A 56758-nucleotide genomic window follows, 5' to 3' on the forward strand; every position below is an offset into this window, starting at 1 on the left:
GCGGATCTTTTGGAAAAAGTGCAGCGCTTGCGGGAATCCATTTCCCGTCACTGCGAAGAAATCCGTCAGGATTACTGTCTATAAAAGCTGGATCGCGTGTGATCAGCTTTTCAAGCCTCCTCGCGATGACGGGAGTGGGGGACGGCAGAAAAATGAATAACACCTTTCCCGAATAGGGAAAATCACGGGCCAGATTTTCTGGCCTTTTTTTTATCCATCAATATGAAAGGACAATATCCATGACACTAGAAAAACTATCGACAAACATCGACGCGTTGGAAAAAGGATTCCAACAGTTTCAATCCACCCAACAAGGGCGCTTGGAGAAGCTGGAACACAAACTGTCCGATCTGCCGCTCTTTCGTAAACAGATGACCGCCGATCGGCGTCCAGAGGTGTCTCTCAAATCAACGCTGCCCCAAGGCAGTGCGACAAAAGCCTTCGAGGCGTATGTGAGAGGACATACCGATTGGGATGTAAAGGCGCTCAGCACGGGGGAGACGCCCGGGTCGTACCTCATGCCGGAGGTCATCCAAGAACGCATCTCGAAAGACCTTCAGTCAGGCAACTCGTTCCGGTCTGTGGCGCGGCAGATGAGTGTTTCGGGGGGCAGTGTGGACGTGATTGTGGATCGTGACTTGCCGGCGGTGGGATGGGTCTCGGAAATGGAAGCACGACCTGAAACTGCGCCTCCTATTTTAGAAAAAATCCGCATTACACTGCAGGAACTCTATGCCAAACCAAAGGCTACCCAGAAACTATTGGATGATGGAGCCATTAACATCGAGGATTGGCTCGTGCGTAAGGTGACCGACAAGATGACTCGTATCGAAAATGAAGCCTTTATCTTGGGCAATGGTGACGGGAAGCCCCGGGGGTTCCTCAGCTATGAGATGGGAGACGAAGCCACTTTCGGGCGACTGCAGCACCACAAAACTGGAGAAAATGGGGCCTTCGGAGACGATGGCGCCGATGTGCTGGTGGATATGGTGGCTTCGCTCAAAACCGAGTACCAATCAGAAGCTGTCTGGATCATGTCGCGCTCGGCACAAGCCGCGGTGCGCAAACTGAAAGAATCCGAGACGGGGCAATACTTGTGGCAACCGGCGCTGGGGGAAAAACCTCTGCCCACGTTGCTTGGGTATTCCGTGTATGTGCTGGATGAAATGCCGGCGCTTTTGCCGGGAATAGCTAGCTGCTCCCTCGCCTTTGGAAACTTTAAGGAGGGCTATCAGATTGTGGAAAAACCTCAGATCAACGTTTTGAGGGATCCCTATAGTGCCAAGCCCTATGTGGAGTTTTACATCACCAAACGCGTGGGCGGAGACGTGATCGATTTTGATGCCATTAAGGTATTGAAGTTCGAAGCCTAATCCAACCCCATCTTTTTTAATCAAGACCCAAAAGAGAGGCATTCAGCCTCTCTTTTTTTTAACCAACATATAGCTAGAGCCATTTAAATTGAGCATAGGCACGACGCAGCGAAGCGTAGTCAACCTACGTGAGTGAGGAGTAACGCATGATCAATTTATAAGGGATCGGCTATAACAGGAGAGACTCAATGAAAACATCCGTATTAGACCACCCAAAGACAGAACCCGTTTCCCTTCTAAAGGCGAAAACGTTTTTAAGAATAAATCATACCCACGACGATGAGCTTATGCCCCACCTGATCACCACGGCTCGGCAAATTGCTGAGACATATACGCGTCGTAAATTTATTACGCAACGCTTGGTCTCGGTACTGCCGTTCCGCCCCAATCACAGCAAGAAAGCAGGACTGCAGCGCGTGTGGGCATCAGGAGACCGGTATGCCCTCTTTCTACCCCGTGGTCCCGTGCAGAAAGTGGTGGAAGTAGAGATCATCACGGAAGAGGGCGAGACGTTGCCCGTTTCGTACCACGGGTACCATGTGAATCATCATCGAGACCCCGCGTTGCTGGTGGTGGATGACCGAAACGGCTGGGGGGTGCGTGTCACCTACGACGTGGGATATGGCGATCGAGCCGTAAATGTGCCGGCGCCCATCCGTCAGGCCATCTTGCATATGGTGGTGGAGATGTACCAAAACCGCAATGTGCTGGAGGCTCGCTTGATCCGCAGCGTGACGCCTTTCTTGGCGCCCTATCGGTTGATGGGAGATATGCTATGACACAGAAAAAACAAGGCTGCGACGCGCTGACGGAACTGGTGTTCTTAGAGCAACTCTTTCAGGAATCCGATGGAGAAGGGGGACTCACCTCCGAGTGGCGACCGGTGGAGTCCTTGTGGGTCAAAATTGAGGCCCAAAAACCGGGAAGCGTGACCGAGCGGTGGCAAGGAGAACGCCCGCACTTTGCCGCGCGATATTGGGTATGGATCCGGCAAGAGCAGGTGCTGCCGCCGATTTATCGGCTGCGGTGGGAGAAGGGGGTGTTGACCCCCCTCTCCGCTATGACGTGCCTTGCGGGGGAGGAATGGCAAATGGTTTTGACTGAGCAAGAGGAGGTATCATGAAAAGTGACTATGGCGTGATGGGGGCCGTTTACCAGGCGTTGTCGGGGAGGGAAGGGACGCTCAAAATTTTCCACTATGTCCCCCAAGGGGTGATGCCCCCCTATGCGGTGCTGGAGCTCATGGCGTTGGAGCGGGGGAACTCCCTGCCCCCGCCCCACTTTCAAACCCGAGGTGAGATGACGGTTCGCGTGTGGAGTGCCTATGAGGGCCTCGCTGAAGTGGCGGAGATCGTGGGCGCGCTCAGTATCTTTTTTGACGGGAAAAAACTGGACCTCCCTGAGGGTCAAGCGTGGTTTGATGTAACAGAGAGGCGATTTTCCGCCCAGCAGTCGAGCGCTAAGAATCCGTGGCGAGAGGGAAGTGTAACGCTGCGATTTGTAGTGCGACGATAATTTTTAACAGACAAGGAATATCCATGAGAAAAATAATCACATTTCAGACGTACTGGGGTGCGATCTCTCCTGCCTTGCGGCGGTGGTACCGGTTGCCCAGATGGTGGAGGGAGCGGCCATGACACAAACGCTTCTTAAAATTCAGGGAGCTGGCATGCCGCCCGTGATGCTGGACCAGTGTACACAAACCCTGGAAGCGATGCCGCTGGGGGGCCTTCACCGCACGGTGAATGGTGAGCTTATTTATACGGGCGTGCCGGGGAGGATGAAGTACCGCACCGTGTGCTCGGGCACGGGCAATGGGACCCCGGGCTTGGATGCCCTCAAACGAGGGGATCAAGTGACCGTGCACTGTATCCAACGGTTGTGGCAAGAAGCGACGGGGGAGCGGACGATACTCTCCCGCCCTGCTGTGGTGGGGACGGTGCTGGTGATGGACGAAAATCGGCAGGCGGTGGCGTTTACCATGAACTCCCCTTCCGAGGTGGCGGTGACACCTCCCCTCTCGCTTCCGTTGTATCTGAGTTATTGCCCCGTTTTGATCACCCGTGTGGGGGAGATTAAATTGAAAGCACGGGAATGGGACGGGGGGCAAGAGTGGCATCTCGGGATGGAAGAGGTTTAGAAAGGATGGGTGTTGACAGGAGCGGAGCTCCCCATTACAGTCAAATTCATGACACATGCACCATCAAATTGGTTCCTGTCCGCGGGATACAGGCAAGGGGTTTTCTGGGCCATTCTTACAGCGCTCGTCAGCGTTTCTAATGACGTGATCACCAAGTTTGTGGGGACGCGGTTGAATGGGATGGAGATTTCTTTTTTCCGTTTTTTCTTTAGTATGATCACCGTGCTGCCTTTCATGATTCCTCAGGGATGGAAGGCCTTTAAAACAGAACGGGCTGATTTGCACGTGTGGCGGGCGGTGATTGGCGCGGCGGCCATTGCGTTGTTCGTTTTTAGCTTGATTTACTTGCCGTTGGCGGAAGTTACGGTTTTTTCGTTTACCCAACCCCTCTTTTTCATGCCCATTGCGCTGCTGCTGCTGAAGGAAAAAGTCACGTTTAATCGATGGATTGCAGGTATCTGTGGATTTATTGGGATTTTGATCGTAATCCAACCAGGGACCCTGTCTTTTAAAATGGTGTCGCTGTTGCCCATGGGCGCAGCCTTTTTGTTTGCCATGCTCGATATGCTGGCCAAGAAAATGGTGGTGAAAGAAAGCACCACCACGTTGTTGTTTTATTTTGCGTTGGGGACAACGCTTGCGGCCTTTATTCCAGCCCTCTATGTGTGGCAAACGCCGACCCTTGTCGAATTGTTTTGGCTCTTCTGTTTGGGGGCGGGCGCGAACTTGATTCAAGTGTGTTTGTTTCGAGCGTTTGCGGCGACGGACGCGTCATCGCTGGTGCCCTTCCGATATACGGAACTCGTCTTTGCCTCCCTCTTTGGGTATATGTTCTTTAACGAACTGCCCAGCCTGATCGTTTATCTGGGTGCCGCCGTGATTATTGCCAGCACCTTGTACCTTTCGTACTCAGAAATGCGCCGGTCGAAAAAAGACCCACTGCCGATGGCGTCTTGAGTCTCCAGAGGAGGCCTTACCTTAAATTCATCCTTGAAAATCTGGAATTGTGTGCCATAATTACAAGGATGATAACACGAAGAATAACACACATATGTCTCAGTTATCATCTGACGTATAACCGCTTGACCCAGAAAGTCTCGGGGGGTTTTAAAGGAAAATCCTACTCATCCCCCACGGTGGCGTCAGACCCCACCCCCTCTTCGTTTGGGTCTTCTGTGTCGGAGTTCGTGTCCTCTCTCCCATCATCGTTATCGGATTCCATCATGGGGTCATCCTCTGCGGCAACCGCAAGAGGGGAAAGGGCGGTATTTAGGAAAAATAATCCCACAAGAACCAGTATGTATTTCATCGTGTCAATTCTCCTGATTTTAGACTCGTCTTTCCCCGTCTCATGCCTGCATGGGCGGGGGTGACGAAAAAAGCGTGGTCTTACGGCAAAACTCTGAATTGATCGTTTTTATGGAGAGATTCTAGCATTTTGTTTTTTGACAAATCCCCTTCTCCAGAAACTGCGATCCTGATTTTTGAGGATTTAAGGCCGGTTTGCTCTGCCAAAATAGAGATGAGCTCAGACACGGTTGTGCCTTCGTTAACCTTCCCATATGGTTTTGCAGTATGGCTGAAGGGAGAAGCGGAAAGCCGTAGACTAAGGGCAGTTAAAGCCAAAAAACAAATACACAAAGTAACAGAAATTTTGTTGAACACGGAAGCCTCCTTGTAAGTTATATCCTTCAAGCGTACCAGAGTCCTACTGGGCTGGCAACCCCACCCCCCTCTTTTTGTTTGATCCATCGCCACTGTGTTGCTCCTCGTCATTACGTTTTTTCCTGTCGCCCTCGATGGCACGCGGGGGCCCAGGAAAACTTCAGCTTAAATACTGGATGTAAGAAAGACTGGATCCCCGTCTTCACGGGGATGACAAAGATACGGGGATGACAAAGATACGGGGATGGCGAAGAAGTGCAGTCATCTCCGCGGGGGAGACAGGAAGAAAGAAGCATTCAAATTTTCGACAACAGACAAGGGAGACTTTCATGACATTTTATTTTGCGTGGGTGAACACCCCAGAAATCTTTGATGCTGGTCGGCACGCACGGATGGACGAATCCATTTTGCACTTCGAGGTTGATCACCAAGAGGGCGCCGTGCCCTTGTTGCGGCTCACGGTGGCCCTTGCGATCCACACCCCCCAAAGGCAAGGCCAACGGGGGATTTTGTGGCAGCAAGACGAGGCAGGCCATGCACATCTTTTATTTGATGGCATTTTAGTGATGACCCCAGCGGAAAAAAGGGAAGATTTCTTGTTGTTGGTACTCGAGGCGGGGAGGGCTGACAAGCCGTCCCAATTGGAACGGCTGTTGAGCACAAAAAAACAACAGGAATTTGAACCTTTATTGGTGGCGGAAGAAGATCAAGAGGCGGTGGAGGAAGTGTTAGAATCTCTCTCTGCCGTGCCCCATTGGGATCGCCTAACGGGCGACGTTATACTCACGGAATTAGGTCAACATCGAGAGACGGTGGATCTCGGCCCCACCTTTTTTGCGGAGAGTCTTCAGATGCACCAGGGAGGACGACCTCTGGCGGCGGTGCGGTTTTCTCTGACGGCCGAGTGGGTGCAGAGGTATGATGGCGTGGTGGACTTGGGCCCCCTTATTCAACAGGCTGGTACGCGCGGATACCTCAGCAGCCTTACCCCTGACGATTTGCAAAAACGATGGTGGCGCAAGGTGTATCCCCTGCTGCGGACGGGTTATGAGATTTTGGAAAGTCGCCTCACGGTGGTGGTGCCCCCCGAGACGGGTGGGCTCGAGGTGTATCCCCTAAAAAGCGCTGCCTTTACGGTGCGGGGACGTGTCCAAACCTTGGCGCGTAGCTGGCTGCAGCCGGTTTTGACACTCCAGTGGCATTACCGGCAAAAACGCAAAGAAACGGTACACATAGAGGTGCCCTGTGGAAAAACGGGTGACGTGTTAGAGTTGTCTGTGCGGTTGCAGGATATCTGTGGTGCTCAGCCCATCGCCTCCTGGAAACCTCATCAAGTGTATCCTATCAAAACTTTGGTGCGGCATGAGGACACAGTGTATCGGGCCATCAAAGTTCATGTAAGTGACACTACTTTTCAGACAGAATTCTGGGAGGTACAAGGGACGTGGCCCACTGCGCTCGAGGACCCCAGCCGCTGGAGTTTTTTCGAGACAGAGCGGGGGCGCGCCGTGATTCATCATGTGATGCGGCGGGCAGAGGCTTATGGGGTCATGGCGGCGAGAGAGCTGGAGGTGCGGTGTCATCTTCCCTTTGCCGCGGGTCGGCTGTTACGCGGGAATCAACAGGTCCGGCTCACGGATCCACGGTTGCCAGGGGGATCGGTGACGGGAGATGTGCTTCACTATCGGCTGGTGGCAGAGGGGGATACGGGCGAGCGCTGGGCTGAGGTGACCCTTGGGGTGACGATGCATCTAATGCGAGCGTGGAAACTGAAAGGATTGCAATCCCTCAAGAAGGCGGAAGGCATTCTAGATCCCCGGGCTGTGACCGCGGCAGATCTAGTCACTTCTCTGCAGCTGACCGGTGGGGCGGAGACGCAAAACCAACGCCTGGAGAGAAGAGATTTTCCCAGCTTGATGGCCGCCCATCGAGCCTTGGACAAAATTCCGACGCGATTGAGGATCGAGCTGAAGGATCTCAAAAGTGCAGAAGAGTTGAGTCATGAATGGGCAGCGGAGATTCTGTGAAAGATTTTTACATCCCCTCTTTCCATCATTGCTGTACAGGGATAAAAACAGCCGCTACAGCTTTAATCCGTCAAAGATAATCTGATCTAGGGTCTTAAGCGCGCGCTCGGCGTCAAGGCGATTTTTGAGCGCTTTGAAGCAATCTGAATGCCCTGAGAAGGTCTTGTCCGCAAAGGCGATCGCTTCCCTTATATGGTCTTCCCGAATGAGGGTGCATACGGTGTCCACGTGTTCTTTTTCTTGGGAGGGTGTTGTTTTTGAAAGTTTAAAAAAGGACACGATCTTTTGCTCAATCACTTGAATTTTTGATTTGTGCAGGAGGCAGAGTCGGACAGATCTCTCCAGAGCGGGGAGAGAGGGGATACCCTCCGTATTTTGTCTCAGAACTTCAAATTGCGCGTGAGAAAGATCGGAGCCAACAAGACGTTCGAGGTTCTCAAGTTCAGCGGAAAAATTCTTACCCGTTGAGACGTGATATTTAAGTTTTTCAAATAAAAATATCTTTTTAAGGTTCGTCGAAATTTTATCTAGGATTCCGTTGTGAAGGATTGTCGGATGATTGTGCTCTTCAGCTTCAGTCCTCAATTTTCTTTTCTCAGGGCTTTGGCTATGAAAGGAGACGGAGACTGAAAAGGGTGCATGGCGCATAAAATAACTGCCGGCCCCCACAAGGGCACCAAGACAAAGAACCAAGAGGGCGAGAAACCCGCGTGTAAACTTTTTGCTGTCCTTTTTTCGGGGGTGCAATGAGTAAGTCATAAGAATAATTCTAAGATATTTTTTGGAAAGATGCCATGGGAAAAAAGCTTACCCCCTGATTTCCCTTGTGCAAGCCGTAAAAAGACAATAAACTGATGACAGATTATATAAAAAAAGTGATGATTTACAGAGGAGCGTTCCCCATGAAAAGACTTTTATCCGTTATTTTTCTATCCCTTTCATTTTTCTTATCTCAAGAATCCACGGCGAAGATGATGCGCGGGATTGACTCGAGTGCTTGGCACTGTAAAACACATGACAGTCGCAAGTGTACGACCGTGGAAGGGTTTAAAAAGGAACTTAAGGCTGAGTGTGGGGCGGCGGCGGGGAACTGTCGGCATCGTTTTTGCCGCGCAAACTGTGTCAGCTGGCAAAATCCAAAGGCAGAGTGTGCCACATACTGTCTCAGCCACAAGACGCTCGTTCGTTTTGATATAGATTCGAGACGAACACTCTACACCAATTTTTTGCTTCCCTCTGAGTGGGTTGAGACTGAAAGACACGTACAAAATCTCAAAAAGCTGAAAGCTAATAAAACGTTGTGGAAGTCTTCCTGGCAGCGGAAAAAAGAAGCCAGCCTTCGGGAAAAGGAGCGTCAGTTCCTAGAAGAATTAAACAGCTCAGCGCAGAGCGGGGCAGAGGTGAAGGCTCGGGCTTTTGACGTGGATCAGGACCTTCTTCGCGCTCGAGAGAGAGCTAATAAGAGAGCGGGAAAGAAACATTATTGGACAGACAATTAACTGGGTTAGCTCCTTAATCATATAGCTGATCCAGCCTTACTTTCTCTAAGCTGCTGTTTCGTTAGGCTTAACAACTTTTTTAATCTGTGTCCAAAGGGTGTTTTTCCCTATTTGTAAGTCATAGTGTTGTTGTAAGTTTAGCCATGTATCTGCCGAGACACCAAAAAAACACTCAAGTCTTAGGGCGGTATCCACACTCACATTTCTTTTCTTTTGAAGAACTTGAGAAATGCGGTTAGTGGGAACATCCAGCTTGCGCGCGAGCTCCGCACAGGACAATCCAAGAGGTTCCATGAAATCTTCGAGAAGAATCTCTCCAGGGTGGACTGGGGCTAGTTTTTTTGCCATTTTAAAATCTCCTTTTTTATCATTTATGATAATCAACAATTTCCACGTCTTCCGCATGCCCTTCGCGCCACTTAAAACAAACACGCCACTGTTTATTGATACGCAGGCTATAGCTTTCTTTTCTATTTCCCGTGAGTTTTTCTAATCGGTTGCTCGGTGGAAGGACTAAATCTTCTAAACGAACAGCTGCATGCAGATAAGAGAGGCGTCTTAAAGCTTGACGCTCGAAGGACTTATAAGGCTTCACGCTTACTCCTTGGAAGAGTATTTCTGCATCCTTATCTTTAAAGCTTTTGATCATTATGCCCGATAATAATACGCGATACGTATTGAGTCAACCAAGATGAAGGAAGATTTTTATGAGGAGAGAGATTTCTCTTTCTGATCAATTCTTCCCTGCTTCTCCTTTCCGTCATTGCGCGGAGGGCCATGAGGCCCGACAAAGCAATCTATCTTTTTTGCTGTAATAGATAAAGCTGAACAACTTCTTTAAAAATTCTTATGAATTTTCTCGAGAGTGACGGGGGCGGGCACGCCTGTGCGAGGGCGGCAGTAGAATGGTGTGGAAACGACAAGTAAAAAGAAGTAAAAAATAATTATTGCGTAATGAACACGTAAAACTAAACAATAAAATAAGGTTCCTTAACGACCCCCTGGAGGATTTTTATGGAACCTTTTCTATATTTTAGAGGGTCTTCTATCTAGAAGTTGACTCTCTCCCAAATTATTTTATTTTTTATTTATGTTTACTGTCTTTAGTATATCACCTGTTTTTTCAAAAAAAAACCTTTTTATTTCAGAGGGGTATTCAATGAATCACCCCCCAAAAGCCGCCCAAGAAATTCTCTTCCGTTCACGCATTTTAATACAGTAAAAACAAGGAGTAAAAATGAAATCTTACAGAGAGAAACCGTATCATCCTGGATATGTAGCCCCCCTCACGGGAGAGGCTTTTACGCGCCGCGCCGTGCTCGAAATGGAAGAAGAGGGGTTTGCCCAGGGGCATGACGTTCAGATTTTAGAGGCGCCCCCGCACCTCACGTTACGGCTCGACATGCGTCTGCATTTTTACGAGGGGGCGGTCCCTTTAGAGCGGGGGGTGAATGGGAAATCAGCAGGGATCACACCGCTCTATCAACCGGGGAATGTGCTTTCTGACGGGTCAGAGAATCTCAAGCCCTTATGCAAGGTGCGGGCGGTGGATTTTGTGTATCTGCAGCGGGGGATGTATGTAGACGTCGAAGAGGTGAATCGACCTTTTTACGAAGGGCACGGAGTGGCAGCGCTCATCCAGTTGGTACTGGGTCAAGTGGTGTTCCAAAAGCCCTTTGCAGGACGGGCTGATGCGCTGCGTTTGGAGACCCATCTCAGGCGGCAGGATCGGGATGAATGGACGGAGGTCATCGGTTTTGGGCGTGAAACCTACCCCCTCTATCCCTATGGCGGGTATGCCCCTCCCCACGGTGACGTGCGGGAGGTGGAGCAGGTGTATGCCTTCGCGGGGGTGGACCGCAGCGACGGGCAGATGGTGACGGCCTTGAAGCTCTATCGAAGCTCTTTTTTCCACACCAGTGGGGGATTTCCGCCCACTCCTTTTACGTATGATCATAAAAAGTGGGTTTTCCCCCAAGGCGTGTTGCCCCTTGAACAGATGACGGTGGGGCAGGCTCTCAGCGAGGGGCATCTGACCTTTACGCTGAAGGAGGCGTCTGGGGAGGTACAGACGTATGCCTCCTATGGGTATGAGCAGGTGGGGGGGTCTATGAGCCAAATTAACGTACATTGCCAACCTCAATGATCTTTCCCAAACGCTGGGCCCCCGCCTACGAGAGGGCGACATGGGATGAGATTTTAAACTGTCTTCATCGCCCATCTTTCGTATTTGCAGGGAGTCTATTGATAGAGATCTATGGAAAACCTAATGTGATTGTAAGTGACAATGGAACCGAACTTACGAGTAAGGCTGTTTTAGAGTGGGCAACAAAGCATCGTATAGAGTGGCACTATATCACCCCTGGAAAACCTTCTGAGAATGGCTTTACAGAAAGCCTCAATGGAAAAATACGGGATGAGTGTCTCAACGAACATTGGTTCCAAACCCTCCAACAAGCCAAGGATATTATCCATGACTGGAGGCAAGATTATAACTACGTCAGACCACATTCCAGCCTAGGCTACAAAACACCTATAGAATTTATAGGAGTCCCCAATGGAGAAAAGAGAGAAGATTTTTGTTCATTGATTCCAGTTCACAAACCGGCTATAAAAGCCTCAGGACTCTACTTCTAAATGGACCATACTTTGGGAGCAGGCCAGCGGCCATCCGTGAGGTAACCTTTGTCCCCATTCCCTTGACTGCTGCTCGACCAGGCTGATAGAGGTAGCTTACCACCTCTGCTCCATCCATCAGGTTCTCAGCTGCAACGCCAGATACTCCGGCTGCGCGTAATACGCGCCGGACATACTCCTTCGTGTAGAGTCATCGCAGTCTCTACTGTCTCCAGCATTCCCTGCGCAGGAAGCCCCCTCGCTATACTGTCAACCAAAAGGGCCTGTCTCGGATTCTGCTTCTTCCATACCTGTATCTCTTCTGCCAGGGCCTGGTTACAGCTGCAGCCTTACCCTTCACTTGGTTTATGTATGGTTTTAACCTATCCAAACCAATTATGTTCGTCTAGATCCTCTCAATTTATGATAATCTTGATTTGTTGTAATGAGCTTCGATGATGTCGTCATAAAACCAAGGTGACTCATAATACAGTCGCCAAATAAATCTTTCGAAGGAATCTTCTATTTTTATATGACTAGGAGTCCATACTGCATTAGGGTCATGAGAAGCTGGTCTCATAATAAGAAACCTCGAAGAATCCCCAATTTCAAAAAAAGGCAGATCCCCAGGTTCAAGCATTTCGAGAGTAGCATTACTCATCCAATGATCCTCGCATTCTGCAGGCCCTTCTATAGTTTCTGTTCTAAATCGAATAATTTCTTTTGAAAAATGAGCCACCACCAAGGGAGGAAGAATTTCGTTATTATTATAAAATTCGTATCCCGCCGGAGGAATCTCAGGGGAACGTAACATTCCAAAACCAATTTCCTGATAAAAAGATCTTAATTGAGATGGAAAATTAACTCCCAATTTTTGTTCTGCAGTCACAATTTCTTCAGATTTTAGTGGCAAGAACCAATTGTCGTTAACTTCACTGCCTCCAGGAATAAATTGTTTTAAATATTCGTAAGTCATTATTGTTTCGTTTCTAACAACCTATTTAAAGGGGACCCTGTCCCATGAATGCCACCTTGGTGTTGGGCTCCAAAAGAAACTGGTTTCATATTCCACCAAACGTGTGGCCCTCCTACCTCTTGAGGAATAATATGATGCGCATCAACTCGTGTTTTTTTTAACTCTCCTCTGATATTGCGCATCTGAAATGGCCACACTTGCCCCGTATGATGTTCCCATTCACTGATGAGATTCTGCCTTGTAGCTTTCGTAAAAGAATCAGAATGCAGCTGCTTTTCCATAGGTGTCAACTTTTCAAACTTACCCGTTCTCATGGCAGTTGCCAATTCTTTTTTTTGCAGTTCGGTAAATTTAAACCCAGATCGGGCTTCCATGTCTCGGATATACTCTACCGCACCCCCTGCCCATTTTGTATCAACGGGTTTGGTTTTTCTAACTTCCCCCACCAACACCTCAGCCCTTGCCCCGGTCGATTCTGCCATTACAGTAGAACGTGCAGCACCCGAGGTATTAGCCACCATTTTTGGACGAACAACAGAACGAGAGATGTCGAACAGTTTCATGGATTCATCAGCGCTAGCAACAAATCCTCCTATACCTTTTAAAACCTTTGCTGCTCCTTTCACAAGGGGACCGCCTACCAAAAAGGCTCTGCCTATCTGATCCAAAAAACTTTGCGGCAAGCGTTGCTCAGCAGGGGTGTTGACGCCGAACAGCGTAAATGCTCCCAATACCGCTTCGCTTTCAGCGATGTTTTGGGCTGTTTGTTGTATCATAAACAGTTCCGACGAATCCCTTGATGTTACAAATGATTCTAGGGTCGCATGATATGTTCTCTCATTCTGTGCCTGTATGTCTGAGATCACTTCTTTAAAATCACTTACAGGACCGAGGTCTCCCCGACGAAAGCCCCTTCCTATGGCTTTCACTATCCAGATATCAGACTCTTCTATTCCATCGAGAAGGCTACTTGCTTTCTGCCCAGCTTTCTCTAACACCTGCTTATATACTTCCCCAGTACTCAGTATCCCTTGGTCCTCATCCTGCTGCTCTTGAGCTATCAACTCCATGGTTTGTAGGAAATTTTCATCAATTGCTGTCGTCCCTGTATGAACTGCAGTGCCCACCCCCCCTTGGCCGGTGGCAAGCGCAGCGATCCCCGCCATTATCTTAGCCGTGTTGGCATTTCTTTGAATCTCTTCCTGAGTCGATGTTGTTGTCGTGAGCCCTTCTGCAACCATTTCTGCAACAGCCGCTCCAATCGCTCCGGCCAGCGCGCCACGTCCTATATGCTTCGGATCCAGAATGGCCCCCGCCGCAGCGCCCACGGCCGCATGCAGAATCTTGTGGGTTGTTCCATCTAAGGACTCTACAGAACCGGTTGCCTCTTTGGGTTGGTTTGCAGCCCTTGCTTTTCCTAATTGGTTAGCCGCATACCCTTGCACAACATTTGCAACCATAAGCCGTGCTGCTTGGCTTAGATCAGGTGCTTCTTGGTTGACAAGGGCTGTTACAGCTGTTTGGGTGCCTGTCGTAAACACCGCTCTCGCTGCATGCTGAGCTGGCGTCATATCAGCCCCTTTCAGCGTGATACCTAAGGTGGGCGCTAGTTTGTTCACAACCCCAGCTGTAGCCGCTGCAGCGATAACCGTCTTGAGGCTTTCCACCGAAGCGAGGCTTCGACAAGTTGCTTGTAGGTCTCCTCCTGTTTGGAGAAAGGTGACAGCCGCCGTGGAACAAAGAGTGCTGAAGGCTGCATTCCCCATAACGGCTAAGATACCACTCCCGGCACCCCCTGTCGCAACGGACACAGCAAGCGCAACAATGATGGCACCCTCCTGCCCAATACCGGTAGAAAATCTTTTGGTATGCACCCAAGAGGTTAATTGACGTGTCCTCTCTTCCGGGTCGATCCCGCTGATTAACGTTGCATACTTATCCCAGTCCACGTTTGTAAATTGAGCCGGCACATGAATAGATTCCCATTCTTTTACGTCTACACTGGACCGATGTTCTACCTCCTGACCTGCTTCCGTTCTCGTTCCCATCGTTCCAAAGAAGCCGCTCTGGCTCGATTCACTTCGTGTGAGCATCACCTCCACCGTGGGGCGTACGGTCATCCCTTGGGTGGTCATATCCGTGAGTTTATCTCCACGAATCGTCGTTCCTTCAAAGTCAGCGGTCTTTGTGTCCACCTGGATCGTTTTTCCTTCAACATGCGTGTCTAAAAATTGAGGCATCTCTGTAGTACTTTTTTGCTCTGCCCCACCAAACGATGTGGCTTGTGTCATGGTTGAGGTGTGTTTGTTATGACGTGCCTTCGCCCCCGTCTTGAGCGTTTCCCCTTTGAAGATGAGCTCCCTTTCTGGCGCTCGTACAATCCCTTCTGCTGTAATCACCTGACTCAACAGCTTTAAGCTTCCTTCCAGACTTCCCATCTCAGGGGTGCTAAAGGCCGTTTGATAGAGTTCGTCCTCTGTCGCCTTGGCTGAGAAAGCCGATTGTTTTACTCGACATGTGTGGTTTTGTCGATATTCCTTAGACGCGTATTCTTGCTTGATCTCATACTCGGCCTCAACAATGTTGTCTCTCACCGTGAGATAATAACTTCCATGGTTCTCAAAAATTTTGGCCTTGATATGTCCTTTCTTACTTCCAAACACAAGCGTCTGCACATAAGTGGGGAGAATCACTTCTTGGCCCAAGTCGTTAAGAATTTTTTCTTGAAGATCTAACGTATTGAGCAAAACCCGCCACCCATTAAGAGTCACATCGCCCCCAATGAGATTCATGCCTGTTAAGAGAATATCTTTATCTGACTCAAACGCCACACTCCCGTCCTGCCCTGATCCTGCAATTGCTAGAAGACCAGGCCGACGTATTGTATGATGATGGGTCGTCTCTTGTATCTTGGACGAACTCGATAAGAATCCTCCTTCTGCCGAAGCGCTCCTTTCTTTCGTTGAAACATCTTCTTCATATGTATGGGAAGAAGAATGAACCCCGTCTTTTCCACGAACTTTAAATTTCTTTTTTCCAATGTTGACACCATCTAGAATAACTTTACCCTCTGTATCAATGACATACTCTTTCTCTGCAATATTAGCGCCATCCGGACGATTTAAATCCGGATGAAGGGTTCCTTTCTTCAAATGAAGGACGGGCACCAAACATTTTTTCTCATTAATAATTTTTGGAACGAAATATAACCCCTCATCCACTTCCTCAGGAGTAATGACCAGAATCTCTCTATAATAAGTTTCAGACTCTAGGTCGGGCTCTCCCCCACTTTCCTGAGGAAGATAGACAAAGTTTTTTCGAGCAACTGTTGAGGGATTTTTTTGTAACGCAGCATCATACGCAGCTTTTCCTGCATCTGCCACTTGTTTCATGGAAGGGATATATCCCGTATTCATTTTTCTATGAAGAAGTCTGGTCATCAGCCCCTGAATGTCTTCAGGAGGCAAAAGCATTTTGTAAGACTCAAGGTCTTCCACTTTTTCAGCCCCCTCTATAACAACCATGGGGATCTTTTCCTTAAAATTTCTTTTCAAACTCGTTTGTAAAATATAAGGAGATTCTTCTGGAGCAGTTACATACATCTGACGATCAAACCCATGCGTTTCTTCAGGAAGTATCTCCATAAATTCTGGAAGTTCCTTAACTTCTGGGAGTTTAATGTTCCCTTGATATCCCGTTGTAACAGCCCCCGTGGCCTGAACGTTGATGGTATCACTCACCATATTCCCCGAAAGGTCCGCTTCGCCTATGCCTGTGACACCAACTTTTTCTGCCGAACTCATGACGGCATGAACAACCCCCCTTGTCCCCGCTTCAGGATAGTCCCGCCGCCAATACGTATAGGATTTACTTTTACTCCCTATTCCAAAGGTCGAATGCTTTTCCACAGAAACATCAACCCCTGTCTTCGTAAGGGTTTGGATATGGGTTTTTACATAATTTTGGTTCACAACCTTTGTTGCAAAATCAATACCAACCTCACTCCTGGCCCCCTGATCATCCGCTTCAAAGGTGTTTAGGAACTTTCTCTTTTGTTCTTCTGGGATCCCCTCAATCTCAATCCCCCCTGGCGCATACAAAAAGCTTGCGGCATTCAACGCATAAACTATATCTCTGAGTTTTAATTTTCCTTTTCCTATATTGAATTCCGCCGGATCTGTGTTGGCATAATCTATCTGCCAATACCGATGGGAGACGATGCTTGTATCAATAATGCCCAACATATTTAAAAAGTAGGGAACTCTCCATTTAAACTCTTCTGGTTGCGTCCCTATATGAAAGGCTCCTCCAAAGTTGAGGAATAAATTTAAATTTTCTACACTGACACCCTTTTGAACCTGTACTAACCCCAAGGTGCTGAGGAACTTCCCCTCTCGAATGCCTTCGATAAAAAGTTGTCCTCCTACATTCAAATAACAATTAGGTTGAGACTTATAAAAATGATGTTTCCAATCAAACTTGTCTCGTCGAACATCTCCCTCTGTCAGGATCTCTGTTTCTTCGTCTCCGATCGCCCAACCCATTTGGATATGGGGAGAGACCAACTCTGTATCTCCCGCAGACTCCATTCCTCCATAATTAAAAATCTGCTTTGTTCCAACCAAAGTGAGTTTCTCCGCCCCGAATATTGATTCGGGAGGCTTTTCTTTGCTAGAGAAACGAAAATCCAAGTCCTCAAACACTTGGGATAAGAACTCGTCTTCTTTTGCATGTTTCAAATATGGAAAAGGAAAGCAATTATCCTCTCTTCTATCTTCCACATCGAGATTGGCCTCGTTGATGATTGTTTTAGCCTTTATTGTAAGTTTTTTCTTCGTCTTAAGAATACTGCTATTATAAAATTCAAGCCCCTGGAGGTTCAAACTGTAGGGAAGGTCTTCTAGAGGGGTGTTATTCTGAATAACACCTCCATAGGTGATGAATAAGGATTCACAGTTTAAATCAATTAGGTGGCTTTTATAACCCAATATTTCTTCTAAAGTTCTCGATTTTTGGCTAGCTGTTTCGTGGAATTCTAAAATAGGAGCTGTTAATATTCCTCTCAAAAAAGACGGTAAATTTTCAACGCCTTCAAAAGATATTTTTTCCTCAGACTCAATTGTGCCCCCAGCATCAATATCGTGTTGAGATAACGTACGACTTTTTAATCCTCTAAGTTCTTTAAACTCAATTTTTTGTTTAGCTTTTATCTGTCCTCTTCCATTCGCGAGATGAAGTTCTGTTTCATTGAGAGATAGCTGATCTTTTGCCGTTATTTTTCCTCGAATGTTTGAAATCTTCCGCATCTTTTTTAGATCAATATTTCCTTCTGAAAATATCTTTCCTTCCGTATTATCAAGTGTTTTCCCTCCCATCTTTATTTGATGAGTGGACTCTACCCGTCCCCTCGCGGTGCTAATGAGATCTTGAGCTTCTAGTATAACCTCGGGTCCAGCAATAACGCCGCCGTCATTATTAAAGATATTTCCCTGTAGGCTTGCAAGATGCGTGCTGGTTTTAGATTTAATTGTAGACTCATCATGGTTTAAGATCCGACTTTGGGCTTCTAAAGAAACTCTGCCTTCAGGACTTTCAATTTTTGAACAATCCCCATTCACTATGTCCCCGTTTGTCTTAGTCTCCACTAACGTTTCTCCAACAACGGAAGATCCTTCTGAATTAATAAAGTTTCCTAATAATTCATCTATTGCAGGCGCTGTTTTATCCCCACCCTCTTTCTCTTTTGTTGAGTTTGATGACGCCTCCGCAAACCGTTTGGCATGAGACTGGCTATATCTATCAAAACTAGAATCTTTATTGCTGAGAATGGGTGTGGTGGACTCTCCGATTTGAATTCTAACCGTTCCACCAGAAATAAGGGCGACGATAGCATTAGAAATCCCTTCAGAGACTCTCATATCTAAAGTTTGCTCCGACCTTATCTTAGAATGAGTGTTGTACACTCTTGTCGCTCTGGCAGAAAGCGTCTTAGACATAAGGAGAGACCCTTCTTTATTGTTAAGAATTCTTATGTTGAGGTCCATTTCATTCTGGCTTAAAATAGCCCCTCCGATGTTGTCAAGGGTTCTAAGAGGCGCATTTATAAGTAAGTCCCCCAAGGAGAAGAGACGGCCATGATGATTTAGAAGAGGATTCTGACTCGCCACTGAAAGATTTATAGAAAAATCTTTTGTACTTCCAATAGAGGAACTTAAATTATCAAAATCTTTTACATTAAAAATAAGAGCCCCTTCTCCTCTGAATGTACTGTGGTTCCCCGCTCTATAAACATCCCCCGTGTAACTAAAAGGATTCTCTACATGGAAATAAGATTGATCTAAGAAAAACTTTTTAGAGGTCACCTGAGCCGTGGCAGAAAAGATACGACTCTCCCTCAACCCAAACTTTTCTGCGATGACTTCTAACAGAGTGGACGTAATGAGGCTTTTAAAATTAAGAGAAACAGACGGCGCCCTCAACGTTGTGTGAAGCCCTTCGATGGATCCTCCTTCAAATTTAATGAAGGCCGCACTACGAAGATCTAGACGATTTCCTCTAAAAAGGTTGCTTCCCCAAATACCACTATCCGCTACAACAGAAGCTTCCTCCCCAAAAGAGAATAGACCTATATTTTCATAAGTTTTACTATTCAAAAAGATGTTGCTACAAGAGTTGATATTATAGGTTGTCAGACCTCCTAGAGTTACAAAAGAAAGACCTTTGGATCCTTCAAGAGAAAAAATCTTTGCGTTTCCTTCGCTGTCTACAAAAAAGTCGATTTTTAATCCGTTACTCCACCCTAAATACCGTTGGTTGAGACCCTTCTTAAGGAAAATGCGTTTCCCTTCTTGGACAGAGATAGCTTTTTTCTTCTCTCCCTCTCGTCCATAAACTTCTAAATTTTGAAGACCTAAAATTGAAAGGGAGTTTTTTTTGTCAATCCCTATTTTAACAGGACCATTATATAAAATTGAAGAATAGGCTTTCGTATTATCTGGTTCATCAAAAACAAAGGCAGAGCCGAATGCCTCCCAAAATAATAAAAGAAGACTAACAATTAACCATCTCCGCCCAAATAGGTTTTTCCTCATTTTATTTCCTCCACAATAGTTGAATAAAAAGATAGGGTGTCCTGTTTATCGTTAAAACAAACCAAGAACTTTTTTCTTTTTTTTCTTCCCCCCTCCGGTAGATTGGGTCTGTGCCTTAGGAGCCTCTTGAGGTGCGGGAGGCGCTGCTACATAAACCTTTTTCCACTCTTCAAATGGTTTTGGTTCATGAAGTTGCACGCCTGGAGAGACTTCCCAAATATCCTCTGTAGAGGCAAATTCATATTTTACTCCATTTTCCTCGATGGTTTTCTGACGGTCTTCTTCTGAAGGCTCTACACGGACCCACGGAAAGGATTCTCTTTCCTCCTCCCCAAAAGGAACCTCTACATTATTCTTCACAAAGAAAGATTTGACGATGAGTCTGGAAAGCTTTCTTTCTGCATCTCTCACCCACTCCCCCGGTCTCATCTTTTCTTCATATTCTTCTGTAACTGTATTTTTATGTGTTTCCCTATCTCCCAAAAAATTTCTCTCGTGGAATTTTAAGAAAATCTTTCCCCTGTTCTTTTTTGTATAAAATGGTTCAGAGTCAATGACACTCCTAGGTGTTAAATCTTCCCGAGCAGATCCATCCAGTGCACTGTTCCCCGAGTCCTCCAAAGGCCTCACTTCCCACTGAGGCGCCGCTGATAAAGCATGGGCATAATGCCCCCCGTCATATTCCAAAGCACTTGTGTACCCCATGAGACCCTGACTTAACACGCTGACTCCCAATATAAACTTTCCAATCTTCGTCATTCTTCCCCTCAATTTCTTTGCTGATATTTCAATATTTTCAGAAACATACATCAAAAAACCAATAAGAGGTATATCAATTTATGAATACCTTAAGTTAACTGAGAGTATCTTTTAGCAAACCTAATTTTTTACACCAAAAATCAGCTTTTTTAAGGACCCTCCTTATTGTAGTCCTAATTTTCCATAGTGTTTTTCTATAATGTCCCCAGGCTCAAGCATTTCGAAAGCATCATTACTCATCCAATGATCATCGTGTTTGGTGGGGCCTTCTACAATCTCTTCTCTGAATCAAATAATTTCTTTTGAAAAATGCGCCGCCACCAAGGGGGGGAATTTCGTTAACACAATAAAACTTATATTCTTCAGGCATTTTATGTGGGACTACCAAGCAACCAGCGCCGATTGTTTGGTAAAAAGATCTCAACTGACACAGTTTAAAGAACTCTCCCTTTAAGAGTTATGGTGAACACGCTTTTTTTTCAAAACTAAACCACTCAAACATCTTTGTGCCGTAGCAAAAGTATATCTAACTTCCATAATATTAGTCTGTAATACATGTTTAATCGATTATAAAACACTGGTAAATTTCTAATACATCCATCAGTAAGAAAGTTCTCTTCACCCTATTTTGCAGTATGTAGTGCGTAATCTGCACACTAATTCATTTTCAGAGACGCGAAGCAATTATCCCACACCGCTTTGTATGTCTCTAAAACGAAGTTTTATTATAACAGGGTCTAGTAGCCCCGATCTTCTTTCTCAGACGTCAGAAACTTTGGCGGGAAGAGTTGGGATATTAGAAATAGGAACTCTAAAAGCAAATGAGTATTATCAAAAACCTCTGAGTCCTTTCTATAATTTATTTGCTTCAAAAATTTCACCTGAACGCATTCCTTCTGGTTCCCAACCCCTCTCAGGCCAAGAGATAGACTTTATTTGGATGAAGGGGGGGTATCCAGAGCCCTTACTGGCAAAGAATCCGCTTTTCTATAATCAATGGATGGAAAACTACAGGGATACATATATTAACCGAGATATAGCGAGGCTGTTTCCTTCTCTTAATAAAGTCAATTATCGTCGTTTTCTCAGCATTCTTTCTAAATTATCTGGAACGATTCTCAATAAGCGAGACATGGGCCGAGCGCTAGAGGTCAATGAAGGCACGATAAAACAATATCTCCATATCGTGACGGGCACTTTTTTGTGGCGTTCTCTGCCGAGTTTCGAGAAAAATATTATCAAATCAGTTATTAAAATGCCGAAAGGATATATTCGAGATTCAGGTCTGCTTCATTATCTAACAAAAATAAGCTCCCTTGAAGAATTGAGTGAAAATCCCTTGGTCGGTGCTTCTTTTGAATCTTTCGTTATAGAGGAGCTTTTGAAAGGATTAGAGTCAACGCTGGTTACAAACTGGCAGCCTTTTTATTATAGGACGAGAAATGGAGCAGAGATTGATCTTATTTTAGAAGGGCCTTTTGGGGTTTTGCCCATAGAGATTAAATACAGTTCTACCGTGAAGTTGAGACAAATTTCTTCTTTAATCCAGTTCGTAGAAGAACACCAATTTCCCTTGGGAATCGTTATCAACCATGGCCGATCTATCGAATGGATCCATGATAAGATCGTCCAAATCCCTGTGGGCTGGATTTAAGAAAGAATTTCTTCTTGTAAAAATGGAGTCAGACTCCATTTTTACATGGACTTTTTATGAAAATAATCCCCGTTTGCGGACCACGGTCAAACCATCCCCGAGCGGCAGCAACACCATATCCACGCGGGTATCTTCATGGATCTTGGCATTCAGGTCTTGGATGGCCTGGGCATAGGGCGCGGGATGGGGGTTAATCACATCTCCGCTTGAAAGCGTATTATCTAGTACAATGAGGCCTCCTGCGGGACAAAGTCTGAGGGCTGATTCGTAATAGTTGTCGTATCCGCGCTTGTTCGCATCAATGTAAATGAAATCAACAGGGGTACCCTCCTGCTCTAATTGATCGAGAGTCACCTGCGCGGGACCTTGGCGAAAGGTGATCTGAGGGCCACGGCCTGATTGATCCCAGAACACACGGGCGTCTTCTGCCAGCTGCGCATCTGTTCCACAGGTGGTGAGGTGGCCCTGGGCCCCCATCACCAAGGCCATAGCCAAGGTAGAGTATCCGATAAACGTGCCGATCTCTAAAATATGATGCGGCTCTGCAATCTGAACTAATAACGCAAGGCATTGGGCGGCCTCGGGTAAGGTATGTTGGTGCAGTTGGGGGTGATGCTGAAAATGCGACCGCAAGGCAGCCAATGCGGCGGGCTCGCGATATCCCACGGATTGGTAATATGCATACAGCTCGGGGGTCAGTTGAATGGGTCCATGTGCCATGGGGGCATGATGGCATGAGCGAGATCAGGAATCAAGCGGGGACATAAAGCGCCAATACTTCAGATCTTTAAATGGATAGCAGCTTAACGAACGTCACAAAAGACGGCGTGCCTTCAGTGAAGGGGGATTCTAAGTGAGTATGGGTGATGGACGCCATGTGATCACTAATCTCTGTATACTCTTTAGGATTTCCAAATTCAATTTGTCTTTTTGGATCTCCAAACCAGGTCACAACGATGTGGAAGAATTTCACATGATAATTTTTCATTTTACCATACAGCCAATTATAACAGGCTCCTGTAAACTGCATTCGACAACAATCGCAACTATTATACGTGGAATGGAGGTGAAGAATAACGCTCTCTAAAGGTTCGTGAGGTAGAAAGTTGATAGAGTTCTCCTGGAATACACGTAAAACTCTAGGCTCACTATGGTAGAAGTTTTTTATTAATTGATTAAAAGCAGCTGTAGCACGCTCACAAGTTTTTCTCCACTTTTCTTCCTGATTTTTAAGCTCCCCGGATCCATCAGACAGAGGCATATCAACATAAACCCCTCGATTGATTAAAGAGGATTCTGCCATGATTTTACGAAAGTGGGATTGATAATTGTCAAATTCTTTTTGAAAAGACTCGAAAGCCTTGAATGCTGTTTCAGAGGAGTCTTCATACACTTTAAGTTGCCTTTGTAATAAGCCTAAAGCTTCTTTTTCACATGTTCTAAGAGGTGTGAAATTTTGGGTTACAACCCTCTTAATTTCTTCCACAGCAAGAGGAGACTCTCGAATAGAAATCTTCATTTCTGGTGTGCAGAGTTTTTGCATATCAGATCTTTTGGCCGAACTGTCAAAAACAAGGGGCAAGGAAGAGAGGGAGAAGAGTTCATGAAGTTCCCTAAATGAAGCTTGCATTTCTCCAGTTTGATCGTCCTTTCTGTAAAAACCTAGTTTTGCGGTTACAAAATTAGTTGTATTGCCTCTATTTTCTTGACGGTCAAGGGCAGTAATTCTTCTTTCCTTCTCCCATAGCTCTCGATGGAGTCTTAGAACGGGTTGTCCATATAATGTAATAGGATGACCTGCGGTATCCTTCAGATCACAAAGCCCCCATGATCCATCCGAGGGCGCTGAGAAAGAATAAAGGAAGAATCCTGTTAAAAAGGAGAGAAGAAAAGCCGTTAATTTATGAGGCATCGAAGTCTCTTAAGGAACTGCTTTGATCAGGATCGGTATCCCACGTTTCTTCCGAGAAAGAAATGGGGTGAGCTCCTGCTCTTTTTTTGTAATATTCTCGATGACGGTCTGCCCAATTCCTAGGAAGATATCCTTCTTCTAACAGCTGTCTATAGATTTGTACTCGTGTGGACGCTTGATAAATATAATATTGAGGAAGAAAGATTATGTGAGACATAAAATCTGAAACTTTTTGTTTGTCTCCTTTCTCTAAAGTTTCTAAGGTTTTGCATAGCCTCGCAATATTTTTCTTGGAAGAGTCTGAGTTGCCGTTAAGATTAATAAAATCACAGCCTAAAGTATCTCTCCATTCTTTTAGGTGGGCAGCACTTTTTGCTGTCAAACAATTAAAGGAGAGATCAAGAATGGCACACTTGATTTCCTTTGGCCGGAGTTCAGGTAAAAGGCTTTGGGTAATTTCCGAAAAAGCATCATCATCCATCCCGTCTTGGTAAAAATTCAAAACATAGGTTTTAGTAGGATACAACTCTAAGCGAGAAAATCTTTCCGAAATGGAATCTGCATCACTATAAATTGATGGAGTCGAAGAATCCTCTTCTGCACCGTTATCTAAAACATTTTTTGCAAATTTGCTGAGAACATTTAAACGAGAAAAATCTATATCTTCGGGTACTTTCGCTGCTGAAAAAGAATCCCTTACAAGAAGGCTGAGGAATACCAAAGCGCCTAAAAATAGCTTATTTATAGAGTTCATTTTGCCACCATTCCAATAAACATTTGAAAAATATCAGATTTTTTCTGGAGATGCAATTCAAAACGGACTCAGATCTCACCACCCGACAGTTTTTTCTTTTTTTTGGAAAAGTATCGGGTGGTAAGTTAAGTAAATAAATTCTAAAATACTGTATTATTAATCTTTCTTCTATATATAGTCTAAGTTCTGCTTTCTCTATAATAAGGAGAAGTGGCAAGGAAAGACAGTAATCTTGAGGTAAAAGAATGAAAATAACGACGATTGTGAGGATGGTGTGCCTCGGTGGATTCAGTTTAGCCGTGGCGGCAAGTTCAGCGTTTTAGGCTGATTGCTTAATCGAGGACAGGCCACAAGAAATAAAACGTACCCTTTCAACGATCGTAGCTGACCTTGATGGCCCCATTCACCCTCAGGATTTTTCGTTCCTATCACGCGAAGGAAAGGGTTTAGAGTCTGGCCCCCCCATGTTCTCAGGATTCTTATTTAAGGGCACGCATGGAGACCATTTTGGAGGGGCAGGCAAGCGAAAAGCAGCAACAGATACAAGATGAACTCGATGGAGTGTCGCCTAGAAAAAAAGAAAAACAAAGTATAAGGTGTCACAATAAGAAGTACGCTCTTTTCGCGTAAGCGTCGTGAAAAATATAAACTGCTTGTTGCGCTCTATAATGAGGCTTCTAAGAACCGAGCAGCCTTTGAGGCAGTTCCCCCCGTTTTATGAAGAATAGGAGGCCTGCTAATCAACCCTTTGGGTAATTCTTAGGGGTAATTCTTTGGCGCCGACACACGTTGGGAAGGAGAGCAAAACGACTTTAAAAGAGAAAAAGCCGAACCTTTGTCCGGCTTTCTAAGCTGATTCATTCTATATCTGTAAGGTAGCCCTCTTTTTTCCTGCAAGCTTCCCTGTGAGTGTCCGATTTCCGGACCTCAATTTTTGATTTATAAAGACGAGACTTCCTAAAATAGATATTTACATCAAGATAATGGATAAAAAGGGGTGGTGTCAATGCAAAAAAACACGTATCTACCCCCCGACAGAATTAAAGGGGCGTAAAAAAAGGTCGTCTTTGCGAGGAGATTCGAAGAATCGACGCGGCAATCCAGCTTATAAAGCCTGTCTTCGCTCTGACATAGTGCCTGTTATCAATATCCAAAAACAAAGGGTCTTTGAAGATGGGGCATACCCACAAAAAGACCTTTGTATCTTATTATTTTTCGTCGTCCAACGGTTCCTCTTCTTCCTCTAAGGCAAGCTCGCAATAAACATTTGTACGATTCGGATCCACCATCCAAAAATCTTCTTCAGACTCATACTCAGAGGACTCAGGGGAGGGAAAAAAGGGAGGTATAGTATTTGTCATGGTCACGCTCCTTACTAGTTTGTCAGTCCGATATTAATGTTTTTGTTTTCATAAATACAGATGAAAAAACAAAAAATTTCTCTTTTTCAAAATTTTAAAGATTGCCCCTTCAACCAATGACAGTGAAAAGAAAGGAAGAACAAACATGTTAACACTTTTAGGATCTCTTCTAGGGTTTGTGGGCAGCCTTGTGCCCGAGATTTTTAAATATATTCGAGATTGTTCCGACCAATCACACGAGCTGAAAATTCTAGATCGGCAAGTCGATATGATGAAGTTGCGCCATGCCCACAACTTGGAAGACTTACAAATGGTGGGTCAGACAGAAGCCTTAAAGGTTCTGTATAAATATCCCCCCAAAATGGGAGTTCGGTGGGTGGATGCCCTGAGCGGCAGCGTCCGTCCGGTGATCACCTATGCTTTTTTTGGCTTGTATCTTGGGTTGAAGGGGGTGCAAATTTATGGGTTGTGGCACTGGTTGCCCCTGGCCGGATGGGGAGCATCTGCTGAGCAAAATTTGGCATGAGGAAGACCAGATTTTATTCGCAACCGTGGTGTCCTTTTGGTTTGGTCAACGGGCCTTGATTCGCCGATTGAAGAAAGAGTAGTCTCATGAATCGTCGAGTAAATGGTCAAGACGACACCTTCGTCAATACTCAGGCTATAAGGCTTATTAAAAAATTTGAGGGAAAGAGTCTGGTGCCTTACGCGTGCCCAGGGGGATACAAAACGATTGGGTGGGGGCATCGTGTGCTGCCGTACGAATCTTTCGTATCCCTTACGCTGAGAGAGGCTGAGGTTTTATTGGTGCACGACTTGCAGCGGTGCGGGCGGACATTGACCCAGTTGGTGACGGTACCGCTGGAACGCCATCAAGAAGCGGCCCTGCTATCGTTCCTATTCAATGTGGGAGGAGGGGCGTTTCAGCGCTCAACCCTGCGCATGAAAGTGAATCGGCAAGAACACTTAGACGTGCCGTACGAGTTCCATCGATGGGTGTGGGCCAAAGGGCGGAAATTGCCCGGGTTAATCGCCCGCCGCGCTGTCGAAGCCGCGTGCTATGAAGGCGTGTTATTCTAGGTTGGGTGGTGTGTCGGGGAAGCTTCTGCATAATCGATCTCAGGAAGACTAGATCCCAGCCCCGCGCGGGAATGATAAAAGGAGTACAAGGATGGAAAAAGGGTTGACCCGCATTCCAAAATCTTCCATAAAAATAAAGATCTATAGCTAGAACCATTTAAATTGAGCATAGGCACGGCGCAGCGAAACGGAGTAAACCTATGTGAATGAGGAGTAACGCATTCATTTTATAAGGGATCGGTTATAACACTAAAAAATGAGGGGATGGAAGACTGAATGGCGGGGGTTGTCTTGTGTTTGGTGATGATTCTTCTGGGGGAAGTCTTTGGGGCGGCAGGGGATGAGACGTTCACTTCCTTAGCGTTAAGAGTACATCCAGGTAGGATGATAGAGGCGAAAGAAGAAACGTTCCCCCCTATTTTTTTAAATAATTTTCCGTTCCATGCCTCTCAATTGGCGCAAAAAAGGCATCGTCGTTTAGAACAGGCTCAGCCTCCGCAAGACCAGGGAGCTATTCAGAAGAAGAAAGAAAATAAAACACCATGATTATTAAAAAAATTCCTTTGACCCTAAAACACCAAATAGTCTTGAAATTTTCTTGGCGATTTTTTGGGCGTGGAGCAGGGGTTGTTCTGATGACACTTGCGAGCTGGGGTGATGCCCCCATGCTGCCGCCGGCCTTGAAGGGGCACCCTCAGGACCCGGCCCATCGTGCCGCTTTGGAAACGCGGCTGCAGGCGTTGGAAGAAAAGAAAACCCAACTGGAAGCGATGCCCGGATCCCTCGATCAACAGCGCGAGTATCAGGCCCGCATCGATCGGCTGTCTGAGCGACTGGGGCATCAAACCGTTCCCTTTTCAGAACCCCGAAATGGGGCATCTTCTGCGTCGTTACCGTCTCATCCGGAGACGGGAGAGGTGGATTATTTCCATGACCGAAGCCAAATCATGGCGGTGGATCACACCATTCAAGAGCGGGGGGGCATTCGGCCTCATAGCTCGTTGCTGGAAAACATGCCCCGCACCAATCTGCATCGGTCGGTTTTGACCGGCTCTAAACGAGGTGTTGTGATTGATGGGGATCAACCGCCAAGACCTGCCTCCGTTACGGCGCCGGCTCTCGCCTCCTTAAATAGTCAGGTCCAAATGTCTACCCAGATGCCTACCCAAATTCCTGGGCCCCTCACCGTTGAGCCTGCAGTGCGTCAAGAGGAGCGATCCACTGTACCGGCGGCGGCGGTTCCGGGCCATCCGCTGGTTCTTCCGTCAGGCACCATGCCCCCGCCTCTCTGGGGGCAAACAGCTTCCCATCAAGATTATGTGAATAAGGCCGGCTGGAGTGCAACCCCTCCACCCATCACAGGGCCCTTGTTTCAGGCGCCTCCGTCCCCCATGTCCCACACGTCCGGAACGGCTGGTGTCGGATACCTTGGCAATGAGCATGATCCACGGTTTTCTTTTGCGCCGCAAAAGCTGATTCAAAGCTGGGGTCGCTAATCGTAGGATCAGTTGTGGTTTTTATGGGGGCGTTGAGGTTTGGCTCAGGGGTAATCTAGGTAGTCAGGATTTAGATCAGGATAAGCCTTTGGGTTTAAATAATACGCATTTTGAAAGCTAATTTGATCTTCATACCACCGTTCCTGCTCTGCCTCTGTCTTGGGGTACCAATAGGATGGCGTCGACTCCTTTGTTGGTGGTTGAGAGGCGACAGACTCTGTCAAGAAAACATCGGCGGTGTCTTCAGCTGCAACGGCTTCTTCACCTAAGGTGGGTATGGCAGTGTTAAATATGCTCCCCGAAGCCTCTACAGGATCATCCCAACTGTTAAAGACGGAATTGTCGAAAGAATGCCGGGGTTGGTTGTGGTCGTCATATACAAAAAAAGGGGAAAGGGGAGGACGGTTTAAAGAGGGAGGACAAGATTCTTGGCGATGAAATGTATTAGGAGACCCGAGCGGTTCTGCTGCGTTTGTCATGGCCTGAGAAAAGCTGGACAATAATCCCAACATAAGGATAAAAAAAGGAAGAGCAGGTTTCATGAAGATCTCCTTATTTCCTTTATTAGACTCGATTACGGGGGAAAAGACAATACTTGTTGTTCAGATAGCCTTCCCCCTCCGACCGTTTTTTAAAAAAAGGAAACCACTGTCTTTGCGAGAAAATTCAGGAGGAGGCGTCTTTCGGTTTTTTCCTTTCTTCAGAGGAATCAAAGCCAGAAGGGGAGAGTCCTAAAACCCCGCGGGTTTTTTGGGTTCTAAAAATAAGTTTTTCAAAGAGAGGCATCATCTTCCGCTCAAGAATGAGTTGGTTTTGAGATCCTCCGGTTGCCCCAAGTTGCCACTTTAAGGCTTTTGTGAGGTGTTCTCTCGCGGCTTCTTGGTCCGTTAGCAGATAGGCAGGAAGTACTTCCCATCTGAAGGTTCTGAGCTGTTTTCTAACCTCTCGGAGCTCGTGGATTAACATGGTAAGTTCGTCTATGACAGCGCCCGTAATAATAGCCCCTAACTCTGGACCAGCTGTATGTTTCTCAGGGCTGCGCTTTGGCTGAGAGAGCTGAAGTTTCCACCTCTCTATCAATTCTTCATAATGTTTGAGAGGGGACGGGGGGGAAAGGCTTTCTTCTGCTGGCGAGAAGCCGGTGGCAGAAACAGAAGGGAAGGGGGGGCTTAGGGCAAGGAGGGTCATTAAGATAAAGAGGAGAAAGCGCATAAGAAACCTTTATTATTCATGTGTGAGCCGATCTTTTTTAAGGTATGTGGCCTTTTTAAAGTATACGGGGCTAAAAATCTAAAATCTATGGAAAGAAAAAGGGGAGGGAGAGAAAACAGATTTTTCTGGTTTCTTTTTTTTGACCTCGTGGTCACTTTTTCCCGTCACCTTCGAAATTTTTATGAATGTTTTCGAGAGTGATTTCTAGAGGGAGGAGAGCTTGGCAAGAAACGCCGCGACGTCGGCCTCGGTGGGCCTAGATTCTGGGATAAACTGGTCGAGATTCAACTGTTGTAAGGCTGTTTTTATATTTTGTTCCGGCTCTTCCGAAGAGGCAATAAGGAGAACCTCTCGGAGAAGAGATTCCATGACATTGACCTGTTTTCTGAGCCTAATATTGTGCATTTCTAACCGGTCGACTTCACCCAAAAGAAAGAGTATTTTGTGGTGGAGGGGAGGGGATTCATCCTTGTCTTCTCCCGTTGCCGCATGGTTGAGACCCATGCTGAGAGCAAGGATCACCCAGAGGGCCGCTGATTTCACGAAAGTCATTTGGGTGTGTTCCCTATTTTAATTTGATGAAGCCTCCTTCATGGAAGTGGTTATCCCTGGATTTAATATAGACTATTTACGTGATTTTTACAGCAATAACGATTTCCCTTAGGGGAGGCGCACCCGAGGTCAAAAGAGAAAGGCCAAGGAAATCCTTGGCCTTTTAGTTTTTAGTCGATTCACACAAAAAGTTTAAATCTGAGCTTCACTTTCATCATGAGTCTGTTCTGCCACAGTTGACGCTGTCAGATCTGCTGCTTCTTGGTCCGCTGCCGTTTGAGCTTTTGCCTGAGCTACGAATGCATCTACCCTCATCTGAAGATCTGCATTGATTACCTGAGCTTCTTCAAGCTGGGCAGCTAGGTCACCGACTTGCTGATTAGTCATCGCTAACATCTCCTCCAGAGCTTCTACTCTTTGAATAGATCCTAGCATTATTCCATCTCCCTCATCTACATGGCTTCTAAGATCTCTGAAGATCCTTACAAACCACTTCATGACATCTGCCTCAGTAGTCTCTGGGGTATTTAATTGGTTGCCCCCGTATTCAAAAATAAGGTCAAGAGCCTCCCTAGGGAAGGTCTCTCTAGAAAGGGCGCCTACGAGGGGTACTGGTGCTGCGTCTTTGTCATCGGATTTCTCATCAACACCAGGTCCTTCTTGCAATGGGGCAGAGGGAGCAATGGCTTCTTCCTCATCTGAGGCTGCTGAATCGTAATCTTCTAATGCGAATAAGTTAGGTGAGGTAGCAGCTGCAGCAGCTTCTTCTGCTGGTAAGTCAGCTGGGGGAACCGTTACTGGGCTGCGGGATAATGGGCCTGGAAGAGTGCTTTCATCTTTTAGGAGGTCCCCTATTTGGGTTATGCTCCCGGTAGGAACAGGCTCGAGCGTCAAGACACTAAGTTCGGGTGTTTCTGCTCTGACGGCGCTAACTTGAACGGGGAGATCTTGTTCTTCCCCAGCCGCATTCCCTAAAGTGACCCCAAGGGCGAGTATCAGCCCCAGAGCCGTTGTTCTGATTAAATTCATCAACTATCCTCCATGTTTCATTTAATATTATCTATGTTTCGTATATCGGGTTTCAGGATCTGATTCAACATATTTTTTCCATATCTAGTGAACCTATACCTATACCCTTACACTTTATTCTGGGCAAAAGAGAGTAAATCTGCTATTGCGGATAGGAAGGAACCCTTGATCTTTACGTAAGGGTTAAGAGAAGTAGAATTTAAGACGCCAAGAGGATGAGGCGTGAGACCGGCTAGATTTGAATTTTTGAATAAGGAACTTTATGGCAAAAGAAGATTTAATTGAAATGGAAGGAGAGGTCTTTGAGCTATTGCCCAATGCAACCTTTCGCGTGAGACTAGAAAATGGTCATGAAATCATTGCCCACACCTCGGGCCGTATGCGCAAACATAAAATTCGAGTTATGTTGGGGGATAAAGTGACCGTCGAGATGACCCCGTATGACTTAACGAAAGGGCGGATTACTTTCCGTTCAAAGTAGCCCAACACCAACCCCATCTTTTTGTTTGATCCTTCATCCCTGCGTTGCTCGCGTAGGGTAACTACGCGTCGCGCCTAGGGCTTCGTCTCAATTCAAAAATCTGAGGTTGGACCAGCTCTCTCTTTTTGTTTGATCCTTCATTCCCGTGTTGCTCGCGTAGGGTAACTATGCGAAAGCGACGGGAACAAGTCACACCAAAAAAGATGCTTAAAGATTAATCTGGAATAACAGTCGAGTACATCACCTCTTGCGGGATGTCAAAGCCTTCTCTTTGAATTAAAGAGTTGTCTTGGGGAAACGTTCAGTGATATCTTCAACGGGTGAGTATGAGAGGGTGTGGCGGATGACAGTTGAACATGAGGATACGAGGACGTCTGTTCCAGAAAAAAAAACTAAAAAATCGGAACAATGTCCTTTGTGCCAGAAAGAGGTGTCTTTGTCTTATCGTCCTTTTTGCTCGAAAAGATGTAAGATGGTAGATCTTTATAAATGGGTTTCTGGCCATTATGTAATTCCCGGGGATCCCGCAGAAGTGGTAAAAGTAGAAGAACAAGAGGCGAAAGAAGAGTGGGAAAAAGCCTGGAATGAAAAGGATTTCTAGGGGCGTACGACCGGTTTGTTTGGGAAGTCCCTTCGCTATGTTAAGAAACAAACTGAATAAATTTTGGTGTATCCCCTGAGAGAAAATAATGAAGAAGAGTTTTAGTCTTCCCCCCTGTCGTCATCCAGAGCCAATTCGCACGAATTGGCGTGGGATCCAGCTGTCTTAAATATACTCCCGGCATATGATCAGAGAGGAGACAGCTTTATTAAGATGGATTGCTTTGGAAATCTTGGGCGGATTTCCGCGCAATGACGGAAAGAGGTGCGGGAACGAGACGGAAAAATGGTTGTTTACTGCGCCACAGGGTGTTTGACCCCAGTTCCGTGCTGCACAAAGAATTGCTTGAGGTTAGGGGTTTTCTCCACAAACTCAAGCCCCTTGGTACGCAACCACTGCAACGTTTCATCGTCATTGGAAAAGAGACGATTTAGACCATGGGTTACACCCAAGAAAGCAAGATGTTGCGCGCGTTGCCGCTGCTCGTACCGTTTGAGCAGGGTTTGGCTGCCAATATCAAGACCCAAGTCGGCGCCTTCTGCCAAGGTTTCTGCAAGGGCTGCCACATCGTGCATGCCCAAATTAAGCCCTTGCCCGGCAAGAGGATGGATCTGATGGGCGGCGTCCCCAATAAGGGCCAATCGGTGTGTTGTGAAAAAAGGCACCCAGAGCGCATTTAAAGAAAAAGCAGAGACGGAAGAGTAGGGAGTGAGCCCCACATATCCTTCCATGTGTTTAAAGGCTGCTTTGTCAAAGTCAACGGCTGACAAAGAACGTAATTCCTCAGCCTTTTCAGCATTGGCTGTCCAAACGATGGAACTGCAACGGTTTGGAAGAGGCAAAATGGCAAAGGGCCCTGTCTCTAGAAATTTCTCATGGGCGCATCCATAATGAGAGCTTGTATGCTGATAGAGCCGCACGAAAGCGGTTTGATTGTAAGGCCACTGATGGGTGCGAAGGTTTGCAGAGAGCCGTAGGCGCGAACGGGCGCCGTCGGCGCCAATGACAAGTGAGGCTGGCAAAGCTTCCCCTGTGATCAGGTGGACCACCAGAGAGGATTGAAAGGGGTCTTGATACTCCAGTTGAACCACTTGATTCGTCAAAAAGGTAACGTGCGATTGTTTGTGGAGCTGTTTTAATATGGCGAGCCGGATGACTTTGGAATCTACCATATGACCAAAGGGTTCTCCAAAGTTATCCTCTCTCGCACTGAGCCGCAGAGTGGCACCGCTCTCATCCTGTGTGACCACAGATAAAAGGGGTTGAGCTCTGGGGGCGATGTCTGGCCAGACACCCAGACGCTCGAGGAGTTGTTTTGAAGGTTGCGTCAGGGCAATAGCCCGCCCATCAGTGGGGGCTGACACTTGATACGTTGTGGGGGTGGGGTCAATGAGATAGATGCGACCATATCTGGCCCCCAATGTCATGGCCATCAAAGGCCCTATAAAACCACCCCCCACAATAACGATGGAATGAGAAGAATGAGTCATAAAAATCCTCCTGTTAAGTCTTCTTGGACACTTTAAAAAACTAACGTCCCTCGTGGAAGTTGTTTTTTTTTGTTTATTCTAAATTCTTTAGAACAAACGACCAGTTCATTAAGTGATCAAGAAACGTGTCCACATAGTCAGGTCGACGGTTCTGATAGTCTAAATAATAAGAATGCTCCCACACATCACATGTCAGCAGAGGGGTAAGGCTGGGGTCTGTCAAAGGCGTTTCCGCATTACTTGTTTTCACAATTTTCAGCGTGGCGCCTTCTTTGACAAGCCAGGCCCACCCACTGCCAAATTGCGTCAGGGCAGCTTCTTTAAACTTTTCTTTAAAATGATCAAAGCTGGAAAAAGACTTTTCGATCAGGTGCAGCACTTCTTGAGGTGGCTTGCCCCCGCCGTGGGGATGCAAGCTGTGCCAAAAAAAGGTATGATTCCACACCTGGGCGGCATTGTTGAATACGCCCGTTAACCGTGGGTTCTGATGAGCGGTTTTAATGATGGTTTGGAGATCTTTGTGTTCAAGATCCGTTCCCAAAATGAGTTTGTTCAAGTTGGTGACATACGCCTGGTGATGCTTGCCATGGTGGATAGACAGAGTTCTCTCTGAAATATAAGGCGCCAACGCATCAAGAGCGTAAGGTAAATCAGGCAGTTTTATGGTCATATCATCCTCTGTAAATTAAACTTCGGTTAACCTACCAGTTTTAACCACAAAAACAAACTTCTTTTTATCTTTCTCAAACGCAAGGGTACTCCATCGCTTCTCTTAAAATTGTGTTTTATGAGCTATAAAAGGAGGATTTATGGCTCATGACGTCTAAAATTCCGCCTGACACCCCCAAAATAAGGGCTTGTTTGTTAAAACAAAAAATGTCACACTTATAAAGAGTAGTATGAATGAGGAATAACATGATGATGAGACGAAAACTTTACATTATTTTAGCGTTTGGAGTGCTCTCTGCTGCAGGGGCGTCATATGCGGCGGATTATGTCTTGTATGCTCCAGACACAAACAAAGGTGGCACTGTGGGAGAAGACGGCGCGTGGGAAATAACCGACGAATGCGCGGCCAGCCACACTTTCTTAGAGCAAGAATAGGCACCTCAAGGTCTCTTTTTAGAGTCTTATAGAGTTTAGGAAAAACCCTCTTTGCAAGAGGGTTTTTTCGTGGGTCCATTTTATAAAAAAAGGGAGGGGTTAAAATGATAGCTGACATAAAAACATCAACCGACACCCAGGTGAGAGCCGTGACAGGAGAGTGGGAAGAATTGGCCCGGCCAAGCCAACGCTTACCCGAGGGCGATTGGACCGTATGGTTGATCCTCGCGGGGCGGGGTTTTGGCAAAACCCGCACGGGGGCCGAGACCCTGCTCACCTGGATTCGACAAAAGAAATGTCGCCTCCTCGCTTTGGTGGCGGAAACGGAAGATGAGGTGCGGCGGGTGATGGTGGAGGGAGAAAGTGGGATTCTCACCATTAGTCGCGAAGGGGAACGCCCCAAATATACCATTTGTAAGGGCGAACTGCTGTGGCCTTGCGGCGCAAAGGCTATGATCTATACGGCAGAGAACTATGAAAAATTGCGCGGAGCCCAGTTTGGTGGGGCGTGGGTGGACGAGCTGGCCAAATTTCGGAATGCCCAAAAAGTATGGGATCAATTGATGTTTGGGCTCCGTCTGGGGGATCACCCCCAAGCTGTGGTCACCACCACGCCGCGCCCCTTGCCGTTTTTGGAAAAACTCATGAATGATCCCGCCACTTATCTGACACGAGGCAGTACCTATGAGAATGCAGAGAATTTGTCGCCTCTGTTTATTCATCAAATCCTAAAGGCTTATGAAGGGACACGCCTCGGGGCCCAAGAGATTCATGCAGAACTGCTCTTGGATCGGCCAGGGGCATTATGGAGTCGGGATTTGATTCTATACGGGTTGCCGTCACCCCGTCTTTTTGTTTGATCCAATTATCTTCCCCAAAAACTTAAGTCCTCCATTGCAAAACGAGGATCTCAGAATGCTCACGTACTCTTAAGTACGCTCTGCTTCTTTGGTCCTCGTTTCACAACGCATTACTCAGATTTTGTGAAAGATGAGCAGAAAGGTAGCCGTCGTCACTCTTGTTGCTCCCGTCACTGCGAAGAAATCCGCCCAGGATTTCTGAAGCAGCCCAGCTGTCTTCTCCATTTATAAAAGCTGAATCGCGTGTGATCGGCTTTAGGGGCCTCCTCGCGATGACGGGAAGGGGGAATCAATTCATAATGCAACCAAAAGGAGGAACTCATGTCAGAACAAACTTTAACACACGACTGTTTTCGCCGGGTGGTGATTGGCGTAGACCCCGCCGTGACGCACCATGAAAACAGCGACGAAACGGGGATTATTGTGGCGGGTCTGGGGCGTGACAATAACTTTTATGTGTTGGAAGACCTCAGTGGCCGTTATCGACCCACCGAATGGGCCGAACGGGTGGCGATGGCCTATGAGGAGTATGGGGCTGATCGCGTGGTGGCTGAGGTAAATCAGGGCGGTGATTTGGTGGAGGCAACATTGCGGATGGTGGACCCCCGGCTCAGCTATAAAGGGGTGCGGGCGACGCGGGGCAAACTGGTGCGGGCCGAGCCCATCGCGGCGCTCTATGAAAAGAAACGCGTGTTCCATCGGCAGTGCTTTCAAAAGCTGGAAGATCAAATGTGCCGTTTCACGGGCGTGCGCGAGGAATCGTCGCCGGATCGGTTGGATGCCCTGGTCTGGGCGCTAACGGAGCTGGCGCTTTCGGCACCGGGAAGGCCTACGGCCTGGTCTTTGTAGTGTCCCGTACCCTGTCACTCTCGAGAAAATTCGTGAGAATTTTTGAAAACGAGATCTTCGTAAAAACGGGAATACACTCTTTTAAAAAAATACTTAGACCCTTGCATTTTCTGAAAAAAACTCTATATCTAAAACGCAACCCTTTTTAAAGGAATGGAAAATGAAACAGATTTTTACCCGCTTGGCCCTGATCCTCGGCTTAGGATTTTTTTCCTACACCGCCCTGGCCGCAACAGGAGGGGCAGACGCCGCCGAGGACACACCCCTCGCAGCGCTTCGGAGAACCCATTCCCAAGGACTTCCCGATGAGATCAAAGAATTTATTACGACGGAGTTTTTCAGGGGTATTCCTCTCGCCCAGCAATGGAAAACTTATGAACAGCTTGTGCTCTGCGAGGCCCGGGCGAAACGCCAAGGGAAAGACCTCCCCCCAGCATTGAAACAACAGCTACAAGTCTTAGAAGTCTTTTTGAACCCAGCGCTCAATGAAGACCGCTGTCATGACTGGAACTGTCAGGTGGATGGGTACATCCTCCCTCTTCATCTTTTCCAACAGATGCATTTTGTAGATCCAACTGGCTACCTCACTTCTCTACCCACAAATCCCCATGCACCCTATGCTGCCCTTGAGGTTGTGGGGTTCCCTGACCCTGCCTTAGAGATTTTAGAGACGAGCCCTCAAGAGGTCATTTTGATGAAGAGTGAACCGGAAAGTGCACAAGCAATCATTTCTCTTCTCCCCTGCCTCCCTTCTATTCTCTCTTCTACCTCTACGCTGGATCTATCAATTAGTTCCATCGGTGATGAGGGTGCCCGTGCTGTGGCAGCAGCCCTTCGAACCAATAGAACCCTCAGAGAGCTGCGTCTAGGCGACAGCAACATCGGTGATCATGGTGCGCGTTTTTTGGCAGCAGCCCTTCGAACCAATAAAGCCCTCAGAGAGCTGAATCTATTTAAAAACCAAATCGGTGTTGAGGGTGCCCGTGCTTTAGCAGAAGCTCTTCAAAACAACACAACCCTCACCGAGCTGTGTCTAGGCTTCAACAACATCGGTGATCATGGTGCGAGTTTTTTGGCAGCAGCCCTTCGAACCAATAAAGCCCTCAGAGAGCTGAATCTATTTAAAAACCAAATCGGTGCTGACGGTGCCCGTGCTTTGGCTGTGGCTCTTCGAACCAATAAAGCCCTCACCCAGCTGGGCCTAAAAAATAACCAAATCGGTGTTGGGGGTGCCCGTGTTTTGGCAGAAGCTCTTCAAAACAACACAACCCTCACCGAGCTGTGTCTAACAAATAACCAAATCGGTGTTGGGGGTGCCCGTGTTTTAGCAGAAACTCTTCAAATCAACACATCTCTCACCGGGCTGTATCTAGACTTCAACAACATCGGTGATGAGGGTGCCCGTGCTTTGGCAGAAGCTCTTCGAACCAACAGAGCCCTCACCCATCTGAATCTAATAGCTAACCACATTGGTGTTGAGGGTGTTCATGCTTTGGCAATAGCTCTTCGAACCAATACAACCCTCAGAGAGCTGTCTCTAGGCTTCAACAACATCGGTGATGAGGGTGCCCGTGTTTTGGCAGAAGCCCTTCAAAACAACACAACCCTCACCAAGCTGTATCTAACAGGGAACAACATAGGTGCTGAGGGTGCCCGTGCTTTGGTGGAAACCGTCATAGCCAACAGAGCTGCCTCAGGTCATCCTCTAAATATCTCCTAATCCCTATTCCTCTCTTTCCTAGACCCCCGCTTTCGCGAGGGTGACAAGGGGAGTCATTCCCGCTTTTCCCCTTTGTCATTCCTGTAAAAGTCAACTCATTCGATGACAGAGAGAGCAGAGCATACATAAAGTCTTTCCTTGCTTCTCTCATTTTCCATCTTCCTTTTTGGCCCAAGCTGCGGTACCATTAGAAAACGGGGAAAATTTATGTGGTATGGCGTTCTTTTTATAAGCCTTTTACTCAGCCTGCAGACGGCAGCGTTTCGGTTGCCTTTTCGCCCCGTAGAGCAAATTCGCTATCGCGCGGGCGCGTGCGAGACAGATTTGGAACGTGTCACCTACGCCCTTCTAAAAGACAAGACCTATGCAGGATGTTTGAAAACGGCCCTAGATGCCTTGCAGCAAAAAAGATCTGTGTTGTCCCGCCGATTTGAGCGGACGTACAACGTTAGAAATCGCCAATATCAGATGAACTATGAGGCGGCACTGAAACAGGTGCTGATAAAGGAAATTTGCAAGCGGCTAGGTCAGGCAGATCTCTCCTCCAGCTTTCTGGACCGTCCGCTTATAGTGACTGAGGCTTCACGGGAAAATTTTGTTCAGTCTCTCAACCGTTTTTGCCATCATAATAAGAGCGCGCATGAGGCCTATGGGCAAGAGCGCATCAATCGCATTATTTATGGCATAGAAAATTTGGATATTCATCGTCTTTTTGAGGGATTCCGTCGCACGTTGAGGATGGCAGAGATGTTTGAATATAAGGATCCCCAGGTATACAAGGGGATAAAACGATTGCGGCCTCGGTTTTTGATCGTGCTGAATCAAATGATTCTTTTGAAGAAAATTTTGGCGGGTATTCCTTTACGAGACGGAATAAATGTGGAAGATGTGATGTACCAAGTGGTGGTGCGCACAGAGTGGATTGAGGCCTATCACAGATTAAAAATAGACGCTCTCTTATCTGACGCCTGCCAAGAAGATAAACGGGTATGTACGAAAGCGTTCGAAGCCATGGATGACTTGGCGTCTGTTGTGCAAAGTTTTGATGATTTAAAAAATGTCTGCTGGTTTACAGTTGCTCGGCTTCGGGCGACAGGAAAACCCAACCCTAATAAACTCAGCGGGGGTGGCCTAAACGAGAATGCCTAGAGGTCCTTGACAAGAGGGCCTTTTGGGTAGCCACAACAGCTTCCATCTGATCGCCTATCCAATTAAGAACGCTTGTGTCATGCCCGTCATCATTAAGAGCACTGAGGAAAGATTGGGAATCTAGAAGTTTGTTTTCTAGGGTTGCGGCCTCTTTAAGTTTTTCTCCTCGAAAGATGGAATGGGCTAGATCTATAATCATTGCCTCTTGTTCCTCTTCTGGGATGGTATGGTTTCGTGCAATTGTCCGACGTGCGGTTTTCATTGCCTGTTCTAGGATTGTTGAGTTTTTATCAACATGTAAAAGGAGATTCTCATAAAGACCTCTTCGTTGGAACATGAGAAGCTCTTTTAACACTTTAACCTTGAGACATTTTTTCGCACAAGAAGAGCGTGTGGTTGAATCTATATTCTTTTCCAGACAAGTGGTCTTGCAGAATTTTAGGGTATTAGCATATATGTTTGTTCCTACAGAAAAACATAGAGAAAAAAGTAGAATTAATTTTTTTTGCATGTGTGTCGCCTCCTTTTTCAAGAATGAAGCTTTTTTTGTTGCAAATCAACCATTATTCGTCATACCTCGGATTTTTTTTGGGAATTTAACTCATTCCGTTTACTGAGGCTTTCGCTGACGCAGGAACGTGGGAACGTCCAAATCTTCGTCTTCACCTCTGTAAGTATCTGAAATTCTCTCCAATTTCTCTAACTTCTGGCAAATTTCAAAAGGAGACTGAAGTCATTTTTATCGGCAGCTTTTAGAGCATCTATATAAAACTTTCTGATGTCATTTTTCTCACCTAAATTGTGTTTTCCCCAGGCAAACTGGGGCTTATCGTAATTGTATAATAGAAGGTTGGTCATAAGTCTTGCATGTCGGCCATTTCCATTCGGAAAGGGGTGGATCCATACTAATTTATGGTGAAACCTTACTGCAATTTCATCAAAACTATAAACAGAATTTTTAATCCAGAATTTCACATTATCTAAAAGGTTGATAAGCTCTAAAGAGATCTGATGGGGGGTTACTCCTATATTGGTATCTCGTTTTCTGTATTTCCCAGCCCATGCCCAAACATGCTCAAACATTTTCTTGTGAACCTTCAATAGAAAAGGAATTGTTAAAATATGGTTTCTCTTTCTAGAAAAAGCCCAGTTTTGTCCGTTGACGATATTTTCAGCTTCAGCTTCATCCAGTTCTTTTTGAGTACTAATATGTTTTTGCAAGAGGGTATGAATTTCGTCTAATTCAAGTGGCGTTGCACTTTCTGGATATGTAAATTTCATTTTATTCCCATATTTTGTTTAAATTTCCGCGTTTGAAATTCTCCTTTAAAATTTTAATTTGAATTTCTAGTTCTTCTTTGCTTATGGATTGATTTTCTAAAGACATAGAATGTCCTACTTGGTCGATGATTTCTCTCGCTTTTTTTTCTGCCTGTGCCTCAACTATTTTTTCTAAAGATATTCTAGGAATAAAAGCATATACAAATTGACAGTCCAAGGCTTCTGCAACCGACTGCATCGTTTTGAGTGTCGGAGATCCCTGTATTTCTGTATTTTCTAGTTTTTGGATAGATTGATATGAGGCCTTCATTTTAGATCCCAATTGTTCTAGGGTCATACCCAAAGCAGATCTTATGGCATGAATCCACCCTTTATTAGGCATAGGTTCTGTAAAAACCTTCCTGAATTTTTCTACTCGCCTAGAAATCTGTCGTGTTATAAGATGTGTCATCATGAGCCCTTTCTTTTATCGTCATCTCTTAATAATTACACCTTATAAGGTGTGTAGTAAATAAAATTATACAACTTATGGGTTGTATAATGATTCTTCATTATAATAGATTCTTTCTTTCATATAAGGTGAAAGAGATCAGAGATATAAGTAGAATAGGTAATGATGTGAGAAGATGATAGAGCACGGCAGTTTTACGGTTTCAGCTCATTCCGTTTACTGAGGCTTTCGCTGACGCAGGAACGTGGGAACGTCCAAATCTTCGTCTTCATCGTCCGGTGTATCGTCGGCGATGGGGCCGGGATTTTGCTCATCATTTTGGCTGAGTACCAGCTCAGGACGAGGGGTATCTTCCTTGGTTTTTTTTAGCCCAATGCGTTCCCAGAAAGACCGTTTGGTGGTCCCCTCTTCGGTGGTAAGGGGGGGCGTGGTTGTGACCAAGATGTCATCCTCGGTGCCCAGGGAGAGAGGGTTGAGGTCTGCCATTTCTTCTTCCTCAAAATCCAACTGGGTTTGGGGAAGGGGGCTGGCCAAGAAGTCTTTGGCCATGTCTCGACTGAGGCGGCCGCCGTGGGCATTGCCATCTTCGATACCGGTCGCCACCACAGAGACGCGTATACGACCCTCTAAACGATCGTCAAAGGTCGATCCAAAAATAATGTTGGCATTTTTATCCACTTGCTCGCGGATATAGTTGGCGGCTTCGTCCACTTCGAACAAGGTCATATCCATCCCGCCGGTGATGTTGATCAGCACGCCGTTTGCCCCCTTCAAAGAAACCTCATCCAAGAGAGGATTCGCCACAGCGGCTTCGGCCGCAGCCAGTGCCCGATTTTCACCTTCAGCTTCGCCTGTGCCCATCATGGCTTTGCCCATCTCACTCATTACGGTGCGGACGTCGGCAAAGTCAAGGTTAATGAGGCCGGGCATGATCATCAAATCTGTGACGCCCCGTACACCAGAGTAAAGAACATTGTCCGCCATATTAAAGGCATCCGCAAAGGTGGTCTTGGTGTCAGCCAGGCGGAACAAGTTTTGGTTGGGGATAATAATGAGCGTATCCACATGCTTTTGAAGTTCTTTTAAGCCCACTTCTGCGGCCCGCATGCGATGAGCGCCTTCGAAGAGGAAGGGCTTGGTGACCACAGCCACGGTTAAGATACCAGCATTACGCGCCGCTTTCGCGATGACGGGGGCCGCCCCGGTGCCGGTACCTCCCCCCATACCTGCGGTGATGAACACCATGTGGCTACCCTTAATTTTGGTTTCAATTTCGCCGAGTGTCTCTTCGGCAGCGGCGCATCCCACATCGGGTTTAGAGCCAGCGCCGAGCCCTTGGGTGAGCTCATAGCCAAGCTGAATTTTTGTGCTGGCCAAAGAGTGGTGGAGGGCTTGGGAATCTGTGTTAGCGACGGAAAATTCCACGCCTTCTAGGTTGGATCGAATCATGTTGTTAACAGCGTTTCCCCCCGCCCCACCAACTCCGATGACGACGATTTTTGGTTTTAGATTTTCAAAGTTTTGTGACATGTTCTTTCCTCTTAAAAATTTTCCTTTACCCAAGACATCATGGATGACCAGGCAGAGATGTGTTGCGATGAGGCACGGCGGTGATACCAATCTTGGTACGCAAAATCCAAAAGTCCAGTGGCGGTGGACATCGATGGATTTGCTATCACGTCAGGATCTCCTTTTATCTTAAGGGGATGCCCTAGCCGTACTTGTTTTTCTAATATTTGGGCCGCCATTATTTTTATACTTGAAAGCTGGCTGCAGCCCCCCGTTAAAACAATTCTTCTCCCTGCTATTTTATACATGTTGCTCGATTCCAGTCTAGCTTTAATTACCTGAAATATCTCTTCCACGCGGGGTTTAATAACTTGAGTTAAATATTTTTTCTTCACCGTGCGGGCGTCAGGTTTTTCATCTCCTTGGCGAGAGAAACTCATGAGAACTTTATCATCTTCCCCCGTTTCAAGGGCACTGCCATACACTGTTTTCAAGCGTTCGGCTTGGGCCAAAGAGGTGTTAAAGCCGTGGGCAATATCGTTCGTAATATGCAATCCTCCTAACGGAACGGAAAGCGTATGAATCACATTGCCTTGGTAAAAGATGGAAATCTCTGTTGTGTCGCCTCCCATATCAATGAGCGTGACGCCCATTTTCATTTCGTCTTCGGTGAGGGTCGCATACCCAGAGGCCACAGACGACGCAATCACAGACCGGACGTTCAAGTGGCATCGGTGTACACAATGTAAGACATTTTTCAGTACTTGCTGGTCGGCAGTGATCACGTGCATTTTGGCGGCGAGGGTGCGGCCCATCATCCCGCGGGGATCTTGGATTCCTTGGGTAGAATCCAGGGTATATTGCAGGGGAAACACATGGATCACATCGAAGTTGTGGTGGGCATCCACATGGCTGGCGCGTCGAATAAGCGTGTTAATCTCGTCATCGGTTACAGCTTGGGCAGAGAGGGGGATGGAAAGTGTTAGCAGCTCGGACAACAGGTGCTGACCTGAAATATTAACCACCACATCTTGAATGGTGGTGGAGGCCATTTTCTCGGCGGCGTGCACCGCATTCAGAATGGCATTTTCTGTGTCATCGATGCTGGTGATGAGGCCCTTTTTAACACCTCGGGACGCGTGGGACCCAGCGCCCATCAAATGATATTTAAGGGTGCGGGCATCATACTCGGCGATCACACAACTGACCTTTGTGGTTCCAATATCAAGAGCGGTGAGTGTATCTGCGGCCATGTCTTATCTCATGACCATTTTTTTAGGGAGTCTTAAATCGATCACTTTTTTTGCCTTTTCAAAGATTTGTATTTTTTTCTGTAATCCGTCCAATGTTTTTAACCCTTGGGCATATTCTTTTTCAGGCAACATAAGGGTAACCCCATTTTTTAACCTGAGATCCCACCGACGGTTTCCAACGCGGGTGGCTGCCACCACGTCTTGGAGAAGGTTGGGATATTTTTTCAACTCTTGGAGAAGGTCGTGGGCACTTTGGGGCGCGCCAAAACCAATGACCAAGGGGAATTGTTTATAGTCTTCAATGTGGGGGGTGAGGACTTCGCCCGTTTCGTCCACCAGAACCACTTTTTGATGATACTGCCAAAGAGCCATCGGGACGCGTTCATGCACTATCACGTGGATGCCATCGGGCCATTGGCGTTGAATCAAAATGGACTTCACCCACGGGTGTTGGCTGAGTTGGCTGTATGCCAGCTCAGGATCAAAGCGCGAGAAGGGGTCGCCCAGGCGCACCTCAAGCCCCTTGAGAAGATCATTTTGGGGGATGGCGTGACGCCCGTGGATAGAAATCTTTTTAATCTGAAACCCGAGCGCAATTTGATAGCGTTCGTATCGATGCACTAATGCTGCATGAGCCCGCTCAAACACTCCTGAGTATGACAGCCAACCCAATAGAAGTGCAATAAGGAGAGCCCCAAACAGAAAGAGTTTGAGAAACAGTTTCCACTTGGGGAGAGAGGGGCGGACTGGCGGCCGTGATCCTACCGCGGCGAGGCGCGACATAGTCCCTCCTCGATAAGTGAATAGACGAGTTGATCAAAGGAAATACCCCGGTAGGCCGCAATTTCTGGCACGATGGAGAGAGGGGTAAACCCAGGCAAAGTATTGATCTCTAGGAAAGCCATTTTACCCGTGTTGGCGTCATACCGAATATCACAACGGGTAACACCGCTGCACTCGAGGGCTTTATGGGCACGTTCTGAATACTCCATAACTTGATCATAAACCTCTTTTGAAATGCGGGCGGGCATATAGTGGTCTGTTTTTCCATCGGTATACTTATTGGTGAAATCATAGAATCCCTCTTTGGGGGAGAGTTCTAACACGCCAAGGGCTTTGTTTTCGATGACTGCACAGGAAAGTTCTTGGCCAGCAACATATTCTTCTACAAGCACCTGGTCGCCAAAGATCCAATGAATTTGGTCTTCTAACGGCTTTGAGGTGTCGTTAATAATATATACCCCGACGCTGGACCCCTCATCTATAGGTTTGATGACATAAGGTGCATGCATGGGATGCTTGGTTTTAATCTCTTCCCACTCATAGACCCCTCCCTTTGCAATGGGAATACCCATGCTTTGGAAAACTTTCAGAGAGGTGGGTTTATGCATCCCAATGGCTGAGGACAGAGCATTGGAATGGGTATAGGGGATTTGAAGAATATCCAGTAACCCTTGAAGACGCCCATCTTCAAAAAAGAGGCCATGCAAAGCGCCCATAAAGATGATATCGGGCTTGGGGGTGAGGAAGGTGATCAGTTCTTTCATATCGCGCTGAAGGTCGAGGGTTCTCACCTGATATCCTTGGCGTTGGAGAGACTCTAAGATGCCTTTGCCCGACATAAGAGAGACTTCTCGTTCATTGTTCCATCCCCCCACCAGGAAAGCAACGCTGGTTTTGGAAGGAACATGGCTTCTCTTTAAGAGGAGGGGGGAGGGGGTGGTCATCAAAGAACTCCAATTCGTTTAATTTCCCACTGAAGGGAGACGCCTGTTTTTTCTTTGACACGAAGACGCACGTCTTCAGCGAGAGATTCAAGATCTGCGGAGGTGGCGGTACCAGTGTTTATAAGGAAGTTACAATGTTTTTCCGAGATCTGTGCCCCTCCTTTCGTGAGACCACGACAGCCGGCTTCATCGATCAGCTCCCACGCTTTTTGGGGAAGAGGGTTTTTAAAGGTGCTGCCTCCGGTGCGGCTGCGAACGGGTTGGGTCGCTTCCCGCTCCGCCATAATCTTGCTGAGGCGGGCATGAATGGTGCTGGGGGTGCCCGGGGTGCCCTGAAAAGTGGCAGAAATCACGATGTCGTCGGCGGAAAGAGTGCTGCTGCGATAGGTAAATCCTAGCTGAAGGGGCATCTTGGTAGATCTTTCGCCCGATCGGTTGATCACCTCACAGGAAATCAAATGATCCTTGACCTCTTGGCCGTAGGCGCCTGCGTTCATCCTGATAGCTCCCCCTATGGTGCCGGGAATTCCTACAAAATACTCGAATCCTGACAAGCCTCTCTCTGCACTCTCTAGCGCAACAGTGCGATCAAGCGCCGCAGCGCCGGCTGTCAAAGTGGTTCCCTCAACTCTTATGTCATTAAACCCTTTTCCAAGCTTAATGACAACCCCGCGCACCCCTTTATCTCTGACCAACAAGTTGGAGCCCACTCCAATCACCGTCACCGGAATAGAGGGGGGGATGTGTTTGAGAAAATGTTCTAAATCGGCGATGTCTTCTGGCTTGAAAAGAATCTCGGCTGGCCCACCACTGCGAAACCAGACCTGGGGCCCCAGGGGAGCTTGAGGTTGATACCGTCCCCGCACCTGTGGCAGGTAGTTTAGGAGATTTTTTTCCATGAGTGTTTCAACAAGGGTTCAAGACTTTTAGGAAGATTGTGGGCCCATTGGCTGATGCTACCAGCGCCCAAGAGAATAACGTAATCCCCCTTGTGTACGATTGTTTTAAGAAGAGGGGCCAATTCTTCTTCCGCATTAATGGTATAAACTTTGCCTTTGAAGTGTTTGTGCACTTCGGCCGCAAGGGCCGTATGGGTTGCGTTCGGTATGGGTTTTTCTCCGGCGGCATAAACGGGAGCCAAGATGACCGTGTCTGCATTGGAAAAACAAGTTGCAAATTCTTTGAATAAATCATGTAAACGGCTATAACGATGGGGTTGTACCACGGCGATTACTTTGTGCTTCGTGAGTTTTTGAGCTGCCGTCAACACAGCTGCAATTTCGGTTGGATGGTGCCCATAGTCGTCAACAATGGTCACACCCTCCACTTCCGCGACGGTGGTGAAGCGACGTTGCACGCCCGAAAAAGAAGCCAGGGTATGTTTAATAATGGACGGGAAAACGCCCATTTTTATGGCGACAACAATCACCGCTAGGGCATTCAACACATTATGACGCCCATGGAGGGCAAGCTGAACATCTTTGATATCGTAATTATCGAAATGAACATCAAAGCTCATGCCAGTGGATGTATGCTTAATGTTGGTTGCGCGGCAGTCTGCTTTTTTGTGGGTCCCATAAGTAATATGAGGTTTTGTGATCTTGGGTAAAATTTCTTTCACGACAGGATGATCAAGGCAGACCACGGAAAATCCATAAAATGGGACGTCATTTGCAAACTTTATAAAGGCTTCTTTTAATTTGGCGAAGCTACCATAATTGTTGAGATGCTCAGGTTCGATATTGGTGATCACCGCGATTGTGGCAGGAATTTGAATAAATGTTTGATCCGATTCGTCGGCTTCCACCACCATCCAATTGCCGGCACCTGCACGGGCATTGGAGAGAAGGTCAACCAAAATACCGCCACTGAGGACGGTGGGATCCAGGCCCGCCTCTATCATCATCGTTGCCATTAAAGAAGTCGTCGTTGTTTTTCCATGGGTGCCGCTGATGGCAATGGCAGAAGTATACCGCATGATTTCTGACAAAAGCTCGGCGCGAGAGAGCACCGCAATGCCTTTTTTGCGAGCGGCCACCACTTCTGGGTTGTTAAGGGGCACATCGGAAGAACGCACCACCGTGGTCGCCCCTTCCACATTCTTGGGATCTGTTCCAATAAAGACAGGGACTCCTAAGTGCCTCAAGCGTTCTATGTTTTTATTATCTGCTCGATCACTACCTTGCACAGAGTGGCCAGACCGATGAAGGACTTCGGCAAGACTACTCATGCCGATGCCACCGATGCCAATAATGTGAAGAGTACCAATAGAAAGAGGATGTGTTTTCATTCTGATTTTCTGAAATGTTTAACAAAGCTTGGTGGGGTCATCCCCATCCTCCCCCTTATTTGTTCCTCCACCTTATGATTGGCGACTCAGAAGCACAGCTTCAACTGTATCAGCCAAGGCATCATCTGCAGTGGTTACTCCTAAAGCATGAAGCCTTTCTGCAGTTTTTTCAAGTCCTTTTGGATCTTTTAATATTTTTTCTAGGGTGTGAGCCAAAGATTTGGGGGTGAGCCCTCGTTCAGAGGTATACCATCCTGCTTTTTGATTGACAATAGACTGAGCATTATAAGTTTGATGATCGTCCATAGAAGTGGAGAGAGGGATAAAAAGGGGGGGTCGTCCCACTGCTGCCAATTCAGTTATGGTAGAGGCGCCTGCTCGAGTGATGATGAGGTGGGCCTTTTTATACTCGCTCGCAATGTCTTGAAAAAAGGGAGCGAGTGTGACAGAGAGGCCCCCTTCTTTATAGAGGGCTCGTGTTTCTTTCTCAAATTCAGGGCGACACTGTTGAATAATTTTAAGACGTTTTTTTAAGAGGGGAGGTAACAATCTAATGGCGAGTGGCAAAATAATGCTGAACGCTTTGGCACCTTGGCTGCCACCCACCACAAAAAGGCGAATGGTTTTGGTGGGAGCTTTATAGCGAGCGGTGCGTAGGGCAGCGATGTTGGCCCGGATGGGGTTACCTGTGACCACAATTTTTTGGCTGTCCTGAGGGTGGAGACCGTTGATGGACGAAAACACAGAAGTAATTTTTTGGGAAAAGGGGGCAAGCCATCGAGTGACCCGTCCCACATAGGCATTTTGCTCATGCATGATGAAAGGGACGCGCAGCACCAGCGCTGCGACCAGAGGTGGAAAGCTGGGATAGCCTCCAAACCCCACCACTAGAGCGGGACGTTTTAACAGGAAACGCCACGTAACGTAAAAAATCTCGATGGTCAGACGGACGAAGAGGGCCAATTTTGCTATCAATCCGGGACGATAGTAGGGAAGGTCAAGCACGAAGAAAGGGATGTCTTTGGGTTGAGTGTGAAACCCCATGCCCCGTTTGTCCGTGATGTAGAGGACTCTATGTCCGCGCTGTTTTAATTTTTCGGCGAGCGCCTGGGCAGGGAAAATGTGACCGCCGGTGCCACCGCCTACAACCGTAATAAATGGTCTCTTGATTTTCTTAAAGCCCTTTATCATCTAACCTCCGTCGAGTAAACCCTAATACGATGCCCATTCCCAAGGCAATGGCCAACAAAGAAGACCCCCCATAGCTGAGGAATGGTAGCGTCATGCCTTTGGTGGGAATGAGGTGAAGACTGGATCCCATATTAATCATGGCCTGCAATGCAAATTGGATGGTGATACCGCTGATGCCGAGCGTTAAGAAAAAGTTTTTCTCTCTTCGGGCGTGCCAAAGACAACGGCCTGTGATGAAGAAAAAGAGCCCCAGAATAAACAGGCAAAAGAAAAAGCCAAATTCTTCCCCCGCCACGGAAAAAACGAAATCGGCGTGAGAGTCTGGCAACTTTAGTTTGATAATGCCTTCCCCGGGACCGCGCCCAAAAATGCCCCCTTCCCGGAAGGCCTCGAGGGAGCGTGTGATTTGATATTGGTCGCCCGATTGGGGGTTGAGGAATCGATCGATCCGGCTAGCCACGTGGGGGAAGACAAAATAGGCAGCGGTGACGCCAGTGGCGCCCACTCCGCCTAACAGGTAAACCCAAAAGAGCGGCAGACCCGCGAGATAAAACTGGAAGAACCAGACAAGGGTAATGACAAAGACCATGCCAAAGTCGGGCTGAAGCAAAATGAGGCCTGCCACCGTTAGATAAAGAAGGATGGAGATGTTTCTGGACGAGAGGGGATGAGACGTTTTGAGTTGGGAGAAAAGCCAGGCGGCAATGATGGCAAAGGTGGGCTTGATAAACTCGGAGGCTTGCAAGGAAAACCCCATCATATTAATCCATCGACGGGCCCCTTTAGCTTCGAGTCCTATCAAGGGAGTCATCACCAAACAGAACAAAAAGAAAATGAAGAGTCCCCAACAGAGCCATCGAATTTGCCGAGGAGACAGGAGCGAGACAGAGACCATCAAGACAATGGCAGGCACCAGAAAAACAATATGACGGCGCACGAAAAAGAAGGAATCCACCCCAATGCGTTGAGCCACACTGGGGCTCGCGGCGAAGCTGAGAAAAATACCCGTGATCATAAGGAGCAGCAAAGCGAAAAAAAGCCAGCGATCGATGGTCCACCACCATTGGCCAAGGATACTGCGATCTGTGCGGGCAAAAGATTGACCAATCATTTTTTAGAAACCTTTTTGGGCTTTAACAATTTTTGAGCGAGAGTTCGGAAATGATCTCCTCGTTCTTCGAAATGGGCATACTGGTCATAAGACGCACAGGCTGGCGCCAGTAAAATGGTGGCTCTTCCTCCGCGGGCAGAGGCGTCTTCGAAGGCTTTTTTTACCGCTTTCGCCAACGTTCCCATAGCATCCGTGGGAAGGCTATCCTTTAAAAGGGCATGATACGCCTCTGTCGATTTACCAATGGTGTAGACATGTTTAATGTGGGAAAAGAAGGGGCGGATGGGGTCGAGCTCGACGGACCCTTCTTTGGGGTCTCCCCCCACGATCCAATAGACATTCGAAAAAGCACTTAAGGATTTTGTGGCGGCTTCCAGCGTGGTGGCTTTACTGTCATTAATGAAGGCAATATTATTCTTTGTCCCCACCCATTCTTGACGATGGGGGAGACCCTTGTAGGTTTGGATGGCGTCGATAAAAGTGGTATGACTCATGTCACTCAAGATGCGGGCTGCTGCATAACTAGCTGCAATGTTTTGATGATTATGAGATCCTTTTAAAGACCCCAATAAGGATAAGTTCAACACGTCTTTGGGGAGGGTGCCGAGATGATCCACCAACCATCCCCGATCCACATAGACGCCTGTATTTAATTGGCGTGTGCCCGATACGGGGATAGTGTAGGGCCCTTCGAGAGAGTTATAGATGGCCTCTGACAACGGATCGTCCACCCCAATGATTTTTTTACCATGGGGTTTCAAAAGGTCAAAAATGTGTAGCTTGGCTTGCTGGTAGTGGGGCATGTCGCCATGACGATCAAGGTGATTGGGGGAGATGTTCAAAAAGATGGCCACATCCAGAGCGGGGGTTTGAAGGCGTTCCAACTGGAACGACGATAGCTCCATCACATACACGCCTTTGGGGCCCACATCAGGCATGTCAAAGGCAGGGACTCCCAGGTTTCCTCCGGCCTCGGCTTTTATGCCAGTTGCCTTTAAGAGATGGGCGGTGAGGGAGGTGGTAGTGGACTTGCCATTACTGCCGGTAATGCCTACGAAGGATTTTCCCTGCTGCTCTTGGAAAAACAAGTCCACATCACAGAGGAGGGGAATATCGTGTTTTTTAGCCAGCACAGCCGCTGCATGGGGGTGGGGTAAATCATGGGGAATGCCAGGGCTTAAAATCAGAGCGTCGATCGTATCCCACGGCGCTTGCTTAGGACTGATCCACGGAACATCCAATTTTTTGAGGGCTGTCTTATTCAGATTTTTATCGTCCCACGCAAAGACATGTGCCCCGGTTCTTTTCAGTGCAGCTAAAGTGGAAAGGCCCGATTTACCTAGCCCCACTACATAGAAAGTTTGATCGTGGAAAAGACTTTTTTTGGTCATCTGAGTTTCAAAGTCGCGAGGCCCAAGAGAGCCAAAATGAAAGAAATAATCCAGAAGCGAATCACCACGGTGGACTCAGACCATCCCTTTTTTTCGAAATGATGATGAAGGGGTGCCATCAGGAAAATGCGCTTGCCACCCGTATATTTAAAATAGGCGACTTGAATCATCACTGACAGAGTTTCCACCACGAACAACCCACCGATGAGGGCAAGGACAAGTTCGTGCTTGGTGATGACGCCGATGGTCCCCAGCGCGCCGCCAATGGCCAGAGACCCCATATCCCCCATGAACACTCGAGCCGGGGGCGCATTGTACCAGAGGAACCCCAAGCTAGCGCCTACTAAAGCGCCACAGAAAACGGTAAGCTCACCACTGCCAGGGACAAAATGAAGTTGGAGATGAGAGGCAAACACAGCATTTCCCACGAGATAGGCAATAATCCCAAAGCAGAGGGTGGTGATGATGGTGACACCAATGGCGAGGCCATCCAAGCCGTCCGTCAGATTCACCGCATTGGAACTGCCCACAATCACCACCACCACAAAGGGGAAAAAGAAGAGGTGGAAGTTAAGGAGAATATCCTTGAAAAAGGGCAATGCCAGGTGGGTACTTAAAGCGGAGGGGAGATAGTAAGAAATGGCATAAGCAGCCATCGTGCCAACGAAAAGTTGGCCCACAAACTTTATTTTGCTGAGCATACCCTCGGCATTTTGTTTGCTGACTTTGATATAGTCGTCATACCCGCCTAGAACACCGAGACTCAGGCACACGAGAAGGACAATCCACAGAAAAGGATTAGAAAGGTCAGCCCATAAAAGAGTGCTGCAGGTGAGGCTGATGAGAATAATACTTCCCCCCATCGTGGGGGTGCCTTTTTTACTCTGGTGACTTTCAGGACCTAGAGCTCGGATGGGTTGGCCCTGGCCTTGAATTTTCCGGAGATACGCAATGACGTGAGGGCCAATGAGAAATCCGATGATCAAGGACGTGAGGGTGGCCCCTGCTGTGCGAAAGGTAATATATTTGAAGAGATTAAAGAAATGCACTTTGCTGGCAAGGGGATAAAAAAGGTTATAGAGCATTTCTGTGGTCCTGACTTGTGTTGTTTACGCATCCTTCCCGCCCATCATAAAGGAGTTTTTCTTGGTTGTCATGGGGGCAGCAGAGAGTTTAATAGATTATTTTCCCACTCTTCCCTGTCATCATTCCGAAAAAATTTGAACAATTTTTGTGGGGATCCAGCTGTCTTAAATATAATCCAGGCAATATGTGGATTGCTGCGCCCTTAAGAGGGCTCGAGAGTGACGGGGGTTTAAAGCTGTACCTTTTTGTCTTTCTTTTTGAATCTTATCGTTGAAGGTGGTATGTGATTCAGTAGACTTCTTGCACAAACAAAAATATTTGGTTCTGCAAGAAGTCTCGTTTGTACCATTTCAATGAATGAAGGATAATAGATCATGAAAAGATTTTTGAGTGTTTCACACTCCCTGAGTTGCGTTGCCTTTTTGAGTGTCTTACTGAGCTTGGGCGTTTCGGAGGGGGCCATCTATAGCCGTCAAGACTCAGACGAAAGCGCGAAGACAAGTCGAGTCATCCTGGAATGGAGCCCCTCGTATGGCACACAGGTAAAGAATCTTGCTGCCGCTTTGAAGGGGAACACAACGCTAACCCACCTGGGGATTCAGAGCTTCGGGTTCATGGAGAAGGATATACCCCTCATCGTGGATGCCCTGGCAGGGAATACGATACTGAGAAGTCTAAGTCTTGACGGGCGGTATATTGGGGATAGGGGTGCCCGTGCCCTCGCTACCTTCCTGAAGGGGAACACAACGCTGACTACTCTGACGCTGGGTTTTAAAAGAAAAAATATTTTTTTGAATCAAGACTGGCTTGGTAATGAAGGCGCAAAGGCCCTTGCCAACGTTCTTTTGAAGAAGAATAGAACTCTGACTCATCTGGATCTTGAAGGAAATTACATTGGGTACGAGGGGGCACACGCCCTGGCTGAGGCCCTAAAGAAGAACCCGATCCTAAAAAGTGTGTCGCTTCGCCAGAATGAGATTACTCAGAAGGGGAGAGAAGCCATTATAGCGTTTCTGGAAGATCATGTAGGGAAGATGCTCCTAGGTTTGGGGGGTTAATCCTAAGTTCTTGCCCCGCCGTGATGCTGCACGCATCAAAAGACTGTCTCTGAACCAAACGCGAGCTTCACATCTCCAGGTTTTTGAGCGTCTAGCCGATCTTTATAGACCTCTAGCGATTCTGGAAATACTACTGTTAAAGGCTGATTTCCTCTCAGTTTCATCACTCTTTGTTCTAAGCTTTTCTGCTTTTGTGCGCGCATCGGAAAAGAAGAACTTTCTTTCATTAATTCTTGTAATTTTCTTTGTGTTCTGTCCAACAACGCTTGCCTCCTTTTGGGGAGGTCCGGCGTATAATCTCGACTTATCGTCCAGAGAAATGCCTCCGCAGATCCCACACTGATATCCTCGCCCCCATTCAGAAACACTTTATGAATATTAGGATGTGCCATCAGGGATGACGCCACTTGCTTTATAACATTGGTATTATTTAAGGACGTCATGCCCAACGTTACGGTACACAACTGTTTGAGCGAGAGTAGTACCGGGAGGGTTTCCATTATATCTCCCACCTCTCCTAATATCTCGAGATGCTTAAGCCGATAGGGCTTTAGTTTTTTAAAGAGGGCACGTGCTTCGTCGGTCGATATGTCTACCCCCAATCTCAGGGTATCCAGATCTTTTCCTGCTTTAATGAGGTGTACAAAAGAACTCGAAGGTTCGAGTTCTTTTTTCTTCTTCATGAATTTTTTATGGTTTACCGTCACGGTCATTTGATCTGACTCTAGAACAAAGAAAGGCTTCCTTACGATGCTATGAAGGATAGATGAAATTCGGAGGTGAAGATTATTTCCCCTGACGTCCAAATAGGAAAGAGCCGGATACCCAGAGGGGTCAAAAAAACCCTGAAGAATGTTCCAATCGCCCGTAAGCCCTGCTTGTTGCAGACTTAATGTGTGAACCGTACTGTTTCTGAGAATTCTCTTGATTTTAGAGAGGGCTTCCTGTGTCCAGGGATTCTGCCCCAGATCCAAGGAATCAAGCCGTCTTCCACAAGTGCACAACCACGCTTCAAAGGCGCCTGACACATGTTGAAAATGATTATGACTGAGATCCAAAGAAGTCAGCTCTTCTAATTCAGCTTTCTCCATTACCAGTGCTCGAGAGGTACGCGATTTTCCCCCTCTTTTTTTACCAGAGGGGCCATAATCAAAAAAACTTTCAGCAGGGGAGGGGGTGGAAAGCGTCGATCTCAATGAACGGGAATCTTCCTCCAAGGGGGCTGAAAAGAGGGAGAAAGAAAAGAAGGAAAGAATACAAATTCCCAATAGGCTTTCTCTAAAGCTCTGCATCGTCATTATACCCCCTTTTTTTTGAATCACTTACCATTCAAACCTATCATGGCTTGGGACAAGCTAACAGATTTAAAAAGCCAAAGTAGAATTTTATTAGGATTCCCTCTCTGGCTCCAAATACCTTGGAGGAAATAGGTGATCCTAACGGATAAACTTTTTCATGAGCGCGTCAGACACCTTATTTAACTTCACCGCATTGGACGCCTTCACCAGGATGGCGTCTTTTTCTTTGAGGATGTCCAGAACATCGGTGATGAGGGCCTCGAGATCCTCGTAATGGTGAGCGTCAACGGACGATTTGATTTGATCGTGAAGCGCTTTCATTTCTGGGCCATAGGTGAAAACCCCCCGAGGCTGGGTGGCCAAGACTAAATCCTTTAACCCCTCGTGATATTTTTTTGAGTTGGCCCCGAGCGCCCGCATGTCACCGAGCACCAGATACCGATGCCCGGTATGGGGGTGGGAGCCAAAGGCTTCCAATGCCGCCTTCATGGACCCAGGGTTCGCGTTGTAACTTTCATCAAACAAGGAAATATGGTGGCCCAAATGGATCACTTGACCCCGCCGGTCAGAGCCTTGAAACTGGGCCAAGGTGTGCAAAGCTTGGGGCACATTGGCCTTCGCCCCTTGAACGGCCCCCAACACGGCCAAACTGTTCATGGCAAAATGCTTGCCCAGCAAGTTGAGAGTATATGTGTACGGTGTCTCTTGCAACGTGATTTTCACCTGAGCGTGCGTACCGTCTGGTGTGTAAGACATAAGCCTCAGGTCACACTGCGGGCCTTCTCCAAACAAAAAGATATGGGCAATTTTTTGTGCCTTTGCTTTCTCCAATAAAAGGGAGGTTTCGGGAAGATCACCTGGGATAAGAGCGACGCCCTCTGAGGGGACACCCTCAAAAATTTCAGCCTTGGCACAGGCAATATTTTCGGTGGACCCTAGGTCTGCGAGATGCGCCGGATTGATAGTGGTAATGAGGGCAATGTGGGGGCGGGCCATGTGGGTGAGCGCCGCAATCTCGCCCGGCGCACTCATGCCCATTTCAAGCACCACATACTTTTCGTCTCCCATGCATTCGGCGAGCGTCAGTGGGACGCCCCAGCGGGAGTTAAAGCTGCGAAAGTTGGCGTGGGTTTTGCCTTGCTGGGAAAGGCAGAGTTGTAGCATGTCTTTGGTGGTGGTTTTGCCCGAGCTGCCTGTGATGCCAATGACGGTGGCGGTCAACTGATCGCGCACATAATGGCCAATCTGCAGCAGCGCGTTCTCTACATTGGGGACGAGGAGCAAGGGGCTGTCTTTGGGAAGGCGGGGAGGTATGTGGCTGACGAGCGCAGCGACAGCGCCGTTTTGAAAGGCCTGTTCCACATAGTCGTGTCCATCCACGGTTTCTCCTTTGATGGCCACGTACAATTGACCTGGCGTAGTTTGACGACTGTCATGGGTAAAGGTGGTGGCTGTCCAGGTAGGCGGGCCGGCGAGGATACCCTGGGTGATGGATTGGAGACGCGTCGCGGTCCATTTGTTTTTCATATCTATCTGGTTCTTATGGTTTCAATTCTTTTGTTCGTGTTGTCGTCATAGCGTTGCTCGCGTGGCCGCTGCCTTCTGCTTGTCGCCCTCGCGCAGGCGGGGGCCCGAAGCGTCTGCACAATCGATCTAAGAAAG

56 protein-coding genes and 2 pseudogenes (1 of these 58 only partly in view) are annotated in these 56758 nt (G+C 47.2%); 25 read left to right on the forward strand and 33 right to left on the reverse strand.

What is annotated here, in order from left to right; all coding sequences use genetic code 11:
• From A2621_01920 to A2621_01950, 7 genes are all read left to right on the forward strand, one after another.
• Positions 1-84 carry the end of a hypothetical protein gene (locus tag A2621_01920; protein ID OFW89645.1) on the forward strand. 456 nt of this gene lie to the left of the window's left edge, so only the last 84 of its 540 coding nucleotides appear in the window; its start codon lies off the left edge, out of view; the stop codon is at positions 82-84.
• Between the two features lie 155 nt (positions 85-239).
• Positions 240-1373: a hypothetical protein gene (locus A2621_01925; protein OFW89646.1), complete on the forward strand. Its 1134-nt coding sequence runs from the start codon at positions 240-242 to the stop codon at positions 1371-1373.
• Between the two features lie 188 nt (positions 1374-1561).
• Positions 1562-2152 carry a hypothetical protein gene (locus tag A2621_01930; protein ID OFW89647.1) on the forward strand — a complete coding sequence of 197 codons (591 nt, stop codon included), beginning with the start codon at positions 1562-1564 and terminating at the stop codon, positions 2150-2152.
• Positions 2149-2496 carry a hypothetical protein gene (locus tag A2621_01935; protein OFW89648.1) on the forward strand — a complete coding sequence of 116 codons (348 nt, stop codon included), beginning with the start codon at positions 2149-2151 and terminating at the stop codon, positions 2494-2496. The genes A2621_01930 and A2621_01935 overlap by 4 nt, the downstream gene beginning before the upstream one ends.
• The gene (locus tag A2621_01940; protein ID OFW89649.1) at positions 2493-2888 is read left to right on the forward strand and encodes a hypothetical protein; all 396 of its coding nucleotides are present in this window, start codon (positions 2493-2495) and stop codon (positions 2886-2888) included. Before A2621_01935 ends, A2621_01940 begins: the two co-directional genes overlap by 4 nt.
• Before the next feature lie 118 nt (positions 2889-3006).
• Positions 3007-3513, forward strand: coding sequence for a hypothetical protein (locus A2621_01945; protein OFW89650.1), 507 nt, complete (start codon positions 3007-3009; stop codon positions 3511-3513).
• Between the two features lie 48 nt (positions 3514-3561).
• Entirely contained in the window at positions 3562-4470 is a 909-nt protein-coding gene (locus tag A2621_01950) for a hypothetical protein (protein OFW90116.1), read from the forward strand.
• A 163-nt stretch (positions 4471-4633) separates the two neighbouring features.
• Here the strand turns inward: A2621_01950 and A2621_01955 are convergent, their stop codons facing one another.
• From A2621_01955 to A2621_01965, 3 genes are all read right to left on the reverse strand, one after another.
• Positions 4634-4822: a hypothetical protein gene (locus tag A2621_01955; GenBank protein ID OFW89651.1), complete on the reverse strand. Its 189-nt coding sequence runs from the start codon at positions 4820-4822 to the stop codon at positions 4634-4636.
• Between the two features lie 80 nt (positions 4823-4902).
• Positions 4903-5289 (reverse strand): hypothetical protein, encoded by a 387-nt coding sequence (locus A2621_01960; GenBank protein OFW89652.1) that lies wholly within the window; start codon positions 5287-5289, stop codon positions 4903-4905.
• Entirely contained in the window at positions 5289-5474 is a 186-nt protein-coding gene (locus A2621_01965; GenBank protein OFW89653.1) for a hypothetical protein, read from the reverse strand. The genes A2621_01960 and A2621_01965 overlap by 1 nt, the downstream gene beginning before the upstream one ends.
• A gap of 33 nt (positions 5475-5507) precedes the next feature.
• Between A2621_01965 and A2621_01970 the strand changes: the two genes are divergently transcribed.
• Positions 5508-7205, forward strand: coding sequence for a hypothetical protein (locus A2621_01970; GenBank protein ID OFW89654.1), 1698 nt, complete (start codon positions 5508-5510; stop codon positions 7203-7205).
• Positions 7206-7259: 54 nt separating this feature from the next.
• Here A2621_01970 and A2621_01975 read toward each other — a convergent pair whose 3' ends face one another.
• Complete coding sequence (locus tag A2621_01975) at positions 7260-7964, reverse strand: hypothetical protein (protein OFW89655.1); 705 nt, start codon at positions 7962-7964, stop codon at positions 7260-7262.
• Positions 7965-8059: 95 nt separating this feature from the next.
• On the opposite strand from A2621_01975, the gene A2621_01980 reads away from it, so the two are divergent.
• The gene (locus tag A2621_01980; protein OFW89656.1) at positions 8060-8704 is read left to right on the forward strand and encodes a hypothetical protein; all 645 of its coding nucleotides are present in this window, start codon (positions 8060-8062) and stop codon (positions 8702-8704) included.
• A 45-nt stretch (positions 8705-8749) separates the two neighbouring features.
• Here A2621_01980 and A2621_01985 read toward each other — a convergent pair whose 3' ends face one another.
• Both A2621_01985 and A2621_01990 read right to left on the reverse strand, forming a co-directional pair.
• Positions 8750-9052, reverse strand: a complete 303-nt coding sequence (locus A2621_01985; GenBank protein ID OFW90117.1) for an addiction module antidote protein, HigA family — start codon at positions 9050-9052, stop codon at positions 8750-8752.
• Between the two features lie 19 nt (positions 9053-9071).
• Positions 9072-9353, reverse strand: a complete 282-nt coding sequence (locus tag A2621_01990) for a hypothetical protein (GenBank protein OFW89657.1) — start codon at positions 9351-9353, stop codon at positions 9072-9074.
• Between the two features lie 588 nt (positions 9354-9941).
• Here A2621_01990 and A2621_01995 point away from each other — a divergent pair.
• Positions 9942-10850 (forward strand): hypothetical protein, encoded by a 909-nt coding sequence (locus A2621_01995; protein ID OFW89658.1) that lies wholly within the window; start codon positions 9942-9944, stop codon positions 10848-10850.
• On the forward strand, positions 10847-11341 hold the full coding sequence (locus tag A2621_02000) for a hypothetical protein (protein OFW89659.1): 495 nt from the start codon (positions 10847-10849) through the stop codon (positions 11339-11341). Before A2621_01995 ends, A2621_02000 begins: the two co-directional genes overlap by 4 nt.
• Positions 11342-11741: 400 nt before the next feature.
• On the opposite strand, the gene A2621_02005 is transcribed toward A2621_02000, so the two are convergent.
• Genes A2621_02005 through A2621_02015 form a run of 3 tightly spaced genes read right to left on the reverse strand, consistent with a single transcriptional unit; the run spans position 11742 to position 20146 of the window.
• Complete coding sequence (locus tag A2621_02005; GenBank protein OFW89660.1) at positions 11742-12296, reverse strand: hypothetical protein; 555 nt, start codon at positions 12294-12296, stop codon at positions 11742-11744.
• On the reverse strand, positions 12296-19387 hold the full coding sequence (locus tag A2621_02010) for a hypothetical protein (GenBank protein ID OFW89661.1): 7092 nt from the start codon (positions 19385-19387) through the stop codon (positions 12296-12298). Before A2621_02010 ends, A2621_02005 begins: the two co-directional genes overlap by 1 nt.
• Positions 19388-19438: 51 nt before the next feature.
• Positions 19439-20146 (reverse strand): hypothetical protein, encoded by a 708-nt coding sequence (locus tag A2621_02015; protein OFW89662.1) that lies wholly within the window; start codon positions 20144-20146, stop codon positions 19439-19441.
• A gap of 703 nt (positions 20147-20849) precedes the next feature.
• Here A2621_02015 and A2621_02020 point away from each other — a divergent pair.
• Positions 20850-21800 (forward strand): hypothetical protein, encoded by a 951-nt coding sequence (locus A2621_02020; GenBank protein ID OFW89663.1) that lies wholly within the window; start codon positions 20850-20852, stop codon positions 21798-21800.
• Between the two features lie 54 nt (positions 21801-21854).
• On the opposite strand, the gene A2621_02025 is transcribed toward A2621_02020, so the two are convergent.
• The 3 genes from A2621_02025 to A2621_02035 all read right to left on the reverse strand — a co-directional run bounded on the left by A2621_02025 (position 21855) and on the right by A2621_02035 (position 24466).
• The gene (locus A2621_02025) at positions 21855-22520 is read right to left on the reverse strand and encodes a hypothetical protein (protein ID OFW89664.1); all 666 of its coding nucleotides are present in this window, start codon (positions 22518-22520) and stop codon (positions 21855-21857) included.
• Between the two features lie 67 nt (positions 22521-22587).
• Complete coding sequence (locus tag A2621_02030; protein ID OFW89665.1) at positions 22588-23712, reverse strand: hypothetical protein; 1125 nt, start codon at positions 23710-23712, stop codon at positions 22588-22590.
• Positions 23702-24466, reverse strand: a complete 765-nt coding sequence (locus A2621_02035; protein OFW89666.1) for a hypothetical protein — start codon at positions 24464-24466, stop codon at positions 23702-23704. The genes A2621_02030 and A2621_02035 overlap by 11 nt, the downstream gene beginning before the upstream one ends.
• 1506 nt (positions 24467-25972) lie before the next feature.
• On the opposite strand from A2621_02035, the pseudogene A2621_02040 reads away from it, so the two are divergent.
• The 4 genes and pseudogenes from A2621_02040 (at position 25973) to A2621_02055 (ending at position 28403) form a co-directional block, all read left to right on the forward strand.
• Positions 25973-26435, forward strand: a pseudogene (locus A2621_02040) (hypothetical protein).
• A 4-nt stretch (positions 26436-26439) separates the two neighbouring features.
• Positions 26440-26907 (forward strand): hypothetical protein, encoded by a 468-nt coding sequence (locus A2621_02045; protein OFW89667.1) that lies wholly within the window; start codon positions 26440-26442, stop codon positions 26905-26907.
• Between the two features lie 276 nt (positions 26908-27183).
• Positions 27184-27453 carry a hypothetical protein gene (locus A2621_02050; GenBank protein OFW89668.1) on the forward strand — a complete coding sequence of 90 codons (270 nt, stop codon included), beginning with the start codon at positions 27184-27186 and terminating at the stop codon, positions 27451-27453.
• A complete protein-coding gene (locus A2621_02055; GenBank protein OFW89669.1) occupies positions 27450-28403 on the forward strand; it encodes a hypothetical protein in 954 nt (317 codons plus the stop codon). Before A2621_02050 ends, A2621_02055 begins: the two co-directional genes overlap by 4 nt.
• 44 nt (positions 28404-28447) lie before the next feature.
• On the opposite strand, the gene A2621_02060 is transcribed toward A2621_02055, so the two are convergent.
• On the reverse strand, positions 28448-28945 hold the full coding sequence (locus tag A2621_02060; protein OFW89670.1) for a hypothetical protein: 498 nt from the start codon (positions 28943-28945) through the stop codon (positions 28448-28450).
• Positions 28946-29069: 124 nt separating this feature from the next.
• Complete coding sequence (locus A2621_02065) at positions 29070-29615, reverse strand: hypothetical protein (GenBank protein OFW89671.1); 546 nt, start codon at positions 29613-29615, stop codon at positions 29070-29072.
• Positions 29616-29633: 18 nt separating this feature from the next.
• Here A2621_02065 and A2621_02070 point away from each other — a divergent pair, with 18 nt between their 5' ends.
• Positions 29634-29816, forward strand: coding sequence for a hypothetical protein (locus A2621_02070; protein ID OFW89672.1), 183 nt, complete (start codon positions 29634-29636; stop codon positions 29814-29816).
• 3 nt (positions 29817-29819) lie between these two features.
• Here the strand turns inward: A2621_02070 and A2621_02075 are convergent, their stop codons facing one another.
• A complete protein-coding gene (locus A2621_02075; GenBank protein ID OFW89673.1) occupies positions 29820-30167 on the reverse strand; it encodes a hypothetical protein in 348 nt (115 codons plus the stop codon).
• A 192-nt stretch (positions 30168-30359) separates the two neighbouring features.
• Complete coding sequence (locus A2621_02080; protein OFW89674.1) at positions 30360-31196, reverse strand: hypothetical protein; 837 nt, start codon at positions 31194-31196, stop codon at positions 30360-30362.
• A gap of 262 nt (positions 31197-31458) precedes the next feature.
• Here A2621_02080 and A2621_02085 point away from each other — a divergent pair, with 262 nt between their 5' ends.
• Both A2621_02085 and A2621_02090 read left to right on the forward strand, forming a co-directional pair.
• Positions 31459-31677 carry a translation initiation factor IF-1 gene (locus A2621_02085; protein ID OFW89675.1) on the forward strand — a complete coding sequence of 73 codons (219 nt, stop codon included), beginning with the start codon at positions 31459-31461 and terminating at the stop codon, positions 31675-31677.
• A gap of 343 nt (positions 31678-32020) precedes the next feature.
• A complete protein-coding gene (locus tag A2621_02090) occupies positions 32021-32278 on the forward strand; it encodes a hypothetical protein (GenBank protein ID OFW89676.1) in 258 nt (85 codons plus the stop codon).
• A 293-nt stretch (positions 32279-32571) separates the two neighbouring features.
• On the opposite strand, the gene A2621_02095 is transcribed toward A2621_02090, so the two are convergent.
• On the reverse strand, positions 32572-33768 hold the full coding sequence (locus A2621_02095; GenBank protein ID OFW89677.1) for a hypothetical protein: 1197 nt from the start codon (positions 33766-33768) through the stop codon (positions 32572-32574).
• A 73-nt stretch (positions 33769-33841) separates the two neighbouring features.
• Entirely contained in the window at positions 33842-34438 is a 597-nt protein-coding gene (locus A2621_02100) for a superoxide dismutase (protein ID OFW89678.1), read from the reverse strand.
• Positions 34439-34683: 245 nt separating this feature from the next.
• On the opposite strand from A2621_02100, the gene A2621_02105 reads away from it, so the two are divergent.
• The 5 genes from A2621_02105 to A2621_02125 all read left to right on the forward strand — a co-directional run bounded on the left by A2621_02105 (position 34684) and on the right by A2621_02125 (position 39450).
• Positions 34684-34872, forward strand: a complete 189-nt coding sequence (locus A2621_02105; protein ID OFW89679.1) for a hypothetical protein — start codon at positions 34684-34686, stop codon at positions 34870-34872.
• Between the two features lie 104 nt (positions 34873-34976).
• Complete coding sequence (locus A2621_02110; protein ID OFW89680.1) at positions 34977-35732, forward strand: hypothetical protein; 756 nt, start codon at positions 34977-34979, stop codon at positions 35730-35732.
• 321 nt (positions 35733-36053) lie between these two features.
• Positions 36054-36581, forward strand: a complete 528-nt coding sequence (locus tag A2621_02115; protein OFW89681.1) for a hypothetical protein — start codon at positions 36054-36056, stop codon at positions 36579-36581.
• Between the two features lie 160 nt (positions 36582-36741).
• A complete protein-coding gene (locus tag A2621_02120) occupies positions 36742-38301 on the forward strand; it encodes a hypothetical protein (GenBank protein OFW89682.1) in 1560 nt (519 codons plus the stop codon).
• Positions 38302-38508: 207 nt separating this feature from the next.
• A complete protein-coding gene (locus A2621_02125; protein ID OFW89683.1) occupies positions 38509-39450 on the forward strand; it encodes a hypothetical protein in 942 nt (313 codons plus the stop codon).
• On the opposite strand, the gene A2621_02130 is transcribed toward A2621_02125, so the two are convergent.
• From A2621_02130 to A2621_02190, 13 genes and pseudogenes are all read right to left on the reverse strand, one after another.
• Positions 39419-39961 (reverse strand): hypothetical protein, encoded by a 543-nt coding sequence (locus A2621_02130; GenBank protein OFW89684.1) that lies wholly within the window; start codon positions 39959-39961, stop codon positions 39419-39421. The genes A2621_02125 and A2621_02130 overlap by 32 nt on opposite strands.
• 188 nt (positions 39962-40149) lie before the next feature.
• A complete protein-coding gene (locus A2621_02135; protein OFW89685.1) occupies positions 40150-40731 on the reverse strand; it encodes a hypothetical protein in 582 nt (193 codons plus the stop codon).
• 1 nt (position 40732) lies between these two features.
• Complete coding sequence (locus tag A2621_02140; GenBank protein OFW89686.1) at positions 40733-41185, reverse strand: hypothetical protein; 453 nt, start codon at positions 41183-41185, stop codon at positions 40733-40735.
• Between the two features lie 582 nt (positions 41186-41767).
• Positions 41768-42712 (reverse strand): annotated as a pseudogene (locus A2621_02145) (cell division protein FtsZ).
• 11 nt (positions 42713-42723) lie between these two features.
• On the reverse strand, positions 42724-43944 hold the full coding sequence (locus A2621_02150; GenBank protein OFW89687.1) for a cell division protein FtsA: 1221 nt from the start codon (positions 43942-43944) through the stop codon (positions 42724-42726).
• A 3-nt stretch (positions 43945-43947) separates the two neighbouring features.
• Complete coding sequence (locus tag A2621_02155) at positions 43948-44727, reverse strand: hypothetical protein (protein OFW89688.1); 780 nt, start codon at positions 44725-44727, stop codon at positions 43948-43950.
• On the reverse strand, positions 44706-45671 hold the full coding sequence (locus A2621_02160; GenBank protein ID OFW89689.1) for a hypothetical protein: 966 nt from the start codon (positions 45669-45671) through the stop codon (positions 44706-44708). The genes A2621_02155 and A2621_02160 overlap by 22 nt, the downstream gene beginning before the upstream one ends.
• Positions 45671-46570: a UDP-N-acetylenolpyruvoylglucosamine reductase gene (locus A2621_02165; protein ID OFW89690.1), complete on the reverse strand. Its 900-nt coding sequence runs from the start codon at positions 46568-46570 to the stop codon at positions 45671-45673. The genes A2621_02160 and A2621_02165 overlap by 1 nt, the downstream gene beginning before the upstream one ends.
• Positions 46552-47961: a UDP-N-acetylmuramate--L-alanine ligase gene (locus A2621_02170; protein ID OFW89691.1), complete on the reverse strand. Its 1410-nt coding sequence runs from the start codon at positions 47959-47961 to the stop codon at positions 46552-46554. Before A2621_02170 ends, A2621_02165 begins: the two co-directional genes overlap by 19 nt.
• 72 nt (positions 47962-48033) lie before the next feature.
• Positions 48034-49152 carry an undecaprenyldiphospho-muramoylpentapeptide beta-N-acetylglucosaminyltransferase gene (locus tag A2621_02175; protein OFW89692.1) on the reverse strand — a complete coding sequence of 373 codons (1119 nt, stop codon included), beginning with the start codon at positions 49150-49152 and terminating at the stop codon, positions 48034-48036.
• Positions 49136-50263: a cell division protein FtsW gene (locus tag A2621_02180; protein ID OFW89693.1), complete on the reverse strand. Its 1128-nt coding sequence runs from the start codon at positions 50261-50263 to the stop codon at positions 49136-49138. Before A2621_02180 ends, A2621_02175 begins: the two co-directional genes overlap by 17 nt.
• Positions 50260-51654, reverse strand: a complete 1395-nt coding sequence (locus A2621_02185; GenBank protein ID OFW89694.1) for a UDP-N-acetylmuramoylalanine--D-glutamate ligase — start codon at positions 51652-51654, stop codon at positions 50260-50262. Before A2621_02185 ends, A2621_02180 begins: the two co-directional genes overlap by 4 nt.
• The gene (locus tag A2621_02190; GenBank protein OFW89695.1) at positions 51651-52739 is read right to left on the reverse strand and encodes a phospho-N-acetylmuramoyl-pentapeptide-transferase; all 1089 of its coding nucleotides are present in this window, start codon (positions 52737-52739) and stop codon (positions 51651-51653) included. Before A2621_02190 ends, A2621_02185 begins: the two co-directional genes overlap by 4 nt.
• 375 nt (positions 52740-53114) lie before the next feature.
• On the opposite strand from A2621_02190, the gene A2621_02195 reads away from it, so the two are divergent.
• Positions 53115-53798: a hypothetical protein gene (locus A2621_02195; GenBank protein OFW89696.1), complete on the forward strand. Its 684-nt coding sequence runs from the start codon at positions 53115-53117 to the stop codon at positions 53796-53798.
• 35 nt (positions 53799-53833) lie between these two features.
• Here A2621_02195 and A2621_02200 read toward each other — a convergent pair whose 3' ends face one another.
• Both A2621_02200 and A2621_02205 read right to left on the reverse strand, forming a co-directional pair.
• A complete protein-coding gene (locus tag A2621_02200) occupies positions 53834-55090 on the reverse strand; it encodes a hypothetical protein (protein ID OFW89697.1) in 1257 nt (418 codons plus the stop codon).
• Between the two features lie 144 nt (positions 55091-55234).
• A complete protein-coding gene (locus tag A2621_02205) occupies positions 55235-56587 on the reverse strand; it encodes a hypothetical protein (GenBank protein ID OFW90118.1) in 1353 nt (450 codons plus the stop codon).
• Positions 56588-56758: the final 171 nt, after the last annotated feature.

The organism is Alphaproteobacteria bacterium RIFCSPHIGHO2_01_FULL_41_14, from assembly GCA_001767855.1.
Lineage (GTDB): Bacteria > Pseudomonadota > Alphaproteobacteria > UBA7879 > UBA5542 > 2-01-FULL-41-14.

Excerpts from the sequence above, each read along its gene's own strand:
- A2621_01950 (OFW90116.1), top strand. The coding sequence starts at position 3,562 with ATGACACATGCACCATCAAATTGGTTCCTGTCCGCGGGATACAGGCAA.
- A2621_01960 (OFW89652.1), bottom strand. The coding sequence starts at position 5,289 with ATGACGAGGAGCAACACAGTGGCGATGGATCAAACAAAAAGAGGGGGG.
- A2621_02130 (OFW89684.1), bottom strand. The coding sequence starts at position 39,961 with ATGCAAAAAAAATTAATTCTACTTTTTTCTCTATGTTTTTCTGTAGGA.
- A2621_02095 (OFW89677.1), bottom strand. The coding sequence starts at position 33,768 with ATGACTCATTCTTCTCATTCCATCGTTATTGTGGGGGGTGGTTTTATA.
- A2621_02010 (OFW89661.1), bottom strand. The coding sequence starts at position 19,387 with ATGAGGAAAAACCTATTTGGGCGGAGATGGTTAATTGTTAGTCTTCTT.
- A2621_02115 (OFW89681.1), top strand. The coding sequence starts at position 36,054 with ATGTCAGAACAAACTTTAACACACGACTGTTTTCGCCGGGTGGTGATT.
- A2621_02050 (OFW89668.1), top strand. The coding sequence starts at position 27,184 with ATGGCGGGGGTTGTCTTGTGTTTGGTGATGATTCTTCTGGGGGAAGTC.
- A2621_02075 (OFW89673.1), bottom strand. The coding sequence starts at position 30,167 with ATGACTTTCGTGAAATCAGCGGCCCTCTGGGTGATCCTTGCTCTCAGC.
- A2621_02055 (OFW89669.1), top strand. The coding sequence starts at position 27,450 with ATGATTATTAAAAAAATTCCTTTGACCCTAAAACACCAAATAGTCTTG.
- A2621_01940 (OFW89649.1), top strand. The coding sequence starts at position 2,493 with ATGAAAAGTGACTATGGCGTGATGGGGGCCGTTTACCAGGCGTTGTCG.
- A2621_02140 (OFW89686.1), bottom strand. The coding sequence starts at position 41,185 with ATGATGACACATCTTATAACACGACAGATTTCTAGGCGAGTAGAAAAA.
- A2621_01995 (OFW89658.1), top strand. The coding sequence starts at position 9,942 with ATGAAATCTTACAGAGAGAAACCGTATCATCCTGGATATGTAGCCCCC.
- A2621_02000 (OFW89659.1), top strand. The coding sequence starts at position 10,847 with ATGATCTTTCCCAAACGCTGGGCCCCCGCCTACGAGAGGGCGACATGG.
- A2621_02185 (OFW89694.1), bottom strand. The coding sequence starts at position 51,654 with ATGACCAAAAAAAGTCTTTTCCACGATCAAACTTTCTATGTAGTGGGG.
- A2621_01970 (OFW89654.1), top strand. The coding sequence starts at position 5,508 with ATGACATTTTATTTTGCGTGGGTGAACACCCCAGAAATCTTTGATGCT.
- A2621_02065 (OFW89671.1), bottom strand. The coding sequence starts at position 29,615 with ATGCGCTTTCTCCTCTTTATCTTAATGACCCTCCTTGCCCTAAGCCCC.
- A2621_02070 (OFW89672.1), top strand. The coding sequence starts at position 29,634 with ATGTGTGAGCCGATCTTTTTTAAGGTATGTGGCCTTTTTAAAGTATAC.
- A2621_02120 (OFW89682.1), top strand. The coding sequence starts at position 36,742 with ATGAAACAGATTTTTACCCGCTTGGCCCTGATCCTCGGCTTAGGATTT.
- A2621_01990 (OFW89657.1), bottom strand. The coding sequence starts at position 9,353 with ATGATCAAAAGCTTTAAAGATAAGGATGCAGAAATACTCTTCCAAGGA.
- A2621_02060 (OFW89670.1), bottom strand. The coding sequence starts at position 28,945 with ATGAAACCTGCTCTTCCTTTTTTTATCCTTATGTTGGGATTATTGTCC.
- A2621_02195 (OFW89696.1), top strand. The coding sequence starts at position 53,115 with ATGAAAAGATTTTTGAGTGTTTCACACTCCCTGAGTTGCGTTGCCTTT.
- A2621_02150 (OFW89687.1), bottom strand. The coding sequence starts at position 43,944 with ATGGCCGCAGATACACTCACCGCTCTTGATATTGGAACCACAAAGGTC.
- A2621_02190 (OFW89695.1), bottom strand. The coding sequence starts at position 52,739 with ATGCTCTATAACCTTTTTTATCCCCTTGCCAGCAAAGTGCATTTCTTT.
- A2621_02025 (OFW89664.1), bottom strand. The coding sequence starts at position 22,520 with ATGGCACATGGACCCATTCAACTGACCCCCGAGCTGTATGCATATTAC.
- A2621_02165 (OFW89690.1), bottom strand. The coding sequence starts at position 46,570 with ATGGAAAAAAATCTCCTAAACTACCTGCCACAGGTGCGGGGACGGTAT.
- A2621_02030 (OFW89665.1), bottom strand. The coding sequence starts at position 23,712 with ATGCCTCATAAATTAACGGCTTTTCTTCTCTCCTTTTTAACAGGATTC.
- A2621_02155 (OFW89688.1), bottom strand. The coding sequence starts at position 44,727 with ATGTCGCGCCTCGCCGCGGTAGGATCACGGCCGCCAGTCCGCCCCTCT.
- A2621_02180 (OFW89693.1), bottom strand. The coding sequence starts at position 50,263 with ATGATTGGTCAATCTTTTGCCCGCACAGATCGCAGTATCCTTGGCCAA.
- A2621_02135 (OFW89685.1), bottom strand. The coding sequence starts at position 40,731 with ATGAAATTTACATATCCAGAAAGTGCAACGCCACTTGAATTAGACGAA.
- A2621_01980 (OFW89656.1), top strand. The coding sequence starts at position 8,060 with ATGACAGATTATATAAAAAAAGTGATGATTTACAGAGGAGCGTTCCCC.
- A2621_02080 (OFW89674.1), bottom strand. The coding sequence starts at position 31,196 with ATGAATTTAATCAGAACAACGGCTCTGGGGCTGATACTCGCCCTTGGG.
- A2621_02125 (OFW89683.1), top strand. The coding sequence starts at position 38,509 with ATGTGGTATGGCGTTCTTTTTATAAGCCTTTTACTCAGCCTGCAGACG.
- A2621_02020 (OFW89663.1), top strand. The coding sequence starts at position 20,850 with ATGTCTCTAAAACGAAGTTTTATTATAACAGGGTCTAGTAGCCCCGAT.
- A2621_02105 (OFW89679.1), top strand. The coding sequence starts at position 34,684 with ATGATGATGAGACGAAAACTTTACATTATTTTAGCGTTTGGAGTGCTC.
- A2621_01985 (OFW90117.1), bottom strand. The coding sequence starts at position 9,052 with ATGGCAAAAAAACTAGCCCCAGTCCACCCTGGAGAGATTCTTCTCGAA.
- A2621_01945 (OFW89650.1), top strand. The coding sequence starts at position 3,007 with ATGACACAAACGCTTCTTAAAATTCAGGGAGCTGGCATGCCGCCCGTG.
- A2621_02090 (OFW89676.1), top strand. The coding sequence starts at position 32,021 with ATGACAGTTGAACATGAGGATACGAGGACGTCTGTTCCAGAAAAAAAA.
- A2621_01955 (OFW89651.1), bottom strand. The coding sequence starts at position 4,822 with ATGAAATACATACTGGTTCTTGTGGGATTATTTTTCCTAAATACCGCC.
- A2621_01925 (OFW89646.1), top strand. The coding sequence starts at position 240 with ATGACACTAGAAAAACTATCGACAAACATCGACGCGTTGGAAAAAGGA.
- A2621_01965 (OFW89653.1), bottom strand. The coding sequence starts at position 5,474 with ATGCTTCTTTCTTCCTGTCTCCCCCGCGGAGATGACTGCACTTCTTCG.
- A2621_01935 (OFW89648.1), top strand. The coding sequence starts at position 2,149 with ATGACACAGAAAAAACAAGGCTGCGACGCGCTGACGGAACTGGTGTTC.
- A2621_02175 (OFW89692.1), bottom strand. The coding sequence starts at position 49,152 with ATGATAAAGGGCTTTAAGAAAATCAAGAGACCATTTATTACGGTTGTA.
- A2621_02015 (OFW89662.1), bottom strand. The coding sequence starts at position 20,146 with ATGACGAAGATTGGAAAGTTTATATTGGGAGTCAGCGTGTTAAGTCAG.
- A2621_02085 (OFW89675.1), top strand. The coding sequence starts at position 31,459 with ATGGCAAAAGAAGATTTAATTGAAATGGAAGGAGAGGTCTTTGAGCTA.
- A2621_02100 (OFW89678.1), bottom strand. The coding sequence starts at position 34,438 with ATGACCATAAAACTGCCTGATTTACCTTACGCTCTTGATGCGTTGGCG.
- A2621_02110 (OFW89680.1), top strand. The coding sequence starts at position 34,977 with ATGATAGCTGACATAAAAACATCAACCGACACCCAGGTGAGAGCCGTG.
- A2621_01975 (OFW89655.1), bottom strand. The coding sequence starts at position 7,964 with ATGACTTACTCATTGCACCCCCGAAAAAAGGACAGCAAAAAGTTTACA.
- A2621_01930 (OFW89647.1), top strand. The coding sequence starts at position 1,562 with ATGAAAACATCCGTATTAGACCACCCAAAGACAGAACCCGTTTCCCTT.
- A2621_02160 (OFW89689.1), bottom strand. The coding sequence starts at position 45,671 with ATGACCACCCCCTCCCCCCTCCTCTTAAAGAGAAGCCATGTTCCTTCC.
- A2621_02005 (OFW89660.1), bottom strand. The coding sequence starts at position 12,296 with ATGACTTACGAATATTTAAAACAATTTATTCCTGGAGGCAGTGAAGTT.
- A2621_02170 (OFW89691.1), bottom strand. The coding sequence starts at position 47,961 with ATGAAAACACATCCTCTTTCTATTGGTACTCTTCACATTATTGGCATC.
- A2621_02035 (OFW89666.1), bottom strand. The coding sequence starts at position 24,466 with ATGAACTCTATAAATAAGCTATTTTTAGGCGCTTTGGTATTCCTCAGC.
- A2621_02045 (OFW89667.1), top strand. The coding sequence starts at position 26,440 with ATGAATCGTCGAGTAAATGGTCAAGACGACACCTTCGTCAATACTCAG.
- A2621_02200 (OFW89697.1), bottom strand. The coding sequence starts at position 55,090 with ATGCAGAGCTTTAGAGAAAGCCTATTGGGAATTTGTATTCTTTCCTTC.